This is a genomic window from Paenibacillus turicensis (assembly GCF_050461185.1).
Lineage (GTDB): Bacteria > Bacillota > Bacilli > Paenibacillales > Paenibacillaceae > Fontibacillus > Fontibacillus turicensis_A.
The window spans coordinates 552422-610092 of the sequence record NZ_JBCMOR010000005.1 but is presented as its reverse complement, the minus strand read 5'-3'; the positions used below and the strand labels follow the sequence as shown (position 1 = coordinate 610092).

Genomic DNA, 57671 nt, shown 5'->3' with positions numbered 1-57671 from the left:
CCAACTCTTCTGTTTTCCCCACTCACATTAATGATGACGGTGGAGCCCGGTGGAACGTTAATTTTCAGTTCTGAAATGTCTCGATCAATGTAAAAAATATTAATGGTTGGATCACTTCCGTTTAATTCAATTCCTGAATAATACGGGTTATAATACGTTTCACCAATATTCACATTCACTTTTTTGGCTAGGTCATCTGAGGTTTGTTTCAGATACGTGCCCTCTTTTGCAAAATCAATTGGAGATGTCCCTTGATGAAGCTCACCATCTCGCACGGTAGGCTTATTAATTAAGTTCCCACCATATATCGCGTGGCTACCTTGAACTTCTCCCCCTTGGTAGTTTAAGTCACCACCAACGACTAAAGCATATTCACCTGAAGTAAGTCTTGAGTTTACCGTATAATTATGAAATGTTGCGTTTCCACCTACAGCAACTCTCCCCTCACTATCGGAGCTTTGCCTCATATCTCCAAATATAAATGCGTTATAATCCCCTGCTACTCCTAAAAATGAAGATAATTGCGCTAGTTGCTTTAGCGAAAGGGATGATACAGATACAGGGGAATCTACTGGGCTAGCAAATGCAACATTAGCGTAATGTCCCCGAAACAAAATAACAGTAGTGATTAGCAATACCTTGAAGCTTCTTTTTACAACCTTATTTCCCTTTATCCTCACGTTCCGTTGATCCCTTTCTTTGTAAATTTTTTAACTGTCTGCTAAATTAGTCGTCATATAACAATATGATCTATCTATCTCAACAAATTCTCAACAAATTGAAAAAAAAGTTAAATATTTTTTTCCATGTTCATTTTTACTTTTTCAATAAACTGCTGGCGATTTCTCCGATACACGCTATAACAGTTTTTTCCTAATTTTTTTGCAGCGTACATTGCTGAATCCGCCTCAGCTAACAGCTTTGTTTTTTCTACCTTATTTGATTCGGTCATTGTTATTCCGATACTCCCAGTAACAAACAGCTCATGGTTCTCTACATAGTAAGGCTTGCTAATTAAACCTAATATAAGACCAGCGAGAATCTCCACCTTGTGGGGCTCACAATTTTTCATGATAAATATGAATTCATCGCCACCAATGCGAAATGCGAGTTGATTTTGATTTGTGATCCGACTTAATTCGGTGCTTACATTCCGTAATAATGCATCGCCAACATGATGACCAAACGTGTCATTTATAGTTTTAAAATGATCCAGGTCTAGATATAAAACAGCAAGCTCGCCTTTTCCTTTATACCGACTCCAAAAATGCTCTAAGCCATTACGATTAAATAATCCAGTTACATCATCTTGATAGGCTAAAACCCTAAGCTTCTTTTTATCGAGTTCCACAATAATCACCATAACTAGTAACACAGCGATAATAATCATAACCACGATAATACCAATATGCTCCAATACATTCACCTTATCTCTCAACAATCTTGTAGGTATACAAATCCTACAACAATATATATTCACTTTAATTACTATGATAAATATCACTTCTAAACAAATTCTAAACAAATTTGTAGAAGGTCTATTTTAATACCTAAAAAAAGAGATATCTCAAAACAACTCTGAGATATCCCTTTAAACAAACTATTTATTTTTTACGATTCCGAATCACGTTAAAGCGAAGGTATAGTCCATATGTCAAAAGAATAAAACCGATACCATACGTCACTAAAGGAATTTCTTCACCCGTCTGTGGTAAATACGTAACACCTGATGTTTTTGTTTTGAGATTTGGTCTTTTGGTTTCAGGTTTGTTCGTATTTGGCTTGTCGCTAGGTAAAGGTTCAGAAGGATCCACTCCCTCTAGCGGAATTTCGTCATCGTCTACATCCACAATTTCTGGATTAGGATTGTTATTTGGTTCTTCTGACGGTGTTGTTGGTTGTTCTGTGCTCGGATTGCCTGGCGTATTTGGTGTTCCAGGATTATTTGGCGTGCCTGGCACAGATGGTGTAGATGGATTACTTGGTTCTGTTGGTGTCACTGGTGGATTAGGATCTTTCTTTTTACTGTTAAATACAGTAAGTGTTAAGACGTTACCCTCATCCTTTATACTTTTATCGATCGTGACACTAATCTGTGTTTGATCAAGCACATAACCTTCTGGTGCTGTAATTTCTTTTAATATATATTTTCCATATAACAGCTTACTGAATATAGCTTTACCATCTTCATCTGTTGTTGCCTGTAAGGTAACTTGCTTTCCTTTTACATCCGAAAGTTCAAAGACAGCTCCTTTTAAAAACTTCTTCCCATCCTCTTTGTCTAGCTTAACAATTTCTAAGTTACCGACAACCCCTGTGCCAGATCCAGAACCTGATGAACTACGAACAATAATCTCTTTATTTGTAGTTAGCTCACCAACCGTTATTCCGTCTCCTTCAAATTTCACTTTATTGCTAACAATTTCCCCATTTGCTGCGTGGATCAGTGATGAGTATTTTAAAATATAAGCTTGATTTTCGATCGGCTTCGTAAATTTCAATACAAATTGTCCTGACCCATCATTTGCTAACTGAAGTGTGTAATCCTCACCTTTTACAAGCTCGGTAGTTTGAGTTAAGGAGCCATCAGCAGATGCAGCTGCTTTATATAAATGAAATGAGTCTGCAAGTACAATTTGATTTGGTGTTGGTTCATCATAAATGACTGCATTTTTGATATACGATTGGCCACGATTAATATAAATCGTCCAATCTAGGGCATCATCATTTTGTACACCACTTTTAGAAACATATTCGCCACCATAAGGGATATTAACTGAACCTTCCCAAGTTACAGAATATTCATCCGCCTTAAAGGTCACTTCATTATGGACAACTTTATCTACGACTTGATTTTCTAGCGTTGTCTCAAACGTAATCCAATAAGGGCTATTAATGGTGTTTTTAAACTTAACGGTCAAAGTATGATTATTTTGTTCTGTAGGTGAAATAACTTCATATTGAGAAGGATCAACCAATTCACCTTGACGAGTCCCGTCCCACCAGCCTAACAATTCCATCTTGTATACATGAAGCGAACCTTCTTTATAAACTTGATTAGGCTCAATAACATCGATAATTTGTGCATTCTTTAATTCTTTTTTATTGTAATTTGCTTTAATTGCCCAAGTTATTGCTTTATATCTTGCATCATAGGAACCTGACTTCGCCCCATTATTTCTTGTTAAATTATCAGGCCAAAACGTATCACTTACTGTAATACTTTTAGGAGCATTAGCATCGTCTCCCCATGAAATCATGGCTTGGTTCGGAAATTCCCCACCGGCTGGAGCATTGCTTATATGATGTGGATGCTTCCAGTCATTGTTGAACTCCGTTGTATATCTGATCGTATGCTTGGTATTAAAGGAATAACTAGGCTTGAAGCGAAGCGTAAAGCCTTGCTTCCCAAATTCCTCACCAACACCCCCAATTTCAAGCTCATAATTAGACGCGTCTACTTCAACACCGTTTGCATCAAGCACCTGTAATTTATCCTGAACAAGCTTTAAGCCACCCGTTGGAAAAACATCTCGAACGATGACATTTTTCATTTCATAATTGTCTTCATTGATAAAGATATTCCAGTCCACTAGCTTCAAGTTATAGTCCACGTCACCACGTTGCTTTTTCCCGATCACGTTCCCTAATGCTTGACTCGCTTCCTTCGTTTCCGATCCATTACCGTCTGGTTTTATTGCAGTGACACTATTACTTACGTTTAACCCATTTCCTTCAACTCGGTTCGTTGCCTTTGTTGCATATTTAATGATATATGCGTCTGTAATATCCTCATTAAATTGTAGGTTAAAGCCGTTTTTACCATCATCATTTGTAATTGGTGTTAATACATAGTTACTTACAAGCTGAGATTCGTTAGGCTGATTTCCTGCGTCTGCACTTACACGGTAAACCTTAAATGAATCTTGAACTAGCTCCTGATCTCCATTAAAACGGTCAGTTAAAAGTGCATATTGTTTTGCGATCGTTTTTTGACCAAAATTGTATTTAATAATCCAATGAACCGTTTGGTTTGGCGCATCATAACTTTCTACCACTTTATCAAGTAATGCACCGCGATGAACATTTACAGTAGCCGATGCGGTTGTTTCGTTAATGTTACTTCCTGTTAAAGTCGCTTTATTTGTGAACTGAGCTAACTCGCTATCTGGATCTATTGGTGTGGAATAAGTCACTCTATAGGCAGAGTTGATTCCAGGCTCATTAAATTTTATTTGTAGCTGATCATTCTCAACCTTCACCACATAATTAGTAGCTAACTCTCCTAATGTTGGAGGGCTATTTATGCCCACGTTCAAATGGTGCACCTGTATAGCGTCTTCATTGAGACTTAAACCAGCAGGAATAGTATCACTTAATACAGCATTGTCTATGGTCTTAAGCGCTGTATTAACATCCACACTCCAGTTAATTTTATTTGCTTTTTCTGCAACACCTTGCTTCGTTAATGTCGTTCCGCCAGCAGGCTTGAAATAAACGGTTTTTGTCACAAAGTTATCAGCAATAGGAAAAACAATTTCTACCTTGTTGGTTTCAGAAATGATGTGCGAGCTAAAATTTGTTTTTACCGCAATATGCCCACTAATTTGAGAGTGGTTTTTTATAAATTCATTAAAGGTGATAATAACGTGCCCATCTGTATCTACATTAAAGGTACCCACTTGTTCTCCGTCAAAGGATAGAGGTTCATTTTTTATCGTTGTGTAGATTTCAAATGCTTTTGGAATGTCAAATTCATACGTAGAGCCAGCTTGGAAGGTATGGTCATCTGCTAAGCTCCAGTTATAACTAATTTCTACCGCAGCATTAAGGTCAAGTTGGTCATCACTACCTTCGCCAATCACGACACCATTGCTATCCTTAATAGTGACACCTGTAATGGAGAAGCCAACCGCCTCTGCGGGATTTTCAGTTGTCTCAGGCTTCGTTGCTTCCAAGTCAGTTTGTTCGGGTTTCTCTGACTGCTCTGATTGTTCAGATTGCTCTGATTGTTCAGGGTTTTCTACCTCTTCTGATTTATTTGGTTGCTCTTCATTTTTTTGTTCCTCTTCATTCACCGCAGGTTCTTCTTGGTCTGTTGGTTGCTCTGTCTCACCATTAGAAGGTGGAATTATATCTGTAGGTCCCTCAGTTTCATTTGGTGTTGCTGGCATGACCACTGCAGGTGAATCAGTAACATTTTCACTTGCGTGTGCAGCAGGTATCATAACTCCCATAAAACTGTGCAATAGTAATATGAATGCCATACATAAGGTAAAATACTTCTTTCTCATGTTTAAATACAGTCCTCCTAAATTTCATAATGGTTACTAATATGACATCAACATAAAGATGATGCCCACAACCCAAAAAATATGATATATCTCACATCTATACAATTTCTGAACAATAAAAAAAGCCTTATGGGTAAACGCCCATAAAGCTTCGATCTGATTTTTTATAAAAATAATTAAACTGCGGAATTCTCCCATCTCTCGTACCATTCTACAATATATAAACTTGGCTCTTCGTTTAAATCTTCAAATAACATTTTTTTAAAATGCTCAAATTGACGTGTCACAAGATGATATTGACCTTTTGCCGCATACAATCTCATTAGCGCATAGTTGGCATACTCCTCAAGTGGATTGCTAGTACATATTTTGCTATAGTACTCTATCGCCTTATCTTCATTGCCCGACTCCATATACCAATTGGCAATTTTATATGCCGTTTCAAGCCATTGCTTTTTTAATCGTTCACGTTCGCCTTCTGCCCACCAATAATCATATTCCTGTAAATAGTCGCCGATGTATAGCTTCTCCATTTTAATATAGCTCTCCAAGGTCGTTGATGTGAGTGGCAATTCCTGTGATTTAAAGTACTCCCACTCATCCACATCCACCGTGACATCCTTTAGCTCAAGGCAATATCCTTCAGTCATATTCATAATTTGAAAATGTCCAGTATAAGGTGATAACGTTTTTCGAATATGGTATATCGCAGTGTATAGCTGAGAATATACCTTTGATAGTTCATGCTCAGGCCACAATAAATCTATTAAGGAGGACTTACGTACTAATTGACCCCTATGCTGTAATAAGTAAAGGAATAGCTCCTGTGCTTTACTTGTTCTCCATTGCAAAATAACAGGTGACTCTTTAGCCTTTTTAAGGGTAACTTGTCTAAACACATGTAAGCGAAGCTCCTCTGTTCCTTCCTCGACCATGCTTGGTGCTTCGTGTTGATATTCTTTCATACGACTGATTGTTTTAATAAGTCTTTCCATTCTAACAGGTTTAACAATATAATCTAGCGCATTGATCTCAAAAGCTTTTACCGCAAATTCATTATATGCAGTTACAAAAACGATATTTAAATTTGGATTTCTCTCAAATAGTAAATCTGCAAGCTCAATTCCACTCATTTCAGGCAACTGTATATCAAGAAAAACCACATCTGGTGCACACTGAGTAATCCCCTCCAGTGCTTCATGTGGGTTTGTAAATTTTCCAACAATATTAATATCTTTTATTTTTAATAGCTGACGCTCAAGATAATCTAATGCAAGCTGTTCATCATCCACAAGAATTACTTTCATTCACTAAACTCCTAATCCTAAAAATTTATAAAGGCCAATGAATAATTGCGTAAATCTGTTAATGTAATGCTTATTTATATAATATCATACCGCTACTTATGACAGTTGCCTATCCATTGCAAATAAAAAACTGCACATCAATTAGAATCTTTTTTTGACGTACAGTTTGTATTTTTTTAAAAATAATATTTAATTTAATTCGTTTAGTATTGTTTAACGGCTGTATATTTGCCTGTGTCCTTAATCATTTCAAATGCAGTTGAAGTTCCCTTCCAGCCTGCATCTACTGTCGTATCAATTACAACCCATTTGCCATCTACAAACACTTCATTCCAAGCATGATAGTTTTTCACGTATTTACTATTTCCCATTACTAATTTAGTAGGGATATTTTCACTCCGAAGCATAGCTGCAAATAGTGAAGCATATCCATAGCAAATATCTTTTTGATTGACAAAGGTACGATCAATTTGAGGTAGATAATCTGTGCTTAGGTTAAAAGGAAGTGACTGGTCATATTTTATATTTCCGATAACATAATTATAAATCGCTGTAATTTTCTCCATATCGCTAGCTTTATTTTTGACTAAATCTTTTGCTTTTTTTATAGCTTGATTTTGATCAGTGAAGCTAATATTTTGAATGGAATTTAAATATACCTGACTACTATCCTGCAGATCAAGAGCTAGATTTGCTTTTTCGATTACCTGATATTTTTTCCCTGATACTTGTTTCACTAAGCTAATTACATAACTGCCATTTCCTAATTGAAGTGGAAAGAACTCTTGTTTTCCTTGGAATAAATTATAGCTGTATTGCTGCGTTCCCTTGGCAATTAATAACTTCATTTTTGCACCAGACTCAACATTATAATTAATACTAATAATCCCTTTATCTAATTGACTTGTATTCAGCCACGAATTGTTATCCGCTGCATAGGTAAAGCCACCAAAAAATAAGGAAAAGGTAAGCATAACTATAAGAGAAGATACCATAAATTTACGCATAAAAAATAAACTCCCTTCGGTAGCCAGGCTGCCATCTCACAGGCCCTATAGCTTTGCGTCCCTGCCTTTCGACAGGTTTGCCATTTATCGTTATAAAGTTTATCGATACGTTTATATTAACATATCTATCATCTTATGCAATACTTTTTGTCTATGAATTAGTAAAAAGGTCTTATGCCCTGTTTTACATTAATTTGCATACATGATAACGATTACAACATAACCCTTTACCTCTCTTATTTCCCAAATTGACATAATGGTTTATTATCGCATAAATTATAATTTGAAAGTGGTTAGGTCTTTAACACTACGCTCCTTTCAGGCAATTATTTCCACTTACATTATTATATTATTAGAGGAGTGCGTCTATGTTTCGTAAATCGTTAAATTCAAAATCAAATTCAACTTCACTGGACAACCTGTTAGAGGCAAGTCACAAATTTGCAGCGAATACCGAACTAAAAAATACTACTTTCGAATTATCCGCTCAAGAAAAAGACCCAAAAGTACAGGAAATTGCTAAAAATTTCGCTAAAACTATAAATAGACTTAACGAAGACATGAAAAACAAAGAAATTCGAACTGCATTAATTACAAAAGCGATTCAGGTTGGATTATGGGACATGTCTGTAGTCGCAGGTGACCCTATAAATCCAAAAAACTCCTTCAACTGGAGTGATGATTTCCGTCACATGTTAGGCTTTCAAAATGAACAAGATTTTCCTAACGTCCTAGAAAGCTGGTCTAATCGGTTACATCCTGAGGACGCTGATTATACGTTAAAAGCACTAGCTGACCATTTAGTAGACCATAGTGGAAAAACCCCCTATGATATCACCTATCGTCTTCAGCTTAGAAATGGGGAATATAACTGGTTCCGAGCAACAGGCACCACGATCCGTGATGAGCAAGGGGTTCCCCTCGCTATTGCTGGTGCATTGTTTAATATTCATGAGCAAAAGATTAAAGAAACAGAGCTTGAAAATATGTATCTCCGTTACAGCTTAATTAATAAAATTTTAGTTGAAGCCCCCTGGGAAATTATTATACATGAAGGCGATTTGGGTCACCCAAGATCTCAAATTTGGTGGTCACCACAGTTTCGTCATGTGTTAGGGTTTGAAAATGAACAGGATTTCCCTAATAAGCTGACAAGCTGGACAGATCGCATACATCCTGAGGATCTTGACAAAACCAATCGATACTTAGCAAACTATATTGCAGACCATACGGGAAGAGAAGAATATAGTACAGAGTTTCGTCTTCAGCTTAAAAATGGGGAGTATCGTTGGTTCCATGCCAATGGTGAGGCGGCTCGTGATAGCAATGGGACTCCTATTCGTATGGCAGGTACAATTCGAGATATTACACATGAGAAAAATAAAGCCTATATTTTAGAGCAAATGAATCAAAAAACAAAACAGCTCTCAGCCTCCATTGATGAGATGGTTCGCGGGATTAGCTCTGTTACCTTACAAGCCCAAGACCTTGCTACTGCGCAAGAGCAATCTGCCACAGCAGCAACACAAGCAAAGGGAAGTGTAGAAGAAACTAAGGATATTTCCAACTTTATTAAAGAAATCGCTAATCAAACGAACCTGCTTGGTTTAAATGCCTCGATTGAAGCCGCTCGTGCTGGAGAGCTTGGTGCTGGCTTTAATGTCGTTGCTGGTGAAGTCAGAAAGCTTGCCTTACATAGTGCTGAAGCGACTAACCATATTGATGAAAGCTTAGTAAAAATGAATCAGCTGATGGAAGTTGTGTTGGAGCATATTAATAACATGGCGATTCTAACCCAGACCCAAGCTGCACTAACCGAAGAAGTTAATGCGTCTATGGATGAAATCAATATGATGTCACAAAACTTAGTTGACTTTGCTAAGCATTTATAAAAATTATGATATGGAATTAGACGAGGCGTGGTCCCAGATCAGCTTGATTTGGGTCCCTTTGCCTTGCTCGCTGTTTACAAGAATCCTACCTCCATGCACCTCAACTAATGCTTTGGCAATCGCCATTCCAAGTCCACTGCCTTCTGTTGCACTATCTGTATCTGTTCCTCTATAATATCGTTCAAATAATCTCACCTTCGTTAAATCGTCCATTCCTTCACCATTGTCTACAAAGCTCAATCCTATTTTGCCAGCGTCCATCGCCAACACGCTTACAGTCAAGGTGATATCCCGTTGATTGTGCAAAAACGCATTTGCAGTTAAATTGTCAATAATACGTTGAAACCATGGCTTAAATATTTTTAAATAGACAGGAGCTTTTGCTGGGCAAAAAATAATATTTGCAGCTTGATTGTCGTGAGAGATCCCTGCACCAGTCAATGCTTCAGGTAAATAGATATTTAAATCAACCACCTCCATATATGGCGGTGTTGCCCCACTTTGAAGCTGATATTCAAGTGTTAGATCACTAATTAATCGTTCCATATGATTAGATTTATTAAGCATGACGCGTGCAAAGCGCTGAACCTCCTCCTGACTCCACTCATAATTTTTATTTTCAAGCATATGTGCATACCCTTTTATAGAAGATAATGGGGTCTTTAAATCATGGGATACGCCAGCAAGCCATTCGTTCCTTGCCTGCTCTGTCTCCTCCCGAACGATAGCATCACGTTGCAAGGTATAGGTTAGTGTATTTAGTGAGTCTAGCACTTCCCCATACACAGCAAAGTTTCCTTTCCTTTTTCCATTTTTGTCAGCACTATGGGGATAATTGGTCTTTTTTTGTGGTTCGATATATTGGCCTTTTCCTAGCACCTTAAGCCACTCCATAATATGTAAAATAGGCGCACCCGATCGTTGCCCGAACCACCATGCAAATAGGGCGAACACAAGCATAGAAAAGCCAATTAAAGTGCCTACAGCTGCAATTAAAACAGCTAGCTCAGGATCAATTAACGGTCCTTGTCCTGGTTTGGCTTTATTTAATGGTGTACTTAACACCCACGTTAAGCCTTTGTTGTGTTGATAATACGTATTAAGCTTTGTTCCATATTTATCCGGGTAGACACTGCGAAGGGCGAGCTCCTGCAAACTAAAATGTCGAGTCACCCCTTCTGGCTTATGATAGGAAGTCACCTCGTTTCCCTTTTCATCCAACACCTGTAACCATGATTTTCTTAACATAAGCAGGTCTATATCCTTTGAGGAAAGCTGTAATGCCCCCTCTACGCCAAGCTTCGTTCTCTCGGCTAACTGTTCTATTAATAAACGATCTTCGTCCTTTTTGCCATAAAGCAACGTATGCATGACGCCATTTTTCTCCTGAATCCATAAATATAACTGGTATGGAAATGGCGTTGTCCCTAACCAATAACCTGTTAACTGCCCAGGACTATACGAGGAAGGAACATCAGGAGGAACAAGATACGAATCTGTGACTTTACCATCCTGATCGATACGCTGTAGCCAACCCCCATTTTCTTTCACCAGTTCTAACAGCTTAGGATCAAATCGAATACGGCCCTCATCCTGCTGCAACGTTTCGATTAGCTGAGATAAGCCTGCACTTTCAAATTGTCTAGCCGCTTCAATCTGTCGTATTTTGCTATTACTCCAAAACAATGTCATTATAGCAGCAATTAATAATATTAGCCCAACCACGAGCAAGCCTGAAATAAGCTTTCGCGTCAATTTCCATTTAATATTCATGTTCATCTTATTAATGTTCATTTTCATTTTTGTTTTAGTTTTTCGTGTATCATTCATTTTTTGTTCACCAGCTTATATCCCATCCCCCTCACATTTACTAAAAAATGGGGTTTAGCAGGGTTAACTTCAATTCGCTCTCTAATGCGATGAATATGAACCATCACCGTGTTGTCATCTGCAATGCTTGTGTCCTCCCATACAGCTTCGTACAATTCCGCTCTTGTAAATACACGGTTAGGATGACGAGCTAAAAAAAGCAATAGCTGAAATACAAGCGGGGGACACGAAACAATTTTCCCTTCAACGATCAGCTCTGCCGCTTGCTCATTGATCTGAAATCGACCAAAATCATAAATAGGAGAAGGTGCAAAAGTTAAAGCATTCCTTTCAGTTGCAGGCGTAATAGACTTACTACTTCTACGTAATAACGAACGTATACGCGCCACGATCTCTAAAGGATTAAACGGCTTGGTCACATAGTCATCCCCCCCCACCGCGAACCCACTTAATTTATCAAAATCAGTAGAACGAGCACTCAAAAAAAGAATAGGTGCTTCTGTATACTGCCGAATAAACGGACATGCCTCTATGCCACTCATATTAGGAAGCATTACATCTAAAATAATGACACCATACGCTTGATGTTGGACTGCTTCAATCGCTTCTTCGGCTGTAGCTACAGTATGTATATGATGAAACCCTTCTTTGCGAAAAACGGTAGCAAGTAACTCTAGCAATGCTCGCTCATCATCTACGATTAAAATTGCCTGCTCATTCATGACAGCACTCCTTTTATATCATCCACCTTAATTCTAGCCATATTGTATCATGATTTTTTATATCCCAAGCTCCTTCTTACTCTGAATTAAGATACTGTTAAGGTTCCGTTTTCATTATGACAAGGTTGCTAGTTTAGACTAAATATAGTGAAAAAAATAAATAAAGTGGAGGGGAATTGTATGAAAAGAATGTTGATCGTGATTTCAATTGTAGCCTTAGTAGGCGTGGTGTTCACGGGCTGTTCCAAACAGAATCAGGAAAAAAGCAAGAGTGCGACAGATACGATAATTATCCCAGAAAACGAAATAGCTAAAACGATGGAAGCAAGAGACTTTGAGCGGATTTATCAAGGTTTAACATCTTCATTTCGTAATGGGATGTCTAAGGAAGACTTTGAACGTACATTAAAGGACTTTATACCGGAAAATACTTCGTGGCAGGAAATGTCTGTACTCAATATGAATAACAACGTATACAAAGCTTGGAGCAACAGCAAGCAAACGAAAGGCTTTAACGTCATTCTTAACGAAAACGGAGAAATTGCTAGTATGTTGTTAAAGCCTATGGAGCGTTACCCCCATACGGATGAAGCCTTTACGAAGCTAACCTATTCCCTGCCATTTAAACAGGATTGGTTCGTATTTTGGGGCGGTGAAAATGTACTCTCTAATTATCACTACGAGCTAGCACTTCAACGTTATGCTTATGATTTTGTTAAATTGAAGGACGGATACTCCTACCAGGGTGATATAAATAAAAATGAAAGCTATTATGCATTTGGACAAGAGATCACTGCACCTGAGACAGGTAAGGTTGTTCATGTTGTTAACAATATTGCAGATAATGAGCCAGTTGGTAAACTAAATGAGAGTGAGCCAATGGGAAATGTAGTTATTATTGAGCATGGCGACGGTGAATATAGTTACTTAGCTCATTTAAAGAAAAATTCAGTCACAGTTCAGGTAGGCGATACGGTCCAAAAAGGAGATGTTATAGGCTTGTGCGGTAACTCAGGAAATTCAAGTGAACCTCATCTTCACTTTCAAGTGTCCGATGGCAAAGATTTTATTGACAGCTCGGCAATCCGCATAAAGTGGGAAAATAACCTGCACCCTGTCCAAAATGACACGGTGGAAAGGCTCTAATTATAAATCAGTACTTGACAACAACTGGAGGCTAGAAGCTACGATCCAGAGCGTTCTTATGATTGTGTTAAAATCATATTCCTTTGGTTGGAGTAATTAAACCTTAAGAAATAGGCAAAAAAATAGAAAATAGGGAATAGAGAATTAAGCCCTGGGCTGAACTTCTCTATTCCTTTTTACTGTCCCCTTTTAAAAATAGGTTATGAACTTCTGGCATTATGTCCATACTACACCTACGTAACTTTTTCTTTTCTATTTCAGCCTAGAGGGGGACTATTCATTATGACATCGATGCCTCATCCATCCGTGATCTCCAGCATTTCAGATATTCCCGTAACGATGGATTGTTCGTGGATTGACAATATAGAAGCAAGACTGGATAAGGGTGGACCGTGGGATGATTGGAGCTTATTCAAGCTAGCGATGAAAGCGGAGCGAAGAAGTCTCGTAACTAGCTTTGAAGAAATGCAATGTCTCAAGCACATTCAAGGCCTTACTCCACTCCCGCATCAAATTGAGACTGCCAGAAAAGTATTATTTGATATGCGTGGACGTGCCATTTTGGCAGATGAAGTCGGACTAGGTAAAACGATCGAAGCTGGCTTAATTTTAAAAGAATATCTCATTCGAGGTTTAGCGCGTAAAGTGCTCATTCTTGTCCCAGCGTCCCTTGTCCTGCAATGGGTAAGGGAGTTAAACGATAAATTTGGCATCCCAGCCACAGCACAAAAGAAAGTGCATTCGTGGGATAACGATGTGGTTGTTGCTTCCATGGATACGGCAAAGCGAGATCCTCATAAGGAAATTTTGCTTAATCAAGAATATGATCTTGTCATCGTAGATGAAGCGCATAAGTTAAAAAATAAAAAAACGACCAATTATCAATTTATGGTGCAGCTTCGTAAAAAGTATTGTTTACTGTTAACCGCAACACCTGTTCAAAACGACCTAAGTGAATTGTTTAATTTAATTTCTTTACTAAAACCAGGGCATTTAGGAGGACAAAGTGATTTTTCCTCTAATTTTGTGGTGGATAAACGCAAGCCGAAAAATGAAGGGCAATTAAAAGAGGAATTAGCAAAGGTAATGATCCGCAATCGACGTTCAGATGGAGAATTAGATTATACGAAGCGAAATGTTCGTAATGTTCCACTCACCTTATCTCCCGATGAGCAAGCCCTTTATGATGGTGTTACTTCTTTTGTGAAGGATCAATATCAAGCAGGAGGTGCGGATCTCAGCAGTATGCTTGCACTTGTAACACTGCAACGTGAAGTGTGTAGTAGTCGTGATGCAGTGTTTGTGACATTAGTCAATTTATCTAAAAAGCTACCTGAGGACTCCCCTCTCCGTGCCGAAATATGGGGACTTGTCGATAAGATCAGAAATATTAAATCCAACACTAAAGCCGAAAAAACGATGGAATTAATTGCTCAAATGAATGAAAAGGTAATCGTTTTTACTGAATATCGTGCTACACAGGAATATTTGCTGAACTATTTTAAAAACCATAATCTAAGTGCTGTTCCTTATCGGGGTGGTATGAATCGTGGGAAAAAGGATTGGATGATGGATTTATTTCGTGGGCGTTGTCAGGTGATGATTGCAACCGAGGCCGGTGGCGAAGGTATTAACCTGCAATTTTGCCACAATATGATCAATTTTGATTTACCTTGGAACCCGATGCGCGTGGAGCAACGAATTGGGCGTGTTCACCGCTTAGGACAGCAAAACGATGTAAATATTTTCAATTTATCTACCGAAGGCACAATCGAAGCACATATCGTTAATCTGCTACACGAAAAAATCAATATGTTTGAGTCTGTCATTGGACAGCTAGATGTTATTTTAGAGCGTTTTGATGGAGATCAAGGCTTGGAGAAAAGTATTTATAAAGCAATGCTGGAATCCAATTCTGATGAAGAGTTATCTCAGCGTGTTGAAGCATTAGGTCAATCTATTAATCAGATTAAACAGGAAGTTCAGAAACAGGTACCAGATTCATCTGCCGTGAGGAGGTTAAAAATATAATGACGATGTCGTCAAATGAAATTCGCGAATATGTCGTTAGTTATTTAGAATCGACACAATGTCAGTTTATTGAAAACTCACCTTGGCATGTCACTGTCAAGCTGTCACCACAGGCGGATCGTGAGCTTACGGATCGTCCTTATTATTGGGGTTTTGTGGATCGAATGAATATAGAGCCTGAAACGATGTCGTTTTCCTTTGTGTTTGATCCAGAAGGTTACGATGAGATGAATACGAATACACAACCTACAAACACATTAGGCGTAACGAGTGGTCAGCCTGATCTGCTTAACCGTTATTACGGTTCACTTCCTCCACTTCCCGTACTTGGACCCGGAAGAATTCGGCGGGAGGACATTCATTTTGGCAGTGCTAGACTGAGACAAATTTTTAACGCGGTTAAGCAAAGCGGAAGTTGTGTTTATTTATTTGAAGATCCTGGTCCAAGGCAAAAAACGACGTTGTTTCCTGCTTCATATGAGCCTTGGCTTGCCGTGTGTTGGAAGGTAGAGTTTGCTTGTGATTTAAAGCGAGAAGAGCTTCATTTTCATGCGATATCTTTGGCTAGCGGTAAAATAGATACTTCATTTGATCAACGTATTATGGATATGCCCTTGCTCCAGCGATTGCCTGAAAACATTCATATTGGTCCAACTTCGTTGTCTTTAAGAGATGGGCATGGGCAGCTTGAGCAATATTTATATAGCAGTTTAGAAAAGCTAGATACATCATGGGCAACCTCCGCGAAATTAAGACTGCAGGAAGAATTGGAGCTTGTAGATGCGTATTACAAGGATTTGCTGCTGGTAGAGGATGAAGAACGGCAAGCAGAAGTGAAAGCTCAGCTAGAAGCAAGACGAAGTGAAATTACATGGCAATATGAGCCAAGAATTATGATTTCCGCTATAAATTGCGGAATATTTCACCTTCGAGAGGACAGCTTTCCTCGAATAGACCGTAATCGCTAAAAGAAAGCAAAAATAGAAGCAATCTACAGCATTACACATGACAAGTTGCAACACACTTCTTAAAAGGGGATGACTACAATTATGTGAGGGAGGGATTCATATGTACAAGCCTAGGAAATCTAAATCTTTATATATAATACTTAGTATGATTAGTGTATTTAGTTTAGTGATTATGTTGACGACAACGATTGGCATAAGGTTATCTACCTCCATCGCCAGTGCTGCTGATCGTTCATTTGAGAGGGCTAAACCCAATTTTTTTACAGCGACAGCTTCAGAGCAAATTGACAAAGCAGTCGCTCCAGCCAAATTACAACGTTTTGCCGAACAAACTGCAAATCAGCTTTCGAGGCTCTCCACTTTCTCTTCATGGGTCGGCGCTGACATTGTGGTTGAACCACTAGGACCAGGCACACATAGCTGGCTTGCCTCTGTTTTGCAAGACAAAGAAAACCATGCTACTTTTGTAGGCTACATGGTCTTCTCAGTTAATCCAGCTAATCAATATGTACTTGTTGAATATGGCGCAGGCGAAGATAGCATTTATCACCCAGACAGGTTGAGTGAAGCGTTAAGCCTACTTGGCTTGTCTACGAGAGATATTTCTGCTAAGCCTTATTATGGCGGTCCTCTATGGACGGAATGGTCTCTTTCAAACGGACAATTTATTCATGCGGGTACTGGTGAGGTTGTCCCCCAAAGCAAAACATCTTGGAATGTCATTCAGCACAAATATTCTGCTCCTACTGGGAGTATAAATACTGCTAAAAATGATGATTTTGGACCTTTACCTATAGTATTTACCGGTGACGATTTTGATCCATATGAGCAAATTACATGGATGATTGCGAAACCACTACAGCTTCAAACATCCAGCTTCCTTCAAGCCTTGGATTCCCATAAGCAGCTTATTTTTGTAGGCGCTGAGGCTGAGGGCAACGGCACTTATCGAATTCCTTTTCCTGTAACAGGGTATCAAAAGTGGGATGCTAATGTGATCTACGTTCAAGCAGGAACTATCACCTCTCCACGTTTTGTTGCCTTAGACTCTTTATTACCAGCAGGACATTTCGTTACCAATAGCTTTGAAGCGAAATAACTTTTTTAAATTCTATTTACTTTTAAATTGTTCAGCTTTAACGTAAACGTTTCCAGCGATTGATTTTAGATTTTCGCCACCAGATTGAAAAGGATACTGGGAGCATGCCAAACCATCTTGTACTCCAAGGCTCACGTACTTGAAGCTTCGCTTTACGCGCTTCCTTTCGTGCAGCTCTTGGAGTTTCTACGTAATTTATAACCTTATGCGTTAGTAGCGTAAATAAATCATCTTTTGCCATCGTTTCTAACCTCCTTCTCCTTCTCGTTCTACTCTCTCCTTTCTATTTTGTGCTGTTTAGCAAAGAACTAAACATCATAATGTATTAAAAGTGTATAAATCAACCACATTATAAACAGCAAACCTAAGATATAAGAAGGAGCGATTCACTTGTCTAACACACCTAGATGGAGATGGAGAAAAGTTTTGATAACCGTCGTAACTGCTATATTTTCCATGACAGTACTAAGTTACAATACCACCCTTGCTGCTATTGGTACTAATATTATTGAACCCGCTCAAATCACTACTCCTCCCGACGATTCTGCCGTTGAGCAAGCATTTCCTGGACACTTAATCTTAATTGATGCTGGCCATGGAGGAATTGATGGAGGCACTTCCTTTGAAAATATTTTAGAAAAAGATATTAATCTTGATATTGCTAAACGATTATATTTGCTATTGCGAAGTCAAGGCTATGACGCTGTTTTAAACCGTACTGGAGATTACGCGCTAAGTGAAGACAATCATTGGTCTCGGACCCGTTCACGCCATATGCGTGACTTGGCACAACGGCAGGAGCTTAGTGATGAAATAGAACCATCGGTCGTTGTAAGCTTGCATGTCAACTGGGGGAAAAATAAAAGCAAAGGTGGACCACTCGTATTACATCAGGACGAAGGAAGAAGTGTTTTGCTCGCCTATACAATTCAAAATGCATTAAATCAATATTATGGAACAAGGACTCTCCCTATTATTGGCAAGCCCTTTTATTTGCTTAATCAAAATAAAGTCCCTTCCGTCATTGTAGAAATGGGTTATATCAGCAACGAAAAGGATCGGCTTAATATGACAAAACCCTCGGGCAAAAAGGAATTAGCCCAGTGTATCGCGTCTGGGCTATCTGCTTATTTGATGTTGCAGTAGTGATCATAAACAGCTTAATTACTGGACAATCGTTAAAGTATGTTACTTTCTTCCACAACCTTTAACCATTGCTGGCTAATTAAGCCATGCCCCGCACTTGTTGGATGCACACCATCCCAAATCCAATACGATGCTTCTCTTTTGGTAGCGGCTTCATTAAATAACGCTTGAAGGGGAACAAACACCGCATTAAATTCCTGCGCTAACTGGGCAACAATAACCTGATATTTTTGGATTAGCGCTTGCCACTCCTCCCAACGGGCTTCGGTCGCAATCCCTTTTAAAATAAATGGCTCGCACAACACAAGCTTCGTATTTGGCAATACTGCGACTGTTTCTTCTAATACATGTCTGTAAGCTCGTTCCAAGCGGTCTGTATATCCACTTGGTTCATTCCCCATTGTGCGCCAAGCATCATTAACACCAATTAAAATACTGATCACATCTGGTTGTAAACTAATGGCATCCTCATTCCAGCGTGCATATAGATCCGACATCCGGTTTCCACTAATCGCTCGATTAATAAACTCATAATACTTTTCTGGGTAAAGATGGCCTAAGTGTGCGGCAACAATATACGCGTAGCTATGCCCTGTAATTCCATGAATTTCGTTATCCCGCTCGCGATTGGCATCTGTAATGGAATCGCCTTGAAATAAAATCACTTTTCCTTTTTTATTACTTTGTTTGCTCATTTCTCATTCTCCTTTTTTGAAAGCTAGAGTTAAAAGTATTTAGTTATAATAAAATATTTATTATTGAATACATATTAATCAGATATATTTAGCCATTGTAACGTCTGTTGCATGAAACCCCATTTTTTCGTACAAGTGCCATGCTCGCTTATTATGGGCAAACACATGTAGCCCCAACTTTTTAATTCCCATATTTTTTGCTAATGTCTCAAAGCTTTGCATCGTTTGTGTTCCATAGCCTTGTCCTTGAAATGGCTCAAAAATTAAAAAATCGTATACAAAAGCAGATTTCATCTGGTCTGCCTCATCATAATGAAACCAAAAATACCCAATCTTTTTTTTACCTTCATTAGGGACAATACAATAAAGGTGCTCGTGCGGGGTTTCTATCCCTTTTGGCAAATATCGATTAAAGGCTTGCTTAGCTAACGTAAGACCTTCTTCCTGAGACCATGTTCCAGCCTTTATTTTTTCGTTCGCAAAGTCCTCAATCGCATAAGATAGATAATGCTGGAAGTCTTCTTCACTCATCTTTCTCAATACAACCATATTTCCCCTCTTCTCGTCATAATTTCTACTATATTAACACAAAATTACTAAAATGAAGGGCTTACAATTTAATATTTTAACTCAAAACCTTACAATTTTTATATGAAAGATCATAATAATGTATGTGAAGTAAAAGTTGTCTTGTACACGTTTAAACATGCTCATCTTGTTTTTCAGACACAATACGCAAAAAAAAAAGCCGATCTTAAGAAGGTTAAGTGTATTAAGAGCAGTAAGCCTTTATTGACGAAGACACTTCAATTATGCTAAAATATTCCAGACGCGATTGAGGCGCACACGGATTTATTTCGACGTACCAAACGTCCTATCCCCTCGTCTAATTTACGAGGGTTGATCGTAGGGCTAATCGGAAATCTGTGCGCATACTATCGAATATAACTCAGAGTCAGAGAGCGTAAAACCCTTACCACATAAGCGGTCGTGGCGGAATTGGCAGACGCGCACGGTTCAGGTCCGTGTGGGCTTACCCCCGTGGAGGTTCGAGTCCTCTCGGCCGCATAACAAAGAAACATTATCTAAAATACAAACAGAACAAGCATATAAATAATAAAATAAATAATCTAAATTTGACGAAAAACCTACCTCAACACGGGATATAAATCTTCCCTAGTAGTTTAGGTAGGTTTTTTCTTGAAATTCCCCTCAGTACTGCCTCCATTTCTCATATTTTCTTTTCTATTTAAAATTGTTCATCACCTCATAAAATATTAACTAAATTAGGTTTTACCAGTTCCAGTACTTTGTAAGGATTCATAAAAATCAGTAAGGGATAGTTTCCTTTTACATTAATTTGAATTAACTCTCCTGTACAAGGAGTGACTTGGTGTCCAATAAAAAAGATGAGGTGCATCCTACGTAAGGAGTGACCATATTGTATTTTGAGATGTTGCCAATGCCTGTTGCATTTCAATCCACACTCCTGCGTAAGGAGTGACTTGACCTTCAACCAGGTGATCTTGAATATGAGAAGTTATTTCAATCCACACTCCTGCGTAAGGAGTGACGCTCACGAAATCGGCGCCAATATCCTAATTTTTCTATTTCAATCCACACTCCTGCGTAAGGAGTGACCCAAACGAAAATCCTTCGACACAAACTAAATCTGACATTTCAATCTACACTCCTGCGTAAGGAGTGACCATTGGGGGCTATACGCTCCCTAGCGATGATTCAATTTCAATCCACACTCCTGCGTAAGGAGTGACAGCGATTTTTCAACTAACAATAGCATTTTAACCCAATAAAAGGTTAACTCCAAGGAATAAAATGGCTATATTCGTTTAAAATCATTTTTCAAATCGGCTCATATTCCAATAAATGTAATAAAGTTGGTGCGGAGGACCCCGGGTTTTCATGTGAGCTTGGGGTTCGCACCACACCAATACTTAAAATTTCAAAATATAATAGGCCCTTCTAAATCCATAGAAGGTTTTACACCAATATGCTCTACTTTACTTTTATATTGGTTACCCAGTCGATAAAATCGCAAGCTATCTTGCTCTTCATCAATAATTTCAAGCAATTTAGTTTTTAGTTGGGCTAGCTCAGCTGCATCTACAATACATTCAAATACAGAATGCTGTACACGTTGCCCATAGTTTTGACATGTTTTGGACACTCTCCGTAATCTTCGTTGTCCTGCTTGATCGGTTGTACTGACATCATAAGTAATTATAACAAGCACCATTTTCCTTTTGCACAAAATCATCTTTGTTTACGTGCTTCTTATTAATTAATGAAAGGATAAATTTATCCGCATAAATCCCTCTTAGCTCTTCCATCATATCTAAGGCAAGCGAGACTCGACCAGGACGGTCACGATGTAAAAATCCAACATACGCATCCAAACCAACCGCCTCCAAGGCGGAAGCCGTATCATGAGCTAATAAGGTATACGAAAAGGATAACATTGCATTTACATTGTCTAAAGGTGGTCTACGCGAACGAGAGTGAAAAAAGAAATGCTCATTTTGCTGTAAAATCATAGCATTAAAATGCTTATTATAAGTAACTGCCGCTTGCCCCTCTAGCCCTCTCAACCTTTCTAGATCGTCGCAAGCTCGTACATCCAGCATAAGCTGGGAAAGCTGAGCCGATGACTCCTTGAATTGCTCTACATTAATGCGTAGTGAATAATCCCTCGTCATGCGCTCTAGCATCCATTTATGATTATATATTTTGCCTACAATAAAATTACGTGCAATGACAGCAGATGCTTTAGTATTCTCAGACAATAGGTATTGCTTTTTGCGCAACACGACGTTACCTTTACTCGACCCAATCACTCTAGCTAAGAAACGACCACTTTGCTTTAGAAACACAATCGAAATATTCCGTTCAGCACAATAGCCCATCAGAGCAGGACTTGCGCCAGTATAGCCAAAGGCAACGATAGATTGCAAATTATGAAGAGGAACCCTGCCTAATCGCTCCTGCTCCTTGAGCAATACGACATTGTCTCCATCTAGTGATAAATAAACGTCAGATTGTGTGACGTATAACGTGTTCAGTAAATTTTTCATTCGCCTATTTTCCCTTCAATATACCGTTTTACAGTTTGCTTATTCATAAGCACTGGTAAGCAAATATGCTGAAGAGAACAATTTTTGCAAAAAGCACCTGTTTTCACTTTAGGCGTATATCTTTTGGAGTAATATTGCCCCATCTCCTCCACCATTTCCTTCACTCTCGCCTTTAATTCAGGCAAAATTGGAATCTCCACCCGATGCTTAATTTCATTATAAAAAAGATACCCTGTTGGCACATCACACAATAACATTTCCTCTAAACACATCGCTTGGGCAACAAGCTGTAAAATATCTGCTTCATTTGTTTTAGGCTTACCACGCTTGTATTCTACAGGATAAACAGCATATTTGCCCGAAGCCCCGTGAAGCTCTACTCCTGCCTTATCCTCCACAAACTCCACCACATCGCAAATCCCTGTAATGTTGAGCTCACTGGAGCGAACGGGCATCGCCCTAACAATAAGCTTGTTGCCACGCTTTTCTCTTGTCAAAGGTTGATCTGCATTGCGGTGTAAATATTGCCCTTCGATGGTTCGCACATTTTCATCCCATTGCTGTTCAATATGTATAAGTGCCCACTGTCGTTTACAGAAATGGAAATGCTGAATTCCAGACAACATTAACTCCGAATCCTGATCATATTCATTACTTGCCATCCAAAACTTCTACCTTTAAGCCTTCTAATGGAAGCACATTAAAATCATAATCCTGCTCAAAATCCTTTGGCTCCTGTACGCCTTCCTTTGGCTTAATATCTAAGGAACGATGCACTTTAGCAGCCGAATATTGACCTAGCTTTGATGTATGCTCCCACCATACAACTTTTATAACCTCCATACTACCTTCTGGTCTAGCAGACGACGCATCATTTTCAAACAAACTGATAAGTGACTCTTTAATTTTGAGTGCATCTTCGTTAGTAAAGCCTGTTTTTTCAGCAAGTTGAGTATTAATGCTACCATAAAATACGTATACACCTGTATCTACCCGATGCTTCATACCCATCGTATCTGAGCCTTTGTCTTTGCCCGGCTCCGAGTTAACGCTTTTCGTAATTTGCATACTTGTTATATCGATCGGTGCTACGCTCGTTGCAGTATGAATAGACACAGGTCCTCTTACTCCAACAGAGACGCCACCACCCTTGCTATCTGATTTAAAAGCAAACACTTGACCAAAGCTACGCACATCAAGCCAAGCTTCACAAGCGACTTGGGCAAATTCATCATTGGAGCTTCCCTTTGTTTTGAAAATTTTAGCTAATTCAGGATTTGCTTCCGCACGCTCTCTTAAACTACTAAACTCATCATTTTTGCGATCATTAGATTGTACAAAAATGCTCTCACCCATATCTTGCAGACGGTTACGAATTTTACGCTTAATAGCAACATCAGAAATTTCACCATAACCATCATAATTTTGGCGAGGACGATTGCCGTTTAAAGGATCACCATTCGGATTAGCTTTACTTACAGACAAAACAACAGCAAAATCAACTTTATGATCTAATGTAGACATTTATCATTTCTCCTTTTTAGTTAGATAGATTTGATTTTCTTTTATTTATATAGAAGATTCATTTTCAGATGTGTCAGCAGCTTCTAACGATTTCTTCTCTTTTTTTTGATATAAATCATGGCGTTGGCTATAAAAGCCTAATAAATATTTATGACTAAGTGGACGATTATCAAAATCCTCAATTGCAATCTGTGAAGCGACCTCATCAATTAAGCTTGTCCAGTAACGTAATTGAGTTCCTAATTTAGCTTGATAAGGCTGAATACTCGCTTGGATTGTTCCCCATGTTCTTGCAGGATATTTCGCAAAAGAATTCATATAACGAATTGCATTTGTGGCTCTTTTTTCATCCGAGGCTAAAGCAAATCTTTCTAGCACATCCGCAATCGCTAACAATCTCCCGAACAAGTAGTCACGATCTTGAGTAACTGTATCTAAACCCATACCAATCCCCTCCTTTTGATTAATTAACGCACAAGTGATGCTAAGTGTCTTCTCCCACTCCCATTTATCCATACCAACAGGATTACAAGCACGATAAAAAGCACTTTTTACAATATCCTGTGGAATCGCTCTTCCGTCCATAATACAAGGCAACATTCTTTCCATTAAGCCCTTAACAATCTTCTCATTGGCTTTAGAGCCATATGCAGCAAACGCAATATCCTTAGTCGCAGGCGCACCGTAAAATGAAATCACTTCTCCTTGCTCATCACGCTGATAACGATGTAACCAAGCACAGGTGGAATGCCATTCCTCTAACTTGTCTAAATACATCTCCTTATCCATGTCACGATAATACAATACCGCCATCCGTCCAGGTGTAGCCGCATCAAGCTCCAAAATATAAACAGAAGCGTCTGATTTTAAGCTGTTCCGATAACCTGAGATTGCTTTAGCAACCTCTTTAGCAAAAGGAGTATTGGTATTGCTTACTTTTTCAAAAGCAACAGGATTAATCCCGATGGAAAAGCTATCTACGTTAGGGTCTGGCGCGTCCAGAACATCATTTCCCCACACTAAAAATACACGTTGATCTACAATCTTTCCTTGCCGCTGAATGAGCCACTTTAGTGCGTTATGTGCTTTTTGAGAAGCCTCATAGCTGATGCTTGCTGCATCACTGCTATTTACAAAGCGTCCACGAAAGGTAAAGCCACTGGTATCATTTGCTGAAATTAATTTTGCCTTATCTCCCGCATTCCTAATTTTATTAGCATGTTTATCAGAACGAGGAAGCCATTCTCGCTTCACATAACAGTAATCCATCTCACCCAATAAATGACTGTAGTGCTGTACAAACGAATCATACATTTCCTTGCTTTTCCACGTTTTTTCTAGTACTTTGTGCGGTGAATATACGTTAAAGCGGATAAAGGCGGCTTCCTGCTCACTTGGAACGATAGAAAATATTTCTGGTTTTTCCTTATACAGCGCTTCATATTTTTTATCCCATTTAGAAATGAGTTGATCATTTTCATCCAAAAATATCAATTTCTGAGCTACTAAATCACGGATTAAGGTACGCTTGCTTAAATAACGAAAAATACTTTTAACCTGACTACACGCATAAGGTGAATTTGCCCATTCCTCTAGTTGCTGAATATAATATGAAAAAGGCTCCTCGCCTTTAATTTTGCCGCCATATTGAACAAAGTCGCCCGCAACATAGCTGAGCTTATCATGTAGTGGATAAGGGGCGATTTTAGAGCCAGCGCGACTTGCAGATTGCTCTGTACAAGGAATAATTGTGTTGAAATCCTCCTTGCTATTAAGAGTTGCCGAATGAAACTCCCCATCCTCAGTGATATCAACGGTAATATGTGCATTTTGCGTTGTATGTGAAATCGGCAATAAGGTAAAGTCTCCTCGCAAGCCATGCTCAGTATCACCAACTCGACCCAAGTTGGCATCATACGTCTCATATAATCGGAGTAACCAACTCATCTGTTATCCTCCATTTCGATTTGCGTCCATAGCTCATCCACAGCTTGTATCTGATTATTTTTAAACTGCTTAGCATGCATAACGCTCACTGGACGAATCTCTTTACATTTTTGTGGCTCGATAAAATCAATATAACCCTGCTTCATAGTACAATTCCACAATCTAATCTCCATCTGATCTCTACCCGTCTCGTCAGGGTAATTAATGCCATGCACCATATTGCCAAAATGAATTTCACCAGGGTAGTCATCATAAAATCCTTTCCCCTCACCAAAAACACATGGCTCCACATAAGCTTGACATTCTCTTGCGCCTAGGAATATATCTCGTCGTCCCCCTGCCGCCAAGGAACGCTTCAAGATGTTATGATGCTTGTGCTCGTTACGATCATGCTCTAAATCAGGTCGATGAGGATTAAATTCAAAATGACATTGCACTTGATAGCAAACATCCTTTAAATATGTATAGTTCGCTAGCGTATTCCCACCCCCATACTCAATAGGACGTATTCCCTTGGACTCCATACGAATCGGCTTCATGACTCGTACCTTGTCAATGACCATAATAATAGTGGGTTTCCAATATATACTTTCCGCTATACCCTTTAGTGCTTGATACGTAGGTACACTGTACGATAGCTTCTCTCCACCTAACTTGGTTAAAGGGTCTGTAAACAACGCATAATTTCCATAAACTACAAATTCGATTCCATTTCTCATGCCTGCACTTCCTCCTTTCTATTAAAATGATGGGTTCCATAGATATATCATCCAATAGACCCATTTTATATATCTATATTCCCATAATATCCCTCTCAATTTATGACGTCAACTGACAAAAAAACAAAAACAACGCCATTTTCTAGCGTTGCCTTGTTTATTCTACGTAATAGATAATCGCTTCATCGTTGTGAAGTTTTCACTTAAAACGTATATGGACTAAAGCTATCCCCTTCCAGATTTATACCGTAGTTTTCATCGTAACTACCACCTTTAAGCGCCAATACCTTTCCATCTAAGTAGCTGACGAGACTCCCACTTGTAGACAACTTCTCTTTTTCATTAGGATAAATATTGACCATATAACGTTGTGCCTTCCGCAACAAAGCCGATAAGCTCTTAATGTTGTGCTGACCATTTAGATCTGCAATAATCTCTTTTCCCTCGCCATACGGAACAAGGACAGCCGTTGTTTTTTCCTCAATCACTTGAAAATGCTCTGCGGCGGTTTTATAACTATTAACTAAAAACAAGGGCAAGCCACTTTGCTTATTATTCGACATATAATCCATATAATAAGAGTCACGTTCTACCTTTGTCCCCGTTAAAAGTTGAGTCATCGTTTTTTGTAGCTTGGCAATCGGGTAATCTAGCTTATTGTTAAATTCGGTATAAAATTCTTGGAAATATTTGCGCATCGCTAAAAAAGATAACACATTTCCACCATATTCATTAGGATTACGTCTTAGATCAGTAAATATTTTGCCCGTAATATGCTGTCCCTTTTGAATTTCAGCTAATGCATCTATTTTCTCCTCCATATGGTGAATAACATAGACAGGTTGAAACTTGTTTTCCCCATGACGATTACAGCGCCCTGCCGCTTGTGCAATGGAATCTAATCCTGCTAACGAACGAATCACACATTCAAAGCTGATGTCTACACCTGCTTCAATCAGCTGTGTACTAATGCAAATGACAGGTCTTTTATTTTTCAGATCGTCCTTAATTTTGTCTAATATGTCAAAACGATGCGTGGCACACATGGATGTACTAAGGTGATAAATGGATAATTCACTATCCTCCTGCTTTAGCCTGTCATATAAAGCTCGAACGACACCTTTCGTATTTAAAATAATTAAAATACTAATGTGCTCTCTCGACCTTTGTAATACAAATTCCGTTAAGCTCTCAGTAGTCATACCATCTTCTGTATGATCAATCACGTTTACTCTCTTAAATTTTTCGGTCACTAAGTGCAAATCACTGACGATTTCCCCTTGTGGCTGAATATTTAACTTGTGTTTTACAAAATCTAGCTCTGGTTGTGTCGCCGTACATAACAAAATGCTAGAGTTCGCATATTCGTCCAAAAAATTCACCGCTTGATTAAACAATGAAATACAAGTGACAGGCACCTTTTGTACCTCATCAAAAATAATGACCGCATCACTTAAATGATGTAAACGGCGAATATTACGCGTGCCATCCTCATAAAAAGCATTTAAAAACTGTACCATCGTTGTAAAAATAATCGGATAATTCCAATTATCTCGTGCAAGCTGAAATTGTTGATTTAAGTTCATGATGCCTTCATTTTCATCATTGTTATCATCCTGATCTGGTATCACGATGTTTGAATGATGCTCTAGAATATATCTGTCATCCTGCACGATTTTCCGTAGCTCATTTGCATTTTGCTCAATGATCGTAGTGTAGGGCACCACATAAATAATTGTTTTCTTGTTGTACTTGATTGCATGTCTTAACCCATATCTGAAGCTCGCTAACGTTTTTCCGCCCCCTGTAGGGATGGATAAGGTATAGATGCCAGAAGGGCATCCTGCAAAGTTTTCACACTGCTGAGACATTTCTGCCCTAAGCTTATTGATAGGTGTGTCCGCATCCTCTTGAATTGCGTAGTTCTCTAGCGTATCTATCAGCCGGTCATAGTAGGTTTGAAATAAGACTTGTACATTAAAAGAGGTGGATTCATCTTGTTCTTCTGCTTCTTCAAAGCATCTTGTATTGGTCCGATCTGCATCAAGAAGCATGCTAAAAATAAATTTAGTTAACAGCATAATCGTCTGCTCAGAGGGTGTATTCTCATTTTTATGTAAAATAGTTTCTAGTTCCTTACTTGCTTCAATAACATATTGCTCTAACTGCTCCTTAGTCATAATATGCTGAAAAAATAGCTCCACAGCTTCATCAAAATGAAGGAGTTCCTTGTCCCTAACTCGCTTTAAATAAGTTGATTGTAGCTCAGGACTAATATAATCGTGCAGGTAACCATGGTGCGAAATTATACAGTTACTAATGATCTCCGCTAACATCGCTGTATATTTACCATTCGCCGCAGGGTTATGAAATAAATTAAATAATAGTCTTCCACCTGCTGTAGCATGATCTACACTCCCCCGTTTAGGAGGTGCATCTGGATTTTGTACAGCAAGTGTGATGTACTCCATAAACTCTGGAGTGTATTTCCCCAGATCATGGAGCATCCCTGCGAGACCTGCCATATGCTGAACGCCTAATTTGCTACCGTAATCTTCTGCTAATGCCTTTACTTCTAACAAATGCTCCGCAACTGTCTGAATTTTACCATCTGTTGATCTTATGTGTGCAATGTAGTCCATATGAAGGCCTCCTGGAGAGTGTTTTAATGGATAAAACGAAAGTAAGAGAGACAAGCTAACCTGCTTCTCTTAATATGCTCTCTCTTCTAGTAGGGGCATCATGTGTGTGGTTTAGAGAGTAATGTAGGTAGAAAAGCCGTACTCGTATATAGTGCGACGGGCTGTATTTAGGGGCATTTACCGAAGGCATGATATTTTAATCCACGCACTCACATAGAGTGCGACTCGTACCTTCTGTATTCCCACAAAGCCAACTAAATTTCAATCCACGCACTCACATAGAGTGCGACAATCACTCCTATTTTTCATATTCATTCGCTATGCGATTTCAATCCACGCACTCACATAGAGTGCGACGTTAATGACATCACACCTCTATCTATTGGAGCAATTTCAATCCACGCACTCACATAGAGTGCGACTATCAGCATATTGCCATATACAGAGATTTCGTGATCCATTTCAATCCACGCACTCACATAAAGTGCGACAAAACAATGTCATGCACTCTTTGATCCTGTTTGATTTCAATCCACGCACTCACATAGAGTGCGACCGAAACGTCTCGTGAGTTTGCGCCATTAGACGAAGATTTCAATCCACGCACTCACATAGAGTGCGACAACGACAGGAACGAACCATATTACGTTGACTTTAGAATTTCAATCCACGCACTCACATAGAGTGCGACAGCGCCAATTTTCAGCCCTTGCAGGACAAGGGTTTTCAGGCGCAAAAGTGCGAAGGAACTTTTAAACCGCTTTAATTATAGCAAAAAAACACCAAAAAGGCCATAAACCCTTGTGGGACAAGAGGTGCGGAGGACCCCGGGTTTTCATGTGAGCTTGGGGTTCGCACCAAAATATATTAATTTTATACATTCAATATTTTAATATAAAGTAGCTACAAATATATCAAATCAATCTTTCCACATCCGAATGTAGAATTTCTACCTATATGTAATACTTGTGCCGCTTTTATCCACGGTATAAAGGGAGATAAATCACCCTCAAATTGCAAAGCTCCCAGCATTCCGCTCCAATCCATAGATTCATTTTTACGATTAGAAAAACGGTGCATTTGACTCAAATGTAAAGCTGAAACCGTCCTATTTACTGAGAGTGCTAATTCACAGCTAGAGTTAGCAAGCTCAGTGTTAATATAACCTCCATATCGTTCTGTTAACATTTCAATTCTTTTTGTAATGTTACGAATGATAGTTGGAAAAGTTATATCCTCAACCAACTTGCCATTACGCCTGATCCGAAGGGGAGTTAAGAGATGTATAGAACACCAAGTAGCATGTTCATGTCCAGACAAAGTATTAATATTTTCAGGCAACAATGCGAATTTATTTAATCCAGCTTCATTATATACGTATCCAAATTGAGCACCCTGTAAAATATCTTTGAGGACAAATGGAGTTCTCTGAGCACCTAACCCAAAATTTTCGCTCTGATGTAACGCGTCAATTACTGCTTCTGCATAATGAAGGGCATTTCCTACCAGTACAAATGAAAAACTTAACAGCTCACCCTTCTCAAAATGAGTTTTTGATCTTGGAGGTTCAATAAAATACGGGTTTACAATATCTTGCTTCCCCCCGCCCATACGTTTATTTTCAAATAAATAAGAGTAGGATTCTGGGCTGTATTTCTTCAATGTCCAACCCATTATTCCATGAAGTGTTGAGCCTAAAAAAAGCGGTAACCGTGTTTTCTCTTGACATTCCAATCTTATGAGTAAAGGTAAATACGTTAATGAAAAAGGGGATTTATTACGATTCATAGTATTCTCCTAAAGTATTTCTATTTGCACAGTAACATAGAGTGTGGCCCTTTGAATATTGTAATCGTTTCATTTTAAATACCATCTAAATCCGCGCTCACACAGAGTGCGCCAGCCAGTAATGGATCACACCGTTCGCTCACTTCCTTATTTCAATCCACGCACTCACACAGAGTGCGACTTCCAGATATTGATTTAGATTTCCCTCAGCTTGTTATTTCAATCCACGCACTCACACAGAGTGCGACTTTTGATGCAAGTTCATAGGGGCAGTCTACTTTTTATTTCAATCCACGCACTCACACAGAGTGCGACTGAGTAAACGGATATTCTAACAAAAATTGAATATGATTTCAATCCACGCACTCACACAGAGTGCGACGCGTTATGCATGTTTGTTTTACAGGGCCAAAAAATTTCAATCAACGCACTCACACAGAGTGCGACAGCGCCACTTTTCAGCCCTTGCAGGGCAAGGTTTTTCAGGGGCAAAAGTGCGAAGGAACTTTTAAAGCGCTTTAATTATAGCAAAAAAACACCAAAAAAGCCACAAACCCTTGTGGGACGCGAGGTGCGGAGGACCCGGTGTTTTCATGTGAGCTTGGGGTTCGCACCAAACTTTGAACTTTCAATTAACTTACAATAATCAATGTTAAATTAACTGTTTCTTCATTTTTTTGATCTTATTTTCTTCTTTATTTTCCCTCCCCTGCTCATTTTTATTTTCTATTTATCTTTCCCTTTGCACGCTCATTCCTCAATTTCAATACTTCGTTTAATCTCTTTATTTATGCAAGAAGGCTTTAATCTTCCATTAGTAAATAAATTCCTGATGTCGGCTAGATTATCATAGGCAAGTTGTATGTAAAAGTAATTAATAAATTCTAAAAGTGCAAAAGTATAGATTCCCATTGCCACAAACAGTCCCGCAGAAGTTACTGTCGAATCCAAATTCCATCTAACTAAATCAATTCCGAAAGCTAATATTCCAGCCCCAAGGATAACCATATTTATTACTTTAAACAATTTAAAACGTTGGATTGACTGCTTTACAGTAGCAAGCGGGACAGGTATTTCGTTATTTCTGATCCGTTTAAGCTTTCCACCCCAATATATCGTGCCTTGAAGCAAAATAAACTCCAATAAAATAAAAGAAATCCAAAATGAACATAACCTAAATAACTTTAAGTGAGGAAACAAATAATTCAGCATCCAGCTAAAGGGTATAAATAAAATAAAAGATGCCATCTCTCCTGAATATAAGTAGTTTAATCTTTTTGCTAGCTTCATCCTCAATCTATGCTCGCCCCCCTTATGCTACATTATAAGCTACAATCAAATATTCGCAATTTAAGAAATAGAGAATAATTTATAAGTTTTCACAAAAAAGAATTCATACAAAAAAGCCTAACCATATTGGTACAGGACTGCTCCCTTTCAATATAGCTAGGCTAGAATAATATTTATAAGTCACTTTACTTCACTTTATAAACGTTAACTTCATCCCACTTTTTTACTCAAACTTTTATCCAGCTAGTTTCTCATATTTAATAAATCAACCTACAGTAGCTTCGACAACACCGTTCCCCCGATAATTTCACCAAGCGTTTTGTCCAGTGGCAAATCTTTTTTACCGAGACAAGTTCTCACCGCGGTCAACAATACACGCACATCAAATTTACTTGGATGGACCGGAATCACTTCTTTTTCAAGGTTAAGTAAAGAATACACAGCCATCATCGCGGAGCGAACAGAATATTCAACTGTAAACACACAATCGTCTGGCACTTCTGCAAATTGACCTAGGAAAGCAAAGTTCGTGCTACCTTCTGGCACTACATTTGGACGATCTCCTAATACACGAGGCATAAATTGAGATGTAATGTACGGCATCATGCAAGGGATAACGTTAGTTGTCGTTTTCAAAATATCTGGAATGGAATCTTTAAGTCCCATATGGTAAAGTAATTCCTCAAACAATTCGCGACCTGTGCAATCGCTCATTTTTTTCTTAATGTAATCTCCTTCCTCGTCTACTAATAAGCCGTATGCCCATAGTACTTTGACATTATCAGGCTGATTAATAAAGTGTGGTTGCTTTGGTGCTGTCCAAGACATCATCCAGCTTGAATCCTTAATCGTTACGACTCCACCCATACCAGGCAAATCTCCTGTCCAATCTAGCAAATATGGGAATAAAATTTTATCGTCGGTTAAAGTAATGGTAAAAGATAACCATTTTGTTTTATCAATATCGCCACAAAATACTTCTGGATTCCCGAATTGAGACGATCTAGGGGCAATTTTCTCCCATACACTCCAGCACCCACGATCTGTCATGGAATCATTAATGATCGCTGGATGATCTATGTCACCTCTAGTAGAGTTTTGAGTCATCGAACCATTCGTAAACATCACGATATCATCTTTAGTTGTTTTAATTGTAGATGGCTTTCCATTCACTTTTAAATGGATTGCTGTTGCAGTCGTTTCACCATTATTAAAATCAAAATCAAAGTCCACAACTTCATGTCCAAGGTCAAATTGTACTCCTTGCTCCTCAAGCCATTTCAATAATGGGAGAATTAAGGAATCATATTGATTGTATTCTGTGTGCAAAATACCTTTAAGCTGGTTCATACCAGAAATAAGATGCATAAACCGCTCCATATAGCGCTTCACTTCTACAACACTTTGCCAGTTTTCAAACGCAAACATCGAACGCCAGAAGTACCAGAAATTTGTTTCTAGGAAAGTTGGATCAAAAAATTGCTCGATCGTAGTTGCGCCTAGCTTTTCTTCCGTTAACATCGCTAATTTTCCTAGCTGTAAAGCATGAGAGGTGGATAAACCTAAGGTAGAGAAATCTGCGGTTTTCCCTGCTTTTTCAACTAATCTGCAATGAGATTCAATCGGCTCCTCCAAGTTTAGCTCTCTAAATTCATCCAACACAGTCCGATGTGGATTCGTTAAAGAAGGAATGAAGCCAAACAAGTCCATAAAGCATTCAAAATGCTCTTCAATTTCCCGTCCACCACGAGCGCTATATCCATCTTTCGCGTTACCTGCACCATCCATTGACCCACCGAAAATGTCTGATTGTTCAAGGATATGAATATTTCCTGCTGGCATATGAGCATCACGAATTAGAAATGCTGCTGCTGCTAATGAGGCAATCCCACCACCAACTAAATAAGCTTTTTTTGAAGAGATGCCTTCTTGTACAACTGGATTAATTCTTTGATAGTTTCCCATTTGTCTTTCTTCCTCTCTGAAATGAAATAGTGATGTAACAAAGGACAATATCTAGTAATTAATTTCACTATATCCACTTCTTAGAACAGAAGCCATGAACATATAAATAAGATTGTATCAAAATTACACATAATCCCGATATTGTGTAATGCGTAATAATGATCATTGATTTTTATCCAAATGACAGGTTGAATTAGGAAGATAACGTAGCAAAATTTGAGGAAGCTTCATTTGACTGTTAAACTAGAACTAAGTATAAATGGTTTAGGAGGTAACTTATGGCAAGCTATGCTCACGTAACAAAAAATGCTCTGGCGAGATCGTTAAAAAAACTCATGCTCACCAAACCCCTTCATAAAATAACGATTCAGGAGCTAACTGCGGATTGTGGAGTAACGAGACATACTTTTTATAACCATTTTCAAGACATATACGAGCTGTTGGGATGGGTATACCAGATTGAAGTGATCGAGGGTTTAGAGCAATATCGGAGCTTTTCCCAATGGGAGAAAGGTTTTTTAAGTGTACTTAATTACACACAGACCAACAAAACAATATGCCTCAACACCTTTAATTCATTAGGGCGAGAGCATCTTGATAACTTTTTGTATGGTGTCATTTATCATATGATGATAAGCATTGTGAATGAATTAGCTGATGAATGCAATGTTTGTCGGGTAAGTACAGAGGATCGTAAAATTATTGCAGACTTTTATTCATTGGCTGTGCTAGAGCAAGTGATTCAGTGGTTAAAGTCAGGTGCCAACACAGATCCAATCGAAATTGTACGTAAAGTTAGTAAACTGATGGATGGTAATATTGTAGGTGCCATTGAAAAGTATAAAGTGAGTAGTTAACATCATTAAAGCCTGATTCTAAATAGCTAAATCTAATCTAAACTAGATTATCATTTATATACAGATAGCTCAGTCGAACTTATAATCCGTAAATCTAGTAATCAGGCTTTAAGATTTTACCTATTATGCAAGGGAATTAGCAATACCAACAATAATCCAAGAAATAATTAAAAAGGCATTTCCGACTAGAAGCAAACGTTTAGGTTTATCGTACCCTTTCCATTCTCCATCAAGGAGCCCCCATACATTACTAACAATTAACGCAAGACCATTAAAGGTAAGCCAACCTACACTTGCACCAAGTGGGCCTAACATGACGGAAGCTTTTGCATAAAAGCCCAGTGCCAGAAACCAAATCAAAGACGTTGCCAGCGCCTTGCCATACGCTTTCCCTGCCCCTACTGCAACATAGTCCCGATAGCTTCGATTTTTAATTAACTTCATAAAAGAATAAGCAAAGTTAGCAACAAATCCCCCGGACAATGTGATCACCCATGGAATTAAGCTGGCACTTACTGCGTTTACACCATGCGAGGTTGCGATCGCTAAAGTCTGATTTGCATAACTAAAACCAATATTCATCGCCGCAGAACCAAGCCCCGCTAAAGAAGCCATGAGGATGCCTTGAGATAAACCTCTATTGGTAGTCTTTTCATCAGAATTCACTTGTGCTTTTCTTTGAACCTGTGTTTTGTCCAATCGCATCTGTCCTTGTTGTACAAGCTGACCTTCTCTTTGGCTCATTAGTTTTTCTTTGTCCAAGCCTGCTTTGGTAATAACCCCAACTCCACCCAGCATCACAACCATGCCAAGTAACAGTGTTATAAATGAACTTGCGACTGGAATTTGACCAAACAGGATTAGTGGAATCAACGAGCCTAGAGATGCAGAAATCCCCATATTAATGCCATAGGTTAATGATACACCAATACTATCTACGGCTTTGCCAAACAAAATCGCACTAATCCCCCATAAAAAACCACAAAAAGAAGCTAGTACTAATACCTCTAGCTTTGTTTCCATTATGTACGTCATAAATTGTGGTGCTTCCAGCCAAGTCCAAGCAATCGGAATGATCAAAATACCAACCACAGAAAATAAAGTCCAAAACGCTTCCCATGAAAAAGGCTGATATTTTTTCATCCCTAATCCAAAGCTACCTTGACATAAGCAGCCCAACAATAAAATCAAAAAACCATAAAGCAAGGTAGCACTCTCCTAGTAATTAAAGTCTATATATACGCACACTCGGATAGAGTGGGGCGCAAATGAAAGGATCTTTGAAGACTTGTGTTGATATTTCAAGCCACGCACTCACACAGAGTGCTACTCTACTGGGTCCGGCAAGATACAGTAGGCTTATCTATTTCAATCCACGCACTCACACAGAGTGCGACACAGCGCCACTTTTCATCCCTTATGGGACAAGGGTTTTCAGGCGCAAAAGTGCGAAGGAACTTTTAAAGCGCTCTTATCATATCAAAAAAACGGAAAAAAATCCACAATCCCTTGTGGGGCGCGTGGTGCGAAGGACCTGGGATTTTCATGTGAGCTTGGGGTTCGCACCAAAAATATTTTAATTCTAATATTCTCGTAATTTTAAGATACTAGTTTTGCATAATTCTAATAATATCGTTTTTTGGTAAAAGTTGACCTATTCAAAACGGTTAGATAATATAAAAATTATTATTAGAAAACTTAGAATTTATTTTAAAAGGAGTGGTCCTTTTGAATTCTATTACTACCATTCGTTCATACTTACAACAGTATTTATCAAATAACCAGTTGTCCATGAATCAATTTGCTATTTTAGCAGAAATGAATGTAGGAACAATAAGTAATATTATTAGTGGAAGGAGACCAGTGGCTGTTCAATATTTAGATAAATTAATAAAAGTAATGCAGTGTGATTCAGGTTTTCTATACGATATTTACATAAAGGAATGCTTTGAGCAAGAAAGTCCCGATTGGAGAAGGTTAGGACCACTACTACGCCGTTGCGCTGAATTAGATAAATTAAACTACATCGAAAAAATTCTCAAAAATATGCTAGATAATTTAAGCTATCTCCCATTACTATTTGATATGGCTGAGGAATTTAGACAACAGGGAAAAAAAGACGCAGCAATTTTACTATATGAATGTATCTCAGAAAGCGAACGTAATCAGCATTCAGAACGTTTAGCATTATGTCAGTATCGTTTGTTTATGTTGAAGCTAGGTGAAGATCAGGTCAATAACTTGATTGTTGTTACTAGTTTTGAGCCCTATGTGGAACGTTTAGAAGAGGAATATCAATTAGATGCAATTAATGAAGTAATCAATATACACCTTTCTTTACGCAGATGGAAAAGCGTAGAACAACATGCGGCTACATTATTAGACAAATCAACGAAGCACTATAAACGATTTGGTAGAAGCAATCAAAAACGCAAAACAGTTAAACCACTTCTATTTTACATCTTGTACGCCTATCTCATATATGGTGATGTTTATTATCAGCTAGGCGAATACGAAAAAGCATTGAAATATGTAGATATGTATGAAAATATTGATTGGGTAGATCATCCTTTGGCAGAAGAAGAGGTTATGATAAGACAATTTTCAGAATGGGCAGAGGCTAACCGTTATTTGTACCAGCTCATGGGTGGACATGTAGAGGTTTTAGAGGATTATGTTGAGTATATTGCTGCAAGAGAATCTGAAATTTTTATTGGTATTTACTACATTGTAACTGCGGCAAATAAGCATAATTTTAATATTGACATTGTATTAGATCGTTTCAAAGATTACTTAAGTCTAAAAAAGCAAAGAAATATGTTTGGAGGAATAAACAATTACTTAACATTAGACCGATACACTGATTTTGCTAGGGAGTTATCATTGTATTACTATAAAAATGGATTAAATCTATCTTAATTTTGCTCGCTAACTATTATTACAGTGATATTTAAACGTTCATTTAAATGGCTCAATCTTGAAATCAGTGCATGACAACTAACCCAAACTAGCAAAGAGACAGAGAGATTCTGAAGGTTGTCTTTAACAACAATCGTAAGAACTCTCTGCGCCCTTAGTTGCTAGCTTCTAAGCGTCGTCAAGTACTGATTTTTAATAGAACCGTTTAAAAACTTTCACAACGACGCCCTAATTAACCTCTTATAATACTGCACAGACAACACCCCAAACACCGAATACAACACGGTATATAACACCATCACAATGATCATCGGGGTACTCAGCTCCGTTCCAAAGAAAAACCAGCCTGATTTAATCGCATAATAGCTATTGCAAAGACCAACAACAAGCGGAATCCCAAAGTTAAACAACTGCTTTCTTATAATTCCTTGTAATAAGTCCCCTTGCGTAAAGCCAAGCTTTCGTAAAATGGTATAGCTAGCCTTCTCCTCTTCTCCCTCATCCATTTGCTTAAAGTATAATATACAACCCGAAGTGATTAAGAAAATAAGACCAAGGAAACCAACGATAAACATCATCATCCCCATATTCAAACGTTGATAATCTTCAGCTTCTTGTTGAGAGAAATTTGGAGAGGAGAATTGAAGTGAACTAAAGATTTCATTACTTTTCTCCCGCTGTTCAGCATTCACAATGTCTATTCCATAATACTCCAATAGCTGCTCTTTACCGTCTAACTTGGGCTTTAAGTCCTTTAAAATATGTTGATACGTTACCTCACTAACAATTGCGGTATAAGCACCATTATTATAATAGGTTGGTAACACAGCCTGCTTTTGAATATCTACTAAATTTAAAGTCAACGATCCTTCACTACCTTGGATTTCTACTTGGCCCTGTTCCTTTAAAGGAATCACTCGTCGAGCAGCATCACTACTCCCAGCAATGATTAGCTCATTAGGCCCTAGCTCCATACCTTGTATACTTTTATCACTTATTAAGGCAGTTGTAAGCAAATTATTTTGAAGTAATGCCGTTGTACCCTTCAATATATCATTGATGTTTAAGCCAAGCTTAATCGCTTGGTGATGGGTTTCTTTGTACTTTATTCCCTCCTCATCCAATTTATGGGTTAATTGATCTCTAAACTCAGCTTTATGAAAGGAATACTGATTAGGCACAGCTGCTTTTGCCACAGCTTCAACAGAATAATAGGAAATATAGCTGAGGGATAATAGCCCAATAGCAAGAGCCGAAACCGTAGTAACCACAGTTAAAAGTAATGTATTGGACTTCATGCGAAACATAACCGAGGTCAAAGACAATACTTCACGTATAGACAAATAACCTTGTTTTTTCATCCGAATCAAATTCAAAATAAAGCGAACAGAATATTTATAAAATATAAAGGTTCCAACGATAACTAAAAAAAGAATAAGTAGCATAGTAATTAGCAGTTTATTCATATTATTAATATCTTCTTCAAACATGCTAGCCGATAAGAAATAGCCGCCAGCAATCATCAATAAACCGATCGCCCCAACGCCCATTTCCCATGCACTCATTTTTTTGACTACTACTTGCGCTTTAGAGGAGACCTGAAACAGAGATAAGATGCTTTGCTTCTTAATAAAAACATAATTCATCAACATAATGAGGAGATAAATACCTATAAATACATACAGCGTTTGCTCTAAAGCCGCAAATGAAAACTGTAGCTCAACCGTTTGCTTCACTTGAATAATTTTGAATAAAATCATCGTCATTAACTTAGAAAACACAAAACCAAACATAATTCCGATGAATAACGAGCCTGAATAAATAACTAGGTTTTCGATACTCAATATGGCAAAAACCCTACCCTTAGTTAATCCAATTAATTGCAATAAACCAATTTCCTTATTCCGTCGTTTTATAAAAATCATGTTTGCATACAGGAGGAAAACTGCCACAATTAAGATAAGCAAGACGGAAGAGGCATGCATCGCAGCGGCACCTTTGATTGAACCTTTCACCTCATCCATTTCAGGATTAAACCGGAGTGTGACAAAGGAAAAATACAAAGCAACACTAAAAATAAGCGCAAAAACATACAAATAATAGTTTTTTGTATTTTTTTTCAGATTGCGGGCGATCAGATCACTCAGATTCATTGTGAACACCACCTAATACGGTCTGAACCTTAATGATATCGTTAAAAAATGTGCTTCGTGATTCTTCTCCCTTATTAATTTGCGTATAAATTTGACCATCCTTTATAAAAATAACGCGGCTACAATAACTAGCGGCTACAGCATCATGCGTAACCATCACGATCGTAGCCTGATATTCCTTGTTCATGTCCGACAACTTATCGAGCATATCTGATGCGGATTTAGAATCTAACGCACCTGTAGGCTCATCTGCAAAAATAATGCTAGGGTTATGGATAAAAGCCCTCGCGGCAGAGGTACGTTGCTTTTGCCCTCCTGAGATTTCAGCCGGATATTTATCCTTAATTTCAAATATACCAAGCTGGGTGGCAATACGTGTAAACCGACGTAACGCTTCTTTTTTAGATAGCTTTGTGATCGACAAAGGCAACAATATATTTTCTTTCACCGTTAATGTATCTAGCAAATTATAATCCTGAAATAAAAAGCCAAGATGCTTTTTGCGGAATTCTGCAAGCTGTTTTTCCTTCAAGCTCGTAAATTCCTTCCCTTCAATTTGAATGGAGCCTGAGCTAACATGATCAATCGAAGATAACACATTTAGCAGAGTTGTTTTGCCAGAGCCAGAGGGACCCATAATGCCCACAAACTCGCCTTGCATTACACTTAAATCTACACCCTTTAATACCTCTTGCTTATTAAACTTATTTCCGTATTCTTTATAAATTTTTTGAGCCTCTAACATCAACATAACGGACAATCACTCCTTTATGCTTACATCATAACTAATATGCAGTACTGTTTTCCTTCGTTTCATCATACAAAACAAAAAAGCACATGACATTATTGTCACATGCCATTCACTTTCAAGAACTTATTTTTTTGCGAGAAGGTGAGTGTAAAGGTAGAGCCTTCCCCCCAAACTGTGGACACATCCAATTGAATATTTAGCGCATCTGCCACTTGTTTTGCTAAATAAAGTCCCACCCCGCTCGCATCCCCCTGTTGTCGTCCATTGGAGGAAGTAAAGCCTTTATCAAAAATACGTGGTATATCTTTTTCTAATATTCCACGCCCTTGATCTGAAATACTTAACTTAACAGATTCCTCCTCCTTCTTACCCTCATTCATTTTCTTATCCTTGTAACTCCGAATCACAATATCTGAACCAGTACTATATTTCACCGCATTGGTTAGCAGTTGTCTCACAATAAAACCTAGCCACTTTTCATCTGTAACTACCTGCTCCACTTCCAACTCAAGCTCAAAGCCAATCCCTTTAGCCATACACCATGAACGTAAGCCTTGAATTTCCAAGTGGAAAATATCCTCTAATTGCACAAGTCCCATAACCAAATCATTTTTCATAAAAGGGATACGTTTTTGATGGAGCTGTTGATCAAGTAAATGATGAATACGAAGCCACTCGTAGCTAAGCTCATTTTTTAACGAATTATCGTCCACACGATCTAGCATAAGACTCATCGCTGTGAGTGGCGTTTTCACCTCATGAATCCAAGCTAACAATTCATCCTTTTCCTGCTCTAATAACGCTACATTTGTATGTATTTGTTGTTTGTACCGTAGCGTTTGCTCCTGAAGTGCATGGTGCACGATTTGTTCAAAAGGAGTGGCATTTCCCTCTATTTCCCCAAGCTCATACGTATGATCCCACGTTAATAAACTTTTATAATACCTTGTTTCTTTTAAGTAATTGACAATTAAAAAACAAACGATAATGAGTACATTTAAGCCCACCATATAAAGAAGCGAGGAAAAAGAAAGTGCTTGATCCACATAAGCAACCAATAAACTGATTCCCTGCAAACCAAACAACAACAAAATCCAGTTTCGTCTCTCAATTAAATACTTCAAAATCATGAGGACACCTCTTCAAGCGCGATATAGCCTTGTCCAACCTTTGTTTCAATATATTCGTCAAGGTGAAGTGGCTCCAGCTTTTTTCGTAGACGGTTCACATTAACAGTTAACGTATTATCGCTCACAAAATGAGCTTGATCCCACAGTGATGTAATCAGTTCTTCCCGACTAACAATTTTATTTTTGTTTTCAATTAATATTTTGAGAATATACATTTCATTTTTCGTCAAGGTAGCAACGCCATACTCATTACTTACTGTATTTTTCACATATTCCACTGTCGCTTGATTCCAGCTTTTCAGCTCTACCCAACCGTCTGCGTTATAGTTATATACTCTGCGTAGTGTTGCTTGGATTTTAGCAATCAGCACCTCAAAATGAAACGGCTTCTGAATAAAATCATCGGCACCAAGCTGCATCCCCATCACCATATCTGAAGGATGATCACGGGAAGATAAAAATATAATCGGCACTTTTGAATGAGAACGAATCAGCCTACACCAATGAAAACCATCAAACTGTGGTAATTGAATATCAATAACGACCAGATTCGGGGCAATTTCAATAAATTCCTGGAGCACATTTCCGAAGTTTTGTACCCCATATACGTCATAAGACCATCCAGCAAGGCGATCCTTTGTCTCATTAAATAGACTTGTATCATCTTCAATCAGCATAATTTTAAACAAATTTGCTTCACTCATTTCTATTGGACTCATTGTACAGTTAACCTTCTTTGCAAAGTATATCATAACAAAAAAACCGAACTACTCTCAAAACTCTTTTCAGAGCTCCAAGAAAATAGTTCGGTCTTGTTGCATCATAATTTATGGTTGCACAGCGATGTATATAAGTGTAGGTTTGCCCTGCTCATAAACCTCAAAGTCTCCAGTATACGTTCGTTTACTTTGTCCCGATTCAGCCCATTTCCAAATATGCTGCCACGCATAAGCAACAGAGGCATGCTCTTCTCCTGCCTGAAAAATTGCATAAGTAGCGTCAGGAATTACTGCTTCCTTGAGGCCTGACCCTTCCGGCAACTCTACTGCTGGATCCACCTTTATACCAATAAAAATTGTATACTCACCCTCTGCCCCCTGCTCATAATCTATATAACAGCCGTATACAGGATGGTGACTTTCATAGCTTGGTATACGATGGGGAACACCTTCGCTCCAGAACTGCTCCCACAGCTTGGCAATACAACCCTCTCCCTTCATTTCCTTTTCATTCGTTGTGCGTGCTGAAATCCCAATCAATCTAACTGACGGTAACACACATTGCTTAATTGGTAATGAAGGCAACGCTTCACTCTCACTGCGCCACCGCTTCAAATTAGGTAAAAAACTACTTAACATCGCTCTCGCCTGTTGTTCCTCCATTCCATCTCTTTGCAGGGCAGACACCCCGATTTCAATCATTTCCTCCATTGCCATATTAGGCGCAGTAAACTTGCCATCTTGATAGCAATAACTACAATATTCCTCTGATTTCGCACCATTTGCTTCCGTACCTAAAATATGCTTGTCTTGTAACGGCATCCCACAGCTCTGACAAAACTGTTGCATCTTGATCCATCCCTTCGTTTATGATAGGGACAGTATAGCAGGGGTAAGCTGACAACAAAGTGTCAGGTTAGATTTCAACCCTCAAGTTGCCGTGGAAAAATAAGGAATCTGGTTTTAACAATGATCGGAGGAACCCTCTGTCTCGTAGCTACCACCTCCATCATTGTCAACCACTAATTTTTAATTTTGATCATTATAATGATCTGCAATTTCTAATGCCAGCTCTCGAATTTTATATCTTAAATGGAGTGGCTCCACCACAACGACGTCGGCACCAAAGCCTAAAATAAAACGATACAACCAGTCATTTTCGTGATAAGGAACATGGACAAGATATGTCCCTGTATCTTTCTGTAACTGCAATGCTTCATGTCCGAACCATTCCTCCGCTATATGTTTGGCACGTTTATTAAATTGAAGTAATATCGGAGAAGCAGATTCCTTTGACTTAATAAACTCAGGCTTCCAAGGAAGCACCTCTTTTGAAATATCTCTTGGTTCAAAATGCTGCTCTATTTTACTTATCTGTTCCATTCTAGATAGTTTAAATAAACGGAATGCTTGACGATCACTGCAATAAGCATACAAATACCAGCGTTGACCCTTTAGCACCAATGTATGTGGCTCAACTACACGTTCACTTTTAACCCCATCTACATTACAATATTGAAATGACAACATGTAAGAAGCATCTATGACAGACTTTATATAATTTCGAGCATCACTTTCCTTCGTATCTTCCTTCCAGCCAGAATAATCTATAACAAAGGAAGCCTGTTCCGCATTACTATTTAATCGGCGGAATCTCTGTAGCAACTGGCTTGTCCGATTCTCATCCAATACTGTAGATATACTTTGTAAACCGATGACAATATCCTTCATCTCTTCCTCTGACAACAAACCTTGCTCTAAATGGTATCCTTCAATTAAACCGATTCCGCCGCCTGTACCCTGATACGTTACAATAGGGATACCTGCTAAGCTAATCGTATCTATATCCCGATAAATTGTACGAATGGACACCCCGTATGTATCTGCCAACTCCTTCGCCTGTACACGTTTGCGATTGAGTAACGTAATAACTATGGACAAAAGACGCTCTATCTTCAAATAACCCACCGCATTTCATAACTTTATATAAGTAGTATAACTTAAATTGAGCAAAAATTTCATATAAATGGATGTTCGTTGAAAAAGCGGAGTACCAGCATCTACATAGAAAATTTGAAGTGGGATTTAATTTAAGATTCACTAAAGATTTATTCTCTATCATGGTTTTACAAGCCGCAGTGCTTACTGGAAAAACAAAAGGAGGAATCACCATTTGAATCATTTATTACGAAAAGTTGCAGTCACGGCATTGTCCGTAACGTTGGTAGGCTCTTCTTATGGGCTAGTTATGACCTCGAATGTGGCATGGGCCGCAGAGATATCTACAACAGCAAAAAGCACAGGTGTCACACAGGCTTATAAGTCGCTCTTTCAGACAGATAACGTGATTGATGTGAAAATTACGATTGACGAAGCAGATTGGAAGAGCATGCTAGAAAGCCCGATGGATAAGGATTACAAAAATGTGAGTGTTGAAGTGGATGGCAACAAGCTCAGCAATGTTGGTTTTTCCACCAAAGGAAACATGACACTCCGATCGGTTGCTTCTATGAAGGATTCTGACCGCTACAGCTTCAGGCTAAAATTCGATAAATATGATAAAACACAAACACTGCTTGGGCTGGACAAGATGGTACTGAATAACAATTATTCCGATCCATCTTATATGCGAGAGGTGCTCCATTATGAAGCGCTACGCAGTATTGGCATGAATGTGCCTATGACCAATTACGTCAATTTGTATGTCAACGGGGAACTGGTTGGTTTCTACACAGGGGTGGAAGCAATAGACGACAGTTATCTTGAGCGCAATTACGGTGAGAGCTATAAAGATGGCGTCCTCTATGACACAGATGAAAAAAGCTATCTTCAATACGAAGAAGGTAGCGATTACAGCACGATCACCAAGGACCTGGGAACGGACAAGGATAAGGCCAAACTCAAAAAATTCATTAAAACCTTAAACGATATGCCAGCAGGTGAAAAAGGAAACATCGAAAGCGTGCTGGATGTTAATTCCGCTCTTCAATATATTGCTGGCAACGTTGTATTGGGCAATTACGACAGCTACAACGGAGATAAAGGGCACAACTACATGCTGTACAGCGATGTCAACGGTAAATTTACCGTTATACCTTGGGATTTCAACATGTCCTTTAACGGTTATTCCCGTGGTGGAGGCAGGGGCCGTAATCAAGCCGCAGCTACTACGACTACAGGATCTGCTGCAACCAGCACAACAACTACAGCAGTGAATACCAATGCAACCAATGTATCGGTAGACGAGCCTGTGCTAGGCATCAGTATGGATCAGGTCCCAATGATTAATAATTTACTTGCTGTGCCGGAATACAAAGCGAAGTATCTGGCTTATGTCAACAAGTTGACCGACTATATGGAAGGTATTCAGGATCGCATTACAAGCCTGGCAGATGAAATTCGTCCATATATTGAAGCAGACCCGACCAAGTTTTACACAACAGAGCAATTTGAATCCAACATTTCTTATTCTGCAACTACAGATGCAGGCGGAATGGGAACACCACCAGAAGGATTCGGAGGTATGACTCCACCGGGAGGTATGGAAGGCATGACACCGCCAGAGGGCTTCGAAAGCAGCACTCCGCCGGATGGGATGACTCCTCCAGCTCAATCTGGGACAACTACGGGGGACAATACATCTGGTGCAGCTTCCAGCAACGATAATATGCCAACTCGTCCGGGAGGTAACTTCGGCGGCGGGGGAATAAATATGGGCTCCATGGCATCGGGTTCATTAACAACCTTTGCCCTTAACCGCCTTGCCAATCTGCAGGAACAGCTGGGCCGTGAAGTGACACCTTTGCCCGCTACATTTGATAATGAGGAAAGCTCAGACAGTTCTGCTGGAACTACAGAACAAACCATCACTATCTCACTGGATGGCAAGAACATTACATTCCCGGATCAGAATCCCCTGGTACAAGATGGTCGTGTAATGGTTCCTGTGAATGCGATCTTGGAGGCGCTGGGCGCAGACGTGAAGTGGGATAAAACAGCGAAAACAGTGACAGCTGTCCTGGGCGAACAGACCTTTGTACTCCAGATTGGAAGCAATACAGCAACCGTAAATGGTGAAAAGCTGCTAATGGACACAGCGATTGTTATTCAGAACAACCGTACACTGGTGCCTGTTCGATTCATTTCGGAGGGTCTGGGATTAACGGTGGACTGGAACCAAAATAATAGAACTGTAAGCCTAGTATCCAAATAACAAATTGGAATGGCTACGTTCAGAGCACCAATAATAGAAGTCCACCTATGGAGGGAAATATCTCACAAGTCCACCCATAGGTGGACTTTCTTTCGTACCTCCCTGATTGTACTGTTCTTATGAAGAACATTGAACTGAGGATCAGAATATTTATGATGGATATTGTCAATGCAGCTACCATATCAAGCTTACATAAAACAAGCCTACAGCCTGACTTGTGAAGTCGGGACTATAGGCTTTTTACTTATTTTAACATCCTTTTGTACTATTATAATAGTTTTTTATTCAAATTACTTCTGAGCCACAATCATGAATCGATGCTCCGTTCCCACAATAAGTCCGTTCACTTCAAGCTCATTTTGTAACTCACATAGTTGTTCAAAACAAGATTCCACTGAAAAGTGAGGAAATTCCCACTCAATAATTTTTGCAAAATAAACAAAAGCTTCCACACTTGCAAATGTAATCTTCGGAAAATACTCGTTAGAAACTAACACTTTAAACCCAGCTTTACGAAGTAAATCTAGGTTATTTTCTAGATGATGCTCTGAATAATTATGTTCAGAGTCACCTTCTTCACGGTTGATTCCAACTTTACGAGACAAATCCTTATTATTTAGCCCACCAACCTGTTGCGTGATGAAATACCCATTTGGACGTAAGAGACGATACAATTCTTTAGGATCAAACGCCTCATGACGATTGATGATCATATCAAAGCATTCATCCGCAAATCCTAAATCATGGTCATCCGTTATCGCTTGCACAGTAATTCCTAGTGGAACAAGTTTATTTTTACAAATTTCTATATTAGGCGGATAAGCCTCTGTCACACTAGTTAAATGATAAGGATGATCAAGTGTTAGCAAAAATTCACCACCACCAGTCCCCATATCCAATAGCTCATAATCTGACTTTAAATAGTGATTTACAATATCTCTGTAATCCCATGGTAAGGGTGCGCTTATCATTTGTCCTGCAATATATGAGAAATCCCAGCCACTGAAGGCTTGAGCCTCTGCTTGCTTCCATTTTAACTTTAATTGTTGTAATTTTACTTCATTCATTTTAAACTACTCCTTTTCTATATCTGCATCTTCAGGTACAAACCTACAGTAGTGCAGTAATAAGCTATTTAGCTCACAATAGAAATCGGTGCAGTTGAATCAATCTCATTTACTGATAACAAATATCTAACCTCTCGTGTGCAATCTGCTATCAGATTAAATCAACTGCACCGAGTAGTTAATTCGCATATTGTTCATGACGAACCACCTCCAAAGCTATATAATAGGTATGGTAGCAAACAAATTTTTAAAAATCAATGATTATGAACAAACAATCACAATTGCCTATTATTGTAATCATAAGCAGAAAATTTTACTTTCAATTTATTACTCCGATGCTCCATTTTTACCTAACTTAATCCGTTGTAGACGCAAGGCATTTAGCACAACAGAGACGGAGCTAAGTGCCATTGCTGCACCAGCCACCCATGGCGCTAGCAAGCCTAAGGCCGCTACAGGAATACCAATGCTGTTATAACCAAGCGCCCAAAAGAAGTTTTGATTAATATTTCTCATCGTTTTACGGCTCATATAAATCGCATCAGGAATGCTGTTTAGATCGCCCCGCATTAAGGTAACATCCGCTGTTTCCATCGCTACATCCGTACCTGTGCCTACGGCCATTCCAATATCTGCAATAGCAAGGGCAGGTGCATCGTTAATTCCATCCCCAACCATCGCTACCTTTTTGCCTTGTGCTTGTAGCTTTTTCACCTCTTCTGCTTTTCCTTCAGGTAAAACTTCTGCTAACACATGATCGATCCCCGCTTGCTTTGCAATTGCAGCAGCCGTGCGTCCGTTATCTCCTGTAATCATAACAACTTCGATTCCCATTTTCTTCAGCCGTTCAACCGCTTCCTTTGATGTTTCCTTAATCGTATCAGCAACAGCCACTATGCCTGCATACTTACCATCAATGGCAATTAGCATTGCAGTTTTTCCAGATTCCTCAAGCTGCTCCATCTGTGGCAAAGCATCTTCAAAGGAAATCTCATATTTTGTCATCAGCTTACGTGTGCCAGCAAGCACCCTTTTCCCATTTATAACCGCTGAAATGCCAAAACCCGGAATCGCTTCAAATTCATCCGTATTGCCTAATTCAATCCCTTTATTCATAATCCCAGCTACAATGGCTTCAGCTAATGGATGCTCTGAATTTTTTTCCGCCGCACCAACTAAGCTTAAAAATGACTGCTCATCGATATCTTGCACAATAATATCTGTTAATTCAGGTTTACCTTTGGTCACTGTACCTGTCTTATCAAGGACAACTGTATTTATTAAGTGTGTGGTTTCTAAATGCTCTCCGCCCTTAAACAAAATGCCAAACTCTGCCGCACGACCGGAACCTGCCATAATCGAGGTAGGAGTCGCTAAACCTAACGCACATGGACAAGCGATAACTAACACTGCGATCCCAATTTCAAGCGCATGTGCGAACTCACCCGGTGAAACAAGGAAATACCAAATTAGAAAAGCAACAGTAGCAATCCCAACAACGATTGGCACAAAAATACCAGAGATTACATCGGCAATACGCTGAATAGGTGCTTTGGAGCCTTGTGCTTCCTCCACCACCTTAATAATTTGCGCGAGTGCAGTATCTTTACCCACTTTAGTTGCCGCGATACGGATCACTCCATTTTTATTGAGCGTAGCTCCAATGACGGTATCCCCTGTTTGCTTTTCAACAGGTAAGCTTTCACCCGTCAGCATAGACTCATCTACAGAAGTGCGACCTTCAATAATTTCACCATCTACAGCAATTTTGTCACCTGGCTTTACTATAACAATGTCCCCAACCACAACTTCCTCAATCGGAACACTTTGCTCTACTCCATCCCTTACAACAAGCGCTGTTTTGGCTTGAAGTCCCATCAACGTCTTAATTGCCTCAGAGGTGCGTCCTTTGGCTAGCATTTCAAACAATTTACCTAGTAGTACTAATGTAATTAATACAGCACTCGTTTCATAATACATATCTGGACCATGATGTCCTGCGCCATTACTTGCCCATTCTACTGTTAAATACAGGCTATAAAAATAAGCAGCAGACGTTCCAAGTGCAATTAGTACATCCATATTTGCGCTTTTGTTCACTAATGCTTTATAAGCCCCTACATAAAAATGACCGCCAATATAAAATTGGACAGGGGTCGCAAGTGCTAATTGGAACCAAGGATTCATAAATAAATCAGGCAACCAAATCCACGACATAAATGAAAAATGAGATACCATTGACCATAATAATGGCAAAGCTAAAATAGCAGAAATGATAAACTTACGTTTTTGCTTTGTAATTTCCTTTTGTCTTCGTTGTCCAGCATCCATCACCTCTTGCTTAGGCTCCGCCTTATAACCAAGCTGTGTTACTTTGTTTTGAATATCTCGTACATCCACCATGGCAGGGTTATACTCAACATGGGCGGTCTCAAGTGCCAAATTCACATTTGCACCTGTGACACCTGACAGTTTGTTTAATCCCTTCTCGATTCTCGTTGCACATGCTGCACAAGTCATCCCTGTAATTTGCAACTCAACGGCTTCCTTCACTGTATCATACCCAAGCTGAACAACTTTCCCTTCCATCTCCGATACATTTGTTAGCTTAGGATCATAAGTAACAGTTGCTTTTTCAAGTGCTAAATTTACATTTGCATCTGTAACACCATCTATTTTTTTTAATCCCTTTTCAATTCGTGTTGCACATGCTGCACAGGTCATCCCCGAAATTTGGAGGGTGGTTTGCTCACAAGCTTCAGCTTTTGGTGTACTCATCGCTAGTCCCCTTTTCTAATATTAGTTCAAATACCCCTAGGGGGTATAATTTAGTGAATAATATAACAGTATTCCCCATTCCTTCTTCACTCATTATAATATACCCCCTAGGGGTATGTAAAGTATAAAATAAAACCCCCTTTATGAGGACTCCTACCAAGCCATAGGCTTAGAACCACGTCCATAAAGAGGGTGTTCTCTTATTTAAACTTAATTTTAAGTATTAACGCAATGTTTTTAAAGCGCCGCCCCATGCCAACACTTGATCTAACATCCCGTTTAAGTTTGTTAAGTGAAGATCAGCAGGCGTAAATTTACCATTGCTATCAAAATCAGTGAATAGAGATAATGCAGGGTGAACACGTACATCCGCAACAGACAATTCACCTAAAATGCCACGTAAATGTTCAGCCGCACGAGCGCCACCTACAGAACCATAACTTACAATCCCTGCAGATTTATTATTCCAAGCTTCACGCGCATAATCTAATGCATTTTTCAAAGAAGCGGAAATACTATGGTTATATTCTTGAACGATAAATACAAATCCGTCTAAACTATTCAGCTTTTCATTCCATTTTGTAGCTTGCTCGGTAGCATCTGCTTCACCTAGTAATGGCAATTTATAATCTGCAATATCTACGATTTCATAGTTAGCATCATTACGCTCATCCGCAATTTTTTTTACCCATTCCCCAACCTGTGGGCTTAATCTTCCTTCACGAGTGCTTCCTAAAATAATTCCGATATTTAATTTAGACATGGTATTTTCCTCCTCAAATGGTTGTGTTTCGTTTTCCATGAACTTATATTAACATACTTATTTTTATTAATCAAGTTACTTTTATAAAGTTATTTAATTTTATTTAGCTTTACTACTCCACTAGCTTTAAACCAATTGCAGCAGACAATATCATTGCAATACATACAATTCTTAATATATTTTTAGGCTCACCATAAAAGACCATCCCCAAAATTGTTCCTCCAGCCGCACCAATCCCTGTCCAAATCGCATACGCTGTCCCCATCGGCATTGTTTGCATAGCAAAGGATAAAAATAAAAAACTCAAGCTAAATGCACCTATTAAAAGGACAAACGACTTCCAGTTTTGATCCTTGTTCACCTTGTTCATACTTAAAACTCCAAGCATTTCAAATAAACCTGCGATGATAACATAAACAAAACTCACTTTGCATCAACCTCCTGTGTTGAAGGTTTGCTTACTAGCTTTAGACCAATGACTCCAACCAACAATACCGCGATAAGACCTAACTTTATCGGTTGAATGGGAGCATTAAACAATATAATATCCGCAATGACTGTGCCTGCTGTCCCTAAACCAACAAAAACAGCGTATACTGTCCCTACAGGTAATACCTTAGATGAAGCGATTAGTAAATAAAAACTAACTACAATTGCAATGGCTGTCCCGATCCACTCCACTACACTCGTAGCATGCTTTAAGCCGATCACCCAGCCTACCTCAAACAAAGCCGCTATCACAACAGATGCCCATGTTTTATTCAAATCTCTCTCTCCCTTTTTCTCTAATATTCATAACCTTAAGTAAGATACAACACGTTATTATCACTAAAAAAGATAAAAACCCGAAAGGCAAGCTGTGTCTTATCAGCTTATCCTCCCGGGCTTTTATCCCTCCGTGTCATAACCTATTAGTTATGTGCTACCTCTTGAACCAGACCAAGGAAAATCCTATTTTCATAAACATTCCCCTGCGGAACTCTAGGCAACATACTAAAACTTATTGCTCATTATACTGTTTTTTGTTACTAATTACTAGTAGATTACTAAAAATCATTTTACCAGCTTGCTTTTTTAACACCAGGAATTTGTCCTTGATGTGCCAATTCTCGAAATACGATACGGGATACTTTGAACTTGCTAATATATCCTCTTGGTCTACCACTTACAGCGCAACGGTTGTGCAAACGAGTTGGAGAAGAATCACGCGGAAGCTTCCGCAATGCATCATAATCTCCTTGCTCCTTGAGCTGTCTACGTTTTTCTGCATACTTTGTCACTAAGGCTTGACGCTTCAATTCCTTTACAACCTTTGATTTTTTTGCCATTGTTATTTCTCCCTTCACAGCGATTTTTAATGCGGTACTAGCAAATTACAGGACATATCGATCCGACGTAGCTATCCACTGACTTGATTAGTAAAAAACTCTTCGCTTAACCAAGGTAATGGATTATAAAATTGATTCCAATTTTGCTCCATCTCTTCATCCGTAAGTAAACAATCGTCGAGAGCCTTTACAATTTGATCTCTATCCATCTCAATCCCAATAATAACAACCTCTGTGAGGCGATCGCCCCATCTCTCATCCCAGCGGACTGCCAGCTCTGGTTCACTTGCTAACAAGACTTGTTGTTGCTCCTTCGGCATAGCTGCAACCCAATATCCAGCAGGTCCAAACTGAATCGAGGGCCCAGCTTGACTAAAGGTAGCCGCCATATCTCCACGCGCCGCAAGCCAGATTAACCCTTTCGCTCTTACAATTTGTGCAGGCAAATCATTTAAATACTGATACAACCTTGTAGGATGAAACGGTCTACGCTGACGATAAACAAATGAGCCAATCCCATATTCCTCTGTCTCAGGCGTATGCTCCTCCTTGCTTAATTCTGCAATCCACCCTGACGAGGTACTAGTTTTATCAAAATCGAATCTGCCTGTATTTAGAATTTCGTTAGGGTCAACCACACCATTTGTTGCTCGAATGAGCTTAGCAGTAGGCTGTAGCTTAGAAATAATCCCTTCTAATTTCAACAGCTCATTTTCCTCAACCAAGTCACATTTGTTTAAAATTAAAACATCACACGTTTCAATCTGATCAATGAGTAAATCCACAATATCTCGATGGTCACTTTCACTCACGGCCTCATTACGATCCAATAAACTGTCTCCCGAAGCAAAATCCTTCCAGAAACGATGTGCATCTACGACAGTAACCATCGTATCAAGCTGAGCTAGACTAGTTAAATCTATATCTAAATCAGGGTTAGCATACGTAAAAGTCTGCGCAACAGGTACAGGTTCACTAATCCCTGATGACTCGATTAAGATATAATCAAATCTGCCCTCAAGAGCAAGCTTCTGAACCTCTCGCAATAAATCATCCCGAAGTGTACAGCAGATGCAGCCGTTAGACATCTCCACTAGCTTTTCCTCTGTTCTTGATAATGTATTTCCTGATTTAACAAGGTTCGCATCCACATTAACCTCGCTCATATCATTCACAATGACAGCCACCTTCAAGCCCTCACGATTTTGTAAAATATGATTTAACAATGTTGTTTTTCCAGAACCTAAATAACCACTTAACACGGTAATCGGAATTTTTTTAACTGTCTGCTGCTCCATAGCTCAGCCATCTCCGTTTCTGAATAGGATTCCCTTAATAGTAATTATTACGATTTAATAATCATACATGTTGCTTTATACTGTGTCAACCTTCCCCTACTCTGTCCTACATTTAACAACAAAAAAACCTCCCAACGAGGGGACAATTCTGCCCCAAGATAAGAAGGTTAATTCAGATTTAATACATGTTAATTTAAAGGTTTAAGCTTCACGTCAACAATGAAGTTAAGGTTACTATCAAGACTATTAAGACTGCTCCACATGATTATAGATGGATGCCCAAGCTTTATCTAACGCCTTACCATATATATTTTTAGCATAAATCCCCCGAACGACAGCTAATACAATTACAACGGCAAATATACCACCGGCAATTATCATAGATAACGTAAAATGTTTAAACATAAAATCCATTAACTGTTTCCATATCCCTAGCTCTGGTGACATATATTCCACTCCAGCTATACCAAACACAATCAGAAGCAACGCGACACTGAGCGTCAACAATAATTGATTTACTCCTTTATACTTAACTAGAGCCTTTTCAAAATGGTTACTTCCTGCATAACGCTCTAACCCAATCATTTGCTTGTGTAAATCGTTTTCTTCAATAGGGACAGGTAATCTATGCTTATTTATAAATGCGTGAGTTTTCTGTAATTCCTCCAGCACAAACTGACTGCCTGCAATCGCAGAACCAACCTGATATAAACTATTCACAGCTACGCTTCCTTTCTATATTACAAAATATTATTTAAATAACAGCTCAGCAGCGTAATTTTCGCCTTCAAGAATATCATATTGTATCATTTTGTAATCCTGCAATAGTTCTTCTTGACCATCCGTAAGCTGGGTAATTTCCCCTCCATTGGAACTAATCATCACATTGTTGCTAAGACCACTTATTTCTGCTTTCACCTTTGCTAACAGCTTATAATAGGTCGGAAAAGGCTGCTGAGACAATTCAAACACAGTAGGCCCAAGAAAGGCAGGGCTGAGCGTACCGATCTCTTCTTCACCGATATCAAAATTAGCAATATACATTAAGGTCGTCTCGTGCTTCAATCTAACTTTATTTTCCCAACCCGCTTGTACATAGATATCATTAGATAAAGCAGGCAAATGGTCTCCCCAAAAAACAACCAGCGTTGGACGATCTATCTCCTGTAGCTCCTTAGCTAAAAAAGACATCGCCTCATCCGTCAATGCAGAACTATGCACATATGTCTCGATTTCATCCTTAAATTTTAAATCCATCCCATTTACAGTAATTGAGTTGTCCCCATTTAAGCCTTTTGTAAAAGGAAAATGGTTTTGCATCGTGACTAAGTGAATAAAGGTCGGTTTACTAGCAGAGTGAAGCTCCTGTAATACCTCCTTCATTGCTGCCATATCCGAAATATAACCATTAGGTGTAATTCGATCATTATTTTTCATTTCCGTCTCACTTATAAAGTCATCAAAACCTAACATTGGATACACCTTATTTCGCTGATAAAAGGTTTTGTCAAAGGGATGAATAGCTAATGCACCGTAGCCTCTCTCTTTTAAAATACTTACAATTGAAGGGAATGCGTTCATTTTAACTAAACGCTGCTGATACGGGATCGACCCACCATTTAGAAAATTCATCGTCAACCCTGTCAAAGCCTCGAACTCAACATTAGCTGTATTCCCTCCAAATTCAGGGGAGAGCAGGTAACCTGTTCGCTTATTTGGGTATGCTCCATGAATGAATTTTAGCGGATCTTCACTAAATTGTAGGTTCTCTAATCGGGTGGGATCAAAGAAAGCCTCATTCATAATGTAGACAATGTTAGCCTCCATAGGTAGAGAGTTAGAGCTAGTGCTTGATGACGCTGGTAAATCACTATATTTTTTCGCAATGGCTTCAATCATTTCCTTACTATATCCAGTTGGCTTCTCCATGAGATTGTGCTTGAGATTCCCTGTAAAGGCGAATAAAAAGCCATTTTGGCTATAATTCACCTTCTGATTCCAAAATATATTGTTATATTTGAGTGAGGCAATTGCTTCAGGACGTGTGCTTACGACCCAAATAAAGCTACCAATTAGCGATGTGGCTACCACAAGTATCACTGCACGTAGCCAAATACGAATGCGTATTGTCGGCAGTTTATAGATAACATAACCAATTACACCTAGCACAACGATTGTCACGCCAACAGCGATGGGTGAAATCATCCCTTGCGTAATGGTTGTCATTTCCTTCGCATTTTTAAGCTGCATAAAGTCCCATGGATACAAAGGTTCACCTGTCGTCGACTGCTTCTTATAATTTGCAAAGCCTATTATCAAAACGATAAAAGAGATCACTACTGTACTAATATAGATATTAGGTATAATCGCCGCAAAGGCTAGCAATAGGAAAAACAAGAATAAGCTCCCACAAATATATAACCCAATATGCTTATATACCCAACCCCATGTAGCTCCAAACTCCAACTTAAAAGAAAATAGCTGAATCAAAAAGTTTAGTATAAATCCACCACATAACATTAGTAGTAGAACTAATAATAGTGACTTTACTTGCGTATATTTAGAATTCACAATCATCGCTCCAATTTAATTCTTTACATAGTTTACCCTTTTTAGTAGATTCAAAGCAAATTGATTCTCCTTATGCAAGACTAGTATTGAAATCTTTCCTATGTGCAACAATGTTTTATCATGATCAGAATATTTGCTATGACTCACAACGTTTCTCTAGCCCCACAACGTTTCTCTAGACCCACATTAAATTCATTTGGTACGATAAACCATATCATTTGAACGTTAGGTATGGAGGAGAATGAAAGTGAACGAAGCGTATGAGAAGTTAAAAGAGGGAGAACGTGGAGCATGGGTCAGTATTTTTGCTTATATTGCGTTATCTGCCTTCAAATTAACGATCGGTATTTTATTTATGTCCAACGCCCTACAGGCAGACGGTTTAAATAATGCAACAGATATTATTGCCTCCATTGCTGTATTAATTGGCTTAAAAATTTCCAGAAAACCCCCTGATGCAGATCACGCTTATGGACATTTCCGCGCAGAAACTGTAGCCGCATTTATCGCTTCACTAATTATGGCAGTGGTAGGGATTGAGGTTTTATTAAATGCAGGCAAAATACTACTTTCAGGTAAACATGAAACCCCTGACGCATGGGTCGCATTGGTGGCCTTATTTTGTGCTGTAGTTATGGGGGGCGTGTATAAATATAATAAAAGACTTGCACTCAAAACAGGCAGTAAAGCACTTATGGCTGCAGCTAAAGATAATTTTTCAGACGCATTAGTGAGTATTGGAGCAGCAATCGGAATTTTAGGTTCACAGCTTGCTATGCCTTGGCTAGACATAGTAACCGCGTTTATCGTCGGTCTCATTATTTGCAAAACAGCTTGGGACATTTTACATGACTCCTTACACCAATTAACCGATGGTTTTGATAAAAAACAATTAGCGGATATTAAACAGACCATCTCACAAGTACAAGGCGTGTTGAAAATTAAAGAAATTAAAGGAAGAAGTAACGGAAGTCAGACTCATTTAGACATCACTATTTTTGTATCTGGGGAGCTAAACGT

Annotated in this window: 45 protein-coding genes, 1 tRNA gene, 1 pseudogene, 3 CRISPR repeat arrays and 2 riboswitches (2 of these 52 running past the window's edge); of the genes and pseudogenes, 11 read left to right on the top strand and 36 right to left on the bottom strand. The window is 38.8% G+C overall.

Translation table 11 applies throughout. The annotated features are described in order from the left end of the window. The 5 genes from ABE099_RS04875 to ABE099_RS04855 form a co-directional block, all read right to left on the bottom strand. Positions 1 to 680: the beginning of a choice-of-anchor A family protein gene (locus tag ABE099_RS04875; RefSeq protein WP_430027888.1), read on the bottom strand. It extends 1030 nt beyond the left edge of the window; the window shows 680 of its 1710 coding nt (coding positions 1–680); the start codon lies at positions 678 to 680; its stop codon lies beyond the left edge, outside the window. 110 nt (positions 681 to 790) lie between these two features. Next, entirely contained in the window at positions 791 to 1438 is a 648-nt protein-coding gene (locus ABE099_RS04870; RefSeq protein WP_430027886.1) for a diguanylate cyclase domain-containing protein, read from the bottom strand. A gap of 166 nt (positions 1439 to 1604) precedes the next feature. Further along, the gene (locus ABE099_RS04865) at positions 1605 to 5294 is read right to left on the bottom strand and encodes a collagen binding domain-containing protein (protein ID WP_430027884.1); all 3690 of its coding nucleotides are present in this window, start codon (positions 5292 to 5294) and stop codon (positions 1605 to 1607) included. A 176-nt stretch (positions 5295 to 5470) separates the two neighbouring features. Further along, positions 5471 to 6601 carry a response regulator gene (locus ABE099_RS04860; RefSeq protein ID WP_430027882.1) on the bottom strand — a complete coding sequence of 377 codons (1131 nt, stop codon included), beginning with the start codon at positions 6599 to 6601 and terminating at the stop codon, positions 5471 to 5473. A gap of 203 nt (positions 6602 to 6804) precedes the next feature. Then, on the bottom strand, positions 6805 to 7608 hold the full coding sequence (locus ABE099_RS04855) for a transglutaminase-like domain-containing protein (protein ID WP_430027880.1): 804 nt from the start codon (positions 7606 to 7608) through the stop codon (positions 6805 to 6807). A gap of 15 nt (positions 7609 to 7623) precedes the next feature. Next, positions 7624 to 7700: riboswitch (cyclic di-GMP riboswitch) on the bottom strand. Between the two features lie 276 nt (positions 7701 to 7976). On the opposite strand from ABE099_RS04855, the gene ABE099_RS04850 reads away from it, so the two are divergent. Beyond that, positions 7977 to 9500 carry a methyl-accepting chemotaxis protein gene (locus tag ABE099_RS04850; RefSeq protein WP_430027877.1) on the top strand — a complete coding sequence of 508 codons (1524 nt, stop codon included), beginning with the start codon at positions 7977 to 7979 and terminating at the stop codon, positions 9498 to 9500. A 3-nt stretch (positions 9501 to 9503) separates the two neighbouring features. Here the strand turns inward: ABE099_RS04850 and ABE099_RS04845 are convergent, their stop codons facing one another. Both ABE099_RS04845 and ABE099_RS04840 read right to left on the bottom strand, forming a co-directional pair. Continuing rightward, positions 9504 to 11330 carry a sensor histidine kinase gene (locus ABE099_RS04845; protein WP_430027875.1) on the bottom strand — a complete coding sequence of 609 codons (1827 nt, stop codon included), beginning with the start codon at positions 11328 to 11330 and terminating at the stop codon, positions 9504 to 9506. Continuing rightward, a complete protein-coding gene (locus tag ABE099_RS04840) occupies positions 11327 to 12052 on the bottom strand; it encodes a response regulator transcription factor (protein WP_430027873.1) in 726 nt (241 codons plus the stop codon). Before ABE099_RS04840 ends, ABE099_RS04845 begins: the two co-directional genes overlap by 4 nt. A gap of 180 nt (positions 12053 to 12232) precedes the next feature. On the opposite strand from ABE099_RS04840, the gene ABE099_RS04835 reads away from it, so the two are divergent. From ABE099_RS04835 to ABE099_RS04820, 4 genes are all read left to right on the top strand, one after another. Continuing rightward, complete coding sequence (locus ABE099_RS04835) at positions 12233 to 13198, top strand: M23 family metallopeptidase (RefSeq protein ID WP_430027871.1); 966 nt, start codon at positions 12233 to 12235, stop codon at positions 13196 to 13198. Between the two features lie 291 nt (positions 13199 to 13489). After that, entirely contained in the window at positions 13490 to 15229 is a 1740-nt protein-coding gene (locus tag ABE099_RS04830; RefSeq protein WP_430030474.1) for a DEAD/DEAH box helicase, read from the top strand. After that, positions 15229 to 16197 carry a YqhG family protein gene (locus tag ABE099_RS04825; protein WP_430027869.1) on the top strand — a complete coding sequence of 323 codons (969 nt, stop codon included), beginning with the start codon at positions 15229 to 15231 and terminating at the stop codon, positions 16195 to 16197. The genes ABE099_RS04830 and ABE099_RS04825 overlap by 1 nt, the downstream gene beginning before the upstream one ends. Before the next feature lie 100 nt (positions 16198 to 16297). Next, a complete protein-coding gene (locus ABE099_RS04820) occupies positions 16298 to 17296 on the top strand; it encodes a hypothetical protein (protein ID WP_430027867.1) in 999 nt (332 codons plus the stop codon). Positions 17297 to 17333: 37 nt separating this feature from the next. On the opposite strand, the gene ABE099_RS04815 is transcribed toward ABE099_RS04820, so the two are convergent. Continuing rightward, positions 17334 to 17537, bottom strand: a complete 204-nt coding sequence (locus ABE099_RS04815) for a YqzE family protein (protein WP_430027865.1) — start codon at positions 17535 to 17537, stop codon at positions 17334 to 17336. 215 nt (positions 17538 to 17752) lie between these two features. Between ABE099_RS04815 and ABE099_RS04810 the strand changes: the two genes are divergently transcribed. Continuing rightward, complete coding sequence (locus ABE099_RS04810) at positions 17753 to 18442, top strand: N-acetylmuramoyl-L-alanine amidase family protein (RefSeq protein ID WP_430027863.1); 690 nt, start codon at positions 17753 to 17755, stop codon at positions 18440 to 18442. Between the two features lie 32 nt (positions 18443 to 18474). On the opposite strand, the gene ABE099_RS04805 is transcribed toward ABE099_RS04810, so the two are convergent. Further along, positions 18475 to 19137, bottom strand: coding sequence for an SGNH/GDSL hydrolase family protein (locus ABE099_RS04805; RefSeq protein ID WP_430027861.1), 663 nt, complete (start codon positions 19135 to 19137; stop codon positions 18475 to 18477). A gap of 78 nt (positions 19138 to 19215) precedes the next feature. Then, complete coding sequence (locus ABE099_RS04800; RefSeq protein ID WP_430027859.1) at positions 19216 to 19686, bottom strand: GNAT family N-acetyltransferase; 471 nt, start codon at positions 19684 to 19686, stop codon at positions 19216 to 19218. A 435-nt stretch (positions 19687 to 20121) separates the two neighbouring features. Between ABE099_RS04800 and ABE099_RS04795 the strand changes: the two genes are divergently transcribed. After that, a tRNA-Leu gene (locus tag ABE099_RS04795) sits at positions 20122 to 20205 on the top strand. A 405-nt stretch (positions 20206 to 20610) separates the two neighbouring features. Beyond that, positions 20611 to 20912: direct repeats of the CRISPR family, unit length 32 nt; unit sequence ATTTCAATCCACACTCCTGCGTAAGGAGTGAC. Positions 20913 to 21100: 188 nt separating this feature from the next. Here the strand turns inward: ABE099_RS04795 and cas2 are convergent. The 10 genes and pseudogenes from cas2 to ABE099_RS04745 form a co-directional block, all read right to left on the bottom strand. After that, a complete protein-coding gene (cas2, locus tag ABE099_RS04790) occupies positions 21101 to 21391 on the bottom strand; it encodes a CRISPR-associated endonuclease Cas2 (RefSeq protein ID WP_430030471.1) in 291 nt (96 codons plus the stop codon). Then, positions 21387 to 22229 (bottom strand): annotated as a pseudogene (gene cas1, locus ABE099_RS04785) (CRISPR-associated endonuclease Cas1); the annotation flags it as partial. The gene cas2 and the pseudogene cas1, both read right to left, overlap by 5 nt. After that, on the bottom strand, positions 22226 to 22891 hold the full coding sequence (gene cas4, locus ABE099_RS04780; protein ID WP_430027856.1) for a CRISPR-associated protein Cas4: 666 nt from the start codon (positions 22889 to 22891) through the stop codon (positions 22226 to 22228). The gene cas4 and the pseudogene cas1, both read right to left, overlap by 4 nt. Next, positions 22881 to 23753 (bottom strand): type I-C CRISPR-associated protein Cas7/Csd2, encoded by an 873-nt coding sequence (gene cas7c, locus ABE099_RS04775; RefSeq protein WP_430027854.1) that lies wholly within the window; start codon positions 23751 to 23753, stop codon positions 22881 to 22883. The genes cas4 and cas7c overlap by 11 nt, the downstream gene beginning before the upstream one ends. Positions 23754 to 23798: 45 nt before the next feature. Next, positions 23799 to 25700: a type I-C CRISPR-associated protein Cas8c/Csd1 gene (cas8c, locus tag ABE099_RS04770; protein ID WP_430027852.1), complete on the bottom strand. Its 1902-nt coding sequence runs from the start codon at positions 25698 to 25700 to the stop codon at positions 23799 to 23801. Next, on the bottom strand, positions 25697 to 26419 hold the full coding sequence (gene cas5c, locus ABE099_RS04765) for a type I-C CRISPR-associated protein Cas5c (protein ID WP_430027850.1): 723 nt from the start codon (positions 26417 to 26419) through the stop codon (positions 25697 to 25699). Before cas5c ends, cas8c begins: the two co-directional genes overlap by 4 nt. A gap of 203 nt (positions 26420 to 26622) precedes the next feature. Next, complete coding sequence (cas3, locus tag ABE099_RS04760) at positions 26623 to 29061, bottom strand: CRISPR-associated helicase Cas3' (RefSeq protein ID WP_430027848.1); 2439 nt, start codon at positions 29059 to 29061, stop codon at positions 26623 to 26625. A 193-nt stretch (positions 29062 to 29254) separates the two neighbouring features. Next, positions 29255 to 29752: a CRISPR direct-repeat array (repeat unit 32 nt; unit sequence ATTTCAATCCACGCACTCACATAGAGTGCGAC). A gap of 212 nt (positions 29753 to 29964) precedes the next feature. Continuing rightward, positions 29965 to 30849: a CRISPR system precrRNA processing endoribonuclease RAMP protein Cas6 gene (gene cas6, locus ABE099_RS04755; protein WP_430027846.1), complete on the bottom strand. Its 885-nt coding sequence runs from the start codon at positions 30847 to 30849 to the stop codon at positions 29965 to 29967. A 148-nt stretch (positions 30850 to 30997) separates the two neighbouring features. Next, a CRISPR array of direct repeats spans positions 30998 to 31296; the repeat unit is 32 nt. Positions 31297 to 31599: 303 nt separating this feature from the next. Further along, entirely contained in the window at positions 31600 to 32139 is a 540-nt protein-coding gene (locus tag ABE099_RS04750; RefSeq protein WP_430027843.1) for a general stress protein, read from the bottom strand. Positions 32140 to 32409: 270 nt separating this feature from the next. Continuing rightward, a complete protein-coding gene (locus ABE099_RS04745; RefSeq protein ID WP_430027841.1) occupies positions 32410 to 34104 on the bottom strand; it encodes an oleate hydratase in 1695 nt (564 codons plus the stop codon). Between the two features lie 278 nt (positions 34105 to 34382). Here ABE099_RS04745 and ABE099_RS04740 point away from each other — a divergent pair, with 278 nt between their 5' ends. Then, a complete protein-coding gene (locus ABE099_RS04740; protein WP_430027840.1) occupies positions 34383 to 34961 on the top strand; it encodes a TetR/AcrR family transcriptional regulator in 579 nt (192 codons plus the stop codon). A 123-nt stretch (positions 34962 to 35084) separates the two neighbouring features. Here ABE099_RS04740 and ABE099_RS04735 read toward each other — a convergent pair whose 3' ends face one another. Beyond that, positions 35085 to 36167: an L-rhamnose/proton symporter RhaT gene (locus ABE099_RS04735; RefSeq protein ID WP_430027837.1), complete on the bottom strand. Its 1083-nt coding sequence runs from the start codon at positions 36165 to 36167 to the stop codon at positions 35085 to 35087. Between the two features lie 522 nt (positions 36168 to 36689). On the opposite strand from ABE099_RS04735, the gene ABE099_RS04730 reads away from it, so the two are divergent. Further along, positions 36690 to 37880, top strand: a complete 1191-nt coding sequence (locus ABE099_RS04730) for a transcriptional regulator (RefSeq protein WP_430027835.1) — start codon at positions 36690 to 36692, stop codon at positions 37878 to 37880. A 215-nt stretch (positions 37881 to 38095) separates the two neighbouring features. Here ABE099_RS04730 and ABE099_RS04725 read toward each other — a convergent pair whose 3' ends face one another. From ABE099_RS04725 to ABE099_RS04700, 6 genes are all read right to left on the bottom strand, one after another. Beyond that, positions 38096 to 40033, bottom strand: coding sequence for an FtsX-like permease family protein (locus ABE099_RS04725; protein ID WP_430027833.1), 1938 nt, complete (start codon positions 40031 to 40033; stop codon positions 38096 to 38098). After that, positions 40020 to 40784 carry an ABC transporter ATP-binding protein gene (locus ABE099_RS04720; RefSeq protein WP_430027831.1) on the bottom strand — a complete coding sequence of 255 codons (765 nt, stop codon included), beginning with the start codon at positions 40782 to 40784 and terminating at the stop codon, positions 40020 to 40022. The genes ABE099_RS04725 and ABE099_RS04720 overlap by 14 nt, the downstream gene beginning before the upstream one ends. A gap of 98 nt (positions 40785 to 40882) precedes the next feature. Then, a complete protein-coding gene (locus ABE099_RS04715; RefSeq protein WP_430027829.1) occupies positions 40883 to 41914 on the bottom strand; it encodes a sensor histidine kinase in 1032 nt (343 codons plus the stop codon). After that, positions 41911 to 42603, bottom strand: coding sequence for a winged helix-turn-helix domain-containing protein (locus ABE099_RS04710; RefSeq protein ID WP_430030469.1), 693 nt, complete (start codon positions 42601 to 42603; stop codon positions 41911 to 41913). Before ABE099_RS04710 ends, ABE099_RS04715 begins: the two co-directional genes overlap by 4 nt. A 138-nt stretch (positions 42604 to 42741) precedes the next feature. Next, positions 42742 to 43482, bottom strand: a complete 741-nt coding sequence (locus tag ABE099_RS04705) for a zinc ribbon domain-containing protein (RefSeq protein ID WP_430027827.1) — start codon at positions 43480 to 43482, stop codon at positions 42742 to 42744. Between the two features lie 180 nt (positions 43483 to 43662). Continuing rightward, positions 43663 to 44574 (bottom strand): helix-turn-helix transcriptional regulator, encoded by a 912-nt coding sequence (locus ABE099_RS04700; protein ID WP_430027825.1) that lies wholly within the window; start codon positions 44572 to 44574, stop codon positions 43663 to 43665. 232 nt (positions 44575 to 44806) lie between these two features. Between ABE099_RS04700 and ABE099_RS04695 the strand changes: the two genes are divergently transcribed. Beyond that, positions 44807 to 46846, top strand: a complete 2040-nt coding sequence (locus tag ABE099_RS04695; RefSeq protein ID WP_430027823.1) for a CotH kinase family protein — start codon at positions 44807 to 44809, stop codon at positions 46844 to 46846. A gap of 290 nt (positions 46847 to 47136) precedes the next feature. Here ABE099_RS04695 and ABE099_RS04690 read toward each other — a convergent pair whose 3' ends face one another. The 9 genes from ABE099_RS04690 to ABE099_RS04650 form a co-directional block, all read right to left on the bottom strand. Further along, entirely contained in the window at positions 47137 to 47913 is a 777-nt protein-coding gene (locus ABE099_RS04690) for a class I SAM-dependent methyltransferase (RefSeq protein WP_430027821.1), read from the bottom strand. A 327-nt stretch (positions 47914 to 48240) separates the two neighbouring features. Continuing rightward, the gene (locus tag ABE099_RS04685) at positions 48241 to 50691 is read right to left on the bottom strand and encodes a heavy metal translocating P-type ATPase (protein ID WP_430027819.1); all 2451 of its coding nucleotides are present in this window, start codon (positions 50689 to 50691) and stop codon (positions 48241 to 48243) included. A gap of 223 nt (positions 50692 to 50914) precedes the next feature. Then, positions 50915 to 51454, bottom strand: coding sequence for an NADPH-dependent FMN reductase (locus ABE099_RS04680; protein WP_430027817.1), 540 nt, complete (start codon positions 51452 to 51454; stop codon positions 50915 to 50917). Positions 51455 to 51566: 112 nt separating this feature from the next. Then, the gene (locus ABE099_RS04675) at positions 51567 to 51881 is read right to left on the bottom strand and encodes a DMT family transporter (RefSeq protein ID WP_430027815.1); all 315 of its coding nucleotides are present in this window, start codon (positions 51879 to 51881) and stop codon (positions 51567 to 51569) included. Next, positions 51878 to 52219, bottom strand: a complete 342-nt coding sequence (locus ABE099_RS04670; protein ID WP_430027813.1) for a DMT family transporter — start codon at positions 52217 to 52219, stop codon at positions 51878 to 51880. The genes ABE099_RS04675 and ABE099_RS04670 overlap by 4 nt, the downstream gene beginning before the upstream one ends. 110 nt (positions 52220 to 52329) lie before the next feature. After that, a riboswitch (guanidine-I (ykkC/yxkD leader) is annotated at positions 52330 to 52450 on the bottom strand. A gap of 62 nt (positions 52451 to 52512) precedes the next feature. Further along, positions 52513 to 52782, bottom strand: coding sequence for a 30S ribosomal protein S14 (gene rpsN / locus ABE099_RS04665; protein ID WP_430027811.1), 270 nt, complete (start codon positions 52780 to 52782; stop codon positions 52513 to 52515). A gap of 71 nt (positions 52783 to 52853) precedes the next feature. After that, positions 52854 to 54080, bottom strand: a complete 1227-nt coding sequence (locus ABE099_RS04660; RefSeq protein ID WP_430027809.1) for a GTP-binding protein — start codon at positions 54078 to 54080, stop codon at positions 52854 to 52856. A gap of 246 nt (positions 54081 to 54326) precedes the next feature. Beyond that, on the bottom strand, positions 54327 to 54800 hold the full coding sequence (locus ABE099_RS04655) for a DUF6097 family protein (RefSeq protein ID WP_430027807.1): 474 nt from the start codon (positions 54798 to 54800) through the stop codon (positions 54327 to 54329). A gap of 30 nt (positions 54801 to 54830) precedes the next feature. Further along, complete coding sequence (locus ABE099_RS04650; RefSeq protein ID WP_430027805.1) at positions 54831 to 56651, bottom strand: LTA synthase family protein; 1821 nt, start codon at positions 56649 to 56651, stop codon at positions 54831 to 54833. A 247-nt stretch (positions 56652 to 56898) separates the two neighbouring features. Between ABE099_RS04650 and ABE099_RS04645 the strand changes: the two genes are divergently transcribed. Then, positions 56899 to 57671 carry the 5' portion of a cation diffusion facilitator family transporter gene (locus ABE099_RS04645; RefSeq protein ID WP_430027803.1) on the top strand. The gene runs 97 nt beyond the window's last position, so 773 of the gene's 870 nt are visible here — the first part of the coding sequence; the start codon lies at positions 56899 to 56901; the stop codon falls past the right edge of the window.

Excerpts from the sequence above, each read along its gene's own strand:
- ABE099_RS04865 (WP_430027884.1), bottom strand. The coding sequence starts at position 5,294 with ATGAGAAAGAAGTATTTTACCTTATGTATGGCATTCATATTACTATTG.
- ABE099_RS04860 (WP_430027882.1), bottom strand. The coding sequence starts at position 6,601 with ATGAAAGTAATTCTTGTGGATGATGAACAGCTTGCATTAGATTATCTT.
- ABE099_RS04855 (WP_430027880.1), bottom strand. The coding sequence starts at position 7,608 with ATGCGTAAATTTATGGTATCTTCTCTTATAGTTATGCTTACCTTTTCC.
- ABE099_RS04850 (WP_430027877.1), top strand. The coding sequence starts at position 7,977 with ATGTTTCGTAAATCGTTAAATTCAAAATCAAATTCAACTTCACTGGAC.
- ABE099_RS04845 (WP_430027875.1), bottom strand. The coding sequence starts at position 11,330 with ATGAATGATACACGAAAAACTAAAACAAAAATGAAAATGAACATTAAT.
- ABE099_RS04840 (WP_430027873.1), bottom strand. The coding sequence starts at position 12,052 with ATGAATGAGCAGGCAATTTTAATCGTAGATGATGAGCGAGCATTGCTA.
- ABE099_RS04835 (WP_430027871.1), top strand. The coding sequence starts at position 12,233 with ATGAAAAGAATGTTGATCGTGATTTCAATTGTAGCCTTAGTAGGCGTG.
- ABE099_RS04830 (WP_430030474.1), top strand. The coding sequence starts at position 13,490 with ATGCCTCATCCATCCGTGATCTCCAGCATTTCAGATATTCCCGTAACG.
- ABE099_RS04825 (WP_430027869.1), top strand. The coding sequence starts at position 15,229 with ATGACGATGTCGTCAAATGAAATTCGCGAATATGTCGTTAGTTATTTA.
- ABE099_RS04820 (WP_430027867.1), top strand. The coding sequence starts at position 16,298 with ATGTACAAGCCTAGGAAATCTAAATCTTTATATATAATACTTAGTATG.
- ABE099_RS04815 (WP_430027865.1), bottom strand. The coding sequence starts at position 17,537 with ATGGCAAAAGATGATTTATTTACGCTACTAACGCATAAGGTTATAAAT.
- ABE099_RS04810 (WP_430027863.1), top strand. The coding sequence starts at position 17,753 with ATGACAGTACTAAGTTACAATACCACCCTTGCTGCTATTGGTACTAAT.
- ABE099_RS04805 (WP_430027861.1), bottom strand. The coding sequence starts at position 19,137 with ATGAGCAAACAAAGTAATAAAAAAGGAAAAGTGATTTTATTTCAAGGC.
- ABE099_RS04800 (WP_430027859.1), bottom strand. The coding sequence starts at position 19,686 with ATGGTTGTATTGAGAAAGATGAGTGAAGAAGACTTCCAGCATTATCTA.
- cas4 (WP_430027856.1), bottom strand. The coding sequence starts at position 22,891 with ATGGCAAGTAATGAATATGATCAGGATTCGGAGTTAATGTTGTCTGGA.
- cas7c (WP_430027854.1), bottom strand. The coding sequence starts at position 23,753 with ATGTCTACATTAGATCATAAAGTTGATTTTGCTGTTGTTTTGTCTGTA.
- cas8c (WP_430027852.1), bottom strand. The coding sequence starts at position 25,700 with ATGAGTTGGTTACTCCGATTATATGAGACGTATGATGCCAACTTGGGT.
- cas5c (WP_430027850.1), bottom strand. The coding sequence starts at position 26,419 with ATGAGAAATGGAATCGAATTTGTAGTTTATGGAAATTATGCGTTGTTT.
- cas3 (WP_430027848.1), bottom strand. The coding sequence starts at position 29,061 with ATGGACTACATTGCACACATAAGATCAACAGATGGTAAAATTCAGACA.
- cas6 (WP_430027846.1), bottom strand. The coding sequence starts at position 30,849 with ATGAATCGTAATAAATCCCCTTTTTCATTAACGTATTTACCTTTACTC.
- ABE099_RS04750 (WP_430027843.1), bottom strand. The coding sequence starts at position 32,139 with ATGAAGCTAGCAAAAAGATTAAACTACTTATATTCAGGAGAGATGGCA.
- ABE099_RS04745 (WP_430027841.1), bottom strand. The coding sequence starts at position 34,104 with ATGGGAAACTATCAAAGAATTAATCCAGTTGTACAAGAAGGCATCTCT.
- ABE099_RS04740 (WP_430027840.1), top strand. The coding sequence starts at position 34,383 with ATGGCAAGCTATGCTCACGTAACAAAAAATGCTCTGGCGAGATCGTTA.
- ABE099_RS04725 (WP_430027833.1), bottom strand. The coding sequence starts at position 40,033 with ATGAATCTGAGTGATCTGATCGCCCGCAATCTGAAAAAAAATACAAAA.
- ABE099_RS04720 (WP_430027831.1), bottom strand. The coding sequence starts at position 40,784 with ATGTTGATGTTAGAGGCTCAAAAAATTTATAAAGAATACGGAAATAAG.
- ABE099_RS04715 (WP_430027829.1), bottom strand. The coding sequence starts at position 41,914 with ATGATTTTGAAGTATTTAATTGAGAGACGAAACTGGATTTTGTTGTTG.
- ABE099_RS04705 (WP_430027827.1), bottom strand. The coding sequence starts at position 43,482 with ATGCAACAGTTTTGTCAGAGCTGTGGGATGCCGTTACAAGACAAGCAT.
- ABE099_RS04690 (WP_430027821.1), bottom strand. The coding sequence starts at position 47,913 with ATGAATGAAGTAAAATTACAACAATTAAAGTTAAAATGGAAGCAAGCA.
- ABE099_RS04685 (WP_430027819.1), bottom strand. The coding sequence starts at position 50,691 with ATGAGTACACCAAAAGCTGAAGCTTGTGAGCAAACCACCCTCCAAATT.
- ABE099_RS04680 (WP_430027817.1), bottom strand. The coding sequence starts at position 51,454 with ATGTCTAAATTAAATATCGGAATTATTTTAGGAAGCACTCGTGAAGGA.
- rpsN (WP_430027811.1), bottom strand. The coding sequence starts at position 52,782 with ATGGCAAAAAAATCAAAGGTTGTAAAGGAATTGAAGCGTCAAGCCTTA.
- ABE099_RS04660 (WP_430027809.1), bottom strand. The coding sequence starts at position 54,080 with ATGGAGCAGCAGACAGTTAAAAAAATTCCGATTACCGTGTTAAGTGGT.